Annotated in this window: 55 protein-coding genes and 1 pseudogene; 25 read left to right on the top strand and 31 right to left on the bottom strand. The window is 59.4% G+C overall.

Going from position 1 to position 55977, the window contains the following annotated elements; all coding sequences use genetic code 11:
* Nucleotides 1–84: 84 nt before the first annotated feature.
* The 6 genes from CKW32_RS26380 to CKW32_RS26405 are packed head-to-tail and all read right to left on the bottom strand — an operon-like array spanning nt 85 to nt 3015.
* A complete protein-coding gene (locus tag CKW32_RS26380; protein WP_032885601.1) occupies nt 85–426 on the bottom strand; it encodes a HopJ type III effector protein in 342 nt (113 codons plus the stop codon).
* Nucleotides 419–715: a DUF1244 domain-containing protein gene (locus CKW32_RS26385; protein ID WP_095186371.1), complete on the bottom strand. Its 297-nt coding sequence runs from the start codon at nt 713–715 to the stop codon at nt 419–421. Before CKW32_RS26385 ends, CKW32_RS26380 begins: the two co-directional genes overlap by 8 nt.
* 16 nt (nt 716–731) lie before the next feature.
* Complete coding sequence (gene folX / locus CKW32_RS26390) at nt 732–1103, bottom strand: dihydroneopterin triphosphate 2'-epimerase (protein WP_032857710.1); 372 nt, start codon at nt 1101–1103, stop codon at nt 732–734.
* A 2-nt stretch (nt 1104–1105) separates the two neighbouring features.
* Complete coding sequence (folE, locus tag CKW32_RS26395; protein WP_032885602.1) at nt 1106–1666, bottom strand: GTP cyclohydrolase I FolE; 561 nt, start codon at nt 1664–1666, stop codon at nt 1106–1108.
* Nucleotides 1667–1686: 20 nt separating this feature from the next.
* The gene (folM, locus tag CKW32_RS26400) at nt 1687–2397 is read right to left on the bottom strand and encodes a dihydromonapterin reductase (protein ID WP_095186372.1); all 711 of its coding nucleotides are present in this window, start codon (nt 2395–2397) and stop codon (nt 1687–1689) included.
* 57 nt (nt 2398–2454) lie between these two features.
* Nucleotides 2455–3015 carry an antibiotic biosynthesis monooxygenase gene (locus tag CKW32_RS26405; RefSeq protein WP_095186373.1) on the bottom strand — a complete coding sequence of 187 codons (561 nt, stop codon included), beginning with the start codon at nt 3013–3015 and terminating at the stop codon, nt 2455–2457.
* A gap of 214 nt (nt 3016–3229) precedes the next feature.
* On the opposite strand from CKW32_RS26405, the gene CKW32_RS26410 reads away from it, so the two are divergent.
* Nucleotides 3230–4189: a MerR family transcriptional regulator gene (locus tag CKW32_RS26410; RefSeq protein ID WP_032885605.1), complete on the top strand. Its 960-nt coding sequence runs from the start codon at nt 3230–3232 to the stop codon at nt 4187–4189.
* A gap of 2 nt (nt 4190–4191) precedes the next feature.
* On the opposite strand, the gene CKW32_RS26415 is transcribed toward CKW32_RS26410, so the two are convergent.
* The gene (locus tag CKW32_RS26415) at nt 4192–4797 is read right to left on the bottom strand and encodes a hypothetical protein (protein ID WP_095186374.1); all 606 of its coding nucleotides are present in this window, start codon (nt 4795–4797) and stop codon (nt 4192–4194) included.
* Nucleotides 4798–4856: 59 nt separating this feature from the next.
* Nucleotides 4857–5324 carry a PAS domain-containing protein gene (locus CKW32_RS26420; RefSeq protein ID WP_032885607.1) on the bottom strand — a complete coding sequence of 156 codons (468 nt, stop codon included), beginning with the start codon at nt 5322–5324 and terminating at the stop codon, nt 4857–4859.
* Nucleotides 5325–5452: 128 nt separating this feature from the next.
* Here CKW32_RS26420 and CKW32_RS26425 point away from each other — a divergent pair, with 128 nt between their 5' ends.
* The 7 genes from CKW32_RS26425 (at nt 5453) to CKW32_RS26455 (ending at nt 15197) form a co-directional block, all read left to right on the top strand.
* Complete coding sequence (locus CKW32_RS26425; RefSeq protein ID WP_095186375.1) at nt 5453–5908, top strand: flavodoxin; 456 nt, start codon at nt 5453–5455, stop codon at nt 5906–5908.
* Nucleotides 5909–6106: 198 nt separating this feature from the next.
* Nucleotides 6107–6889 (top strand): class II aldolase/adducin family protein, encoded by a 783-nt coding sequence (locus CKW32_RS26430; RefSeq protein WP_032885609.1) that lies wholly within the window; start codon nt 6107–6109, stop codon nt 6887–6889.
* Nucleotides 6889–7791, top strand: coding sequence for an alpha/beta fold hydrolase (locus CKW32_RS26435; RefSeq protein ID WP_095186376.1), 903 nt, complete (start codon nt 6889–6891; stop codon nt 7789–7791). The genes CKW32_RS26430 and CKW32_RS26435 overlap by 1 nt, the downstream gene beginning before the upstream one ends.
* A 118-nt stretch (nt 7792–7909) precedes the next feature.
* Nucleotides 7910–8821: an SDR family oxidoreductase gene (locus CKW32_RS26440; protein WP_032885611.1), complete on the top strand. Its 912-nt coding sequence runs from the start codon at nt 7910–7912 to the stop codon at nt 8819–8821.
* Between the two features lie 482 nt (nt 8822–9303).
* Nucleotides 9304–11082, top strand: coding sequence for a DUF1302 domain-containing protein (locus tag CKW32_RS26445; protein ID WP_095186377.1), 1779 nt, complete (start codon nt 9304–9306; stop codon nt 11080–11082).
* Nucleotides 11083–11108: 26 nt separating this feature from the next.
* Nucleotides 11109–12467 (top strand): DUF1329 domain-containing protein, encoded by a 1359-nt coding sequence (locus CKW32_RS26450; RefSeq protein ID WP_032885613.1) that lies wholly within the window; start codon nt 11109–11111, stop codon nt 12465–12467.
* 228 nt (nt 12468–12695) lie between these two features.
* Entirely contained in the window at nt 12696–15197 is a 2502-nt protein-coding gene (locus tag CKW32_RS26455; protein WP_095186378.1) for a LuxR C-terminal-related transcriptional regulator, read from the top strand.
* Here CKW32_RS26455 and CKW32_RS26460 read toward each other — a convergent pair.
* Nucleotides 15194–16066, bottom strand: a complete 873-nt coding sequence (locus CKW32_RS26460; protein WP_095186379.1) for a helix-turn-helix domain-containing protein — start codon at nt 16064–16066, stop codon at nt 15194–15196. The genes CKW32_RS26455 and CKW32_RS26460 overlap by 4 nt on opposite strands.
* A 136-nt stretch (nt 16067–16202) precedes the next feature.
* On the opposite strand from CKW32_RS26460, the gene CKW32_RS26465 reads away from it, so the two are divergent.
* Complete coding sequence (locus CKW32_RS26465) at nt 16203–17105, top strand: DMT family transporter (protein ID WP_095186380.1); 903 nt, start codon at nt 16203–16205, stop codon at nt 17103–17105.
* 126 nt (nt 17106–17231) lie between these two features.
* Here the strand turns inward: CKW32_RS26465 and norR are convergent, their stop codons facing one another.
* The gene (norR, locus tag CKW32_RS26470) at nt 17232–18776 is read right to left on the bottom strand and encodes a nitric oxide reductase transcriptional regulator NorR (RefSeq protein WP_095186381.1); all 1545 of its coding nucleotides are present in this window, start codon (nt 18774–18776) and stop codon (nt 17232–17234) included.
* 147 nt (nt 18777–18923) lie between these two features.
* Here norR and hmpA point away from each other — a divergent pair, with 147 nt between their 5' ends.
* The 8 genes from hmpA to queC all read left to right on the top strand — a co-directional run bounded on the left by hmpA (nt 18924) and on the right by queC (nt 27250).
* Nucleotides 18924–20105 (top strand): NO-inducible flavohemoprotein, encoded by a 1182-nt coding sequence (gene hmpA / locus CKW32_RS26475; RefSeq protein ID WP_032885618.1) that lies wholly within the window; start codon nt 18924–18926, stop codon nt 20103–20105.
* A gap of 210 nt (nt 20106–20315) precedes the next feature.
* On the top strand, nt 20316–20822 hold the full coding sequence (locus tag CKW32_RS26480; RefSeq protein WP_032885619.1) for a disulfide bond formation protein B: 507 nt from the start codon (nt 20316–20318) through the stop codon (nt 20820–20822).
* Between the two features lie 792 nt (nt 20823–21614).
* Nucleotides 21615–22556 (top strand): ubiquinol oxidase subunit II, encoded by a 942-nt coding sequence (gene cyoA / locus CKW32_RS26490; RefSeq protein WP_032885620.1) that lies wholly within the window; start codon nt 21615–21617, stop codon nt 22554–22556.
* A gap of 3 nt (nt 22557–22559) precedes the next feature.
* The gene (cyoB, locus tag CKW32_RS26495) at nt 22560–24578 is read left to right on the top strand and encodes a cytochrome o ubiquinol oxidase subunit I (RefSeq protein WP_032885621.1); all 2019 of its coding nucleotides are present in this window, start codon (nt 22560–22562) and stop codon (nt 24576–24578) included.
* A gap of 3 nt (nt 24579–24581) precedes the next feature.
* The gene (locus CKW32_RS26500) at nt 24582–25208 is read left to right on the top strand and encodes a cytochrome o ubiquinol oxidase subunit III (protein ID WP_032885622.1); all 627 of its coding nucleotides are present in this window, start codon (nt 24582–24584) and stop codon (nt 25206–25208) included.
* Nucleotides 25208–25549: a cytochrome o ubiquinol oxidase subunit IV gene (gene cyoD / locus CKW32_RS26505; protein WP_017734785.1), complete on the top strand. Its 342-nt coding sequence runs from the start codon at nt 25208–25210 to the stop codon at nt 25547–25549. Before CKW32_RS26500 ends, cyoD begins: the two co-directional genes overlap by 1 nt.
* 11 nt (nt 25550–25560) lie before the next feature.
* Entirely contained in the window at nt 25561–26448 is an 888-nt protein-coding gene (cyoE, locus tag CKW32_RS26510) for a heme o synthase (RefSeq protein WP_014719864.1), read from the top strand.
* Between the two features lie 103 nt (nt 26449–26551).
* Complete coding sequence (gene queC / locus CKW32_RS26515; RefSeq protein ID WP_032885623.1) at nt 26552–27250, top strand: 7-cyano-7-deazaguanine synthase QueC; 699 nt, start codon at nt 26552–26554, stop codon at nt 27248–27250.
* 41 nt (nt 27251–27291) lie between these two features.
* On the opposite strand, the gene CKW32_RS26520 is transcribed toward queC, so the two are convergent.
* Entirely contained in the window at nt 27292–28170 is an 879-nt protein-coding gene (locus CKW32_RS26520) for a queuosine precursor transporter (protein WP_032885624.1), read from the bottom strand.
* Nucleotides 28157–28759 carry a helix-turn-helix transcriptional regulator gene (locus CKW32_RS26525; protein WP_095186382.1) on the bottom strand — a complete coding sequence of 201 codons (603 nt, stop codon included), beginning with the start codon at nt 28757–28759 and terminating at the stop codon, nt 28157–28159. Before CKW32_RS26525 ends, CKW32_RS26520 begins: the two co-directional genes overlap by 14 nt.
* 308 nt (nt 28760–29067) lie before the next feature.
* Between CKW32_RS26525 and glyA the strand changes: the two genes are divergently transcribed.
* Entirely contained in the window at nt 29068–30423 is a 1356-nt protein-coding gene (glyA, locus tag CKW32_RS26530; RefSeq protein ID WP_095186383.1) for a serine hydroxymethyltransferase, read from the top strand.
* 145 nt (nt 30424–30568) lie between these two features.
* Nucleotides 30569–31663 (top strand): pyridoxal phosphate-dependent aminotransferase, encoded by a 1095-nt coding sequence (locus CKW32_RS26535; RefSeq protein ID WP_095186384.1) that lies wholly within the window; start codon nt 30569–30571, stop codon nt 31661–31663.
* Nucleotides 31664–31717: 54 nt separating this feature from the next.
* Here CKW32_RS26535 and CKW32_RS26540 read toward each other — a convergent pair whose 3' ends face one another.
* The 7 genes from CKW32_RS26540 to CKW32_RS26575 all read right to left on the bottom strand — a co-directional run bounded on the left by CKW32_RS26540 (nt 31718) and on the right by CKW32_RS26575 (nt 41024).
* The gene (locus CKW32_RS26540) at nt 31718–32434 is read right to left on the bottom strand and encodes a hypothetical protein (RefSeq protein ID WP_095186385.1); all 717 of its coding nucleotides are present in this window, start codon (nt 32432–32434) and stop codon (nt 31718–31720) included.
* Nucleotides 32435–32565: 131 nt separating this feature from the next.
* A complete protein-coding gene (locus CKW32_RS26545) occupies nt 32566–33816 on the bottom strand; it encodes an aspartate aminotransferase family protein (protein ID WP_095186386.1) in 1251 nt (416 codons plus the stop codon).
* 217 nt (nt 33817–34033) lie between these two features.
* Nucleotides 34034–35047, bottom strand: a complete 1014-nt coding sequence (locus CKW32_RS26550; protein ID WP_095186387.1) for a diguanylate cyclase domain-containing protein — start codon at nt 35045–35047, stop codon at nt 34034–34036.
* 136 nt (nt 35048–35183) lie between these two features.
* Complete coding sequence (locus CKW32_RS26555; protein WP_095186388.1) at nt 35184–37082, bottom strand: alkaline phosphatase D family protein; 1899 nt, start codon at nt 37080–37082, stop codon at nt 35184–35186.
* A gap of 512 nt (nt 37083–37594) precedes the next feature.
* Nucleotides 37595–39838 (bottom strand): ATP-binding protein, encoded by a 2244-nt coding sequence (locus CKW32_RS26565; protein ID WP_095186389.1) that lies wholly within the window; start codon nt 39836–39838, stop codon nt 37595–37597.
* The gene (locus CKW32_RS26570; RefSeq protein ID WP_095186390.1) at nt 39835–40449 is read right to left on the bottom strand and encodes a biliverdin-producing heme oxygenase; all 615 of its coding nucleotides are present in this window, start codon (nt 40447–40449) and stop codon (nt 39835–39837) included. The genes CKW32_RS26565 and CKW32_RS26570 overlap by 4 nt, the downstream gene beginning before the upstream one ends.
* A 194-nt stretch (nt 40450–40643) precedes the next feature.
* Nucleotides 40644–41024: a response regulator gene (locus CKW32_RS26575; RefSeq protein WP_032885635.1), complete on the bottom strand. Its 381-nt coding sequence runs from the start codon at nt 41022–41024 to the stop codon at nt 40644–40646.
* Nucleotides 41025–41301: 277 nt separating this feature from the next.
* On the opposite strand from CKW32_RS26575, the gene CKW32_RS26580 reads away from it, so the two are divergent.
* Nucleotides 41302–41676 (top strand): cytochrome c family protein, encoded by a 375-nt coding sequence (locus CKW32_RS26580; protein WP_095186391.1) that lies wholly within the window; start codon nt 41302–41304, stop codon nt 41674–41676.
* On the opposite strand, the gene CKW32_RS26585 is transcribed toward CKW32_RS26580, so the two are convergent.
* From CKW32_RS26585 to CKW32_RS26605, 5 genes are read right to left on the bottom strand one after another with little or no spacing between them, the layout of a single operon-like run.
* Nucleotides 41677–43698 (bottom strand): LTA synthase family protein, encoded by a 2022-nt coding sequence (locus CKW32_RS26585; RefSeq protein ID WP_095186392.1) that lies wholly within the window; start codon nt 43696–43698, stop codon nt 41677–41679. It abuts the gene before it with no gap.
* Entirely contained in the window at nt 43698–44282 is a 585-nt protein-coding gene (locus CKW32_RS26590) for a hypothetical protein (RefSeq protein ID WP_032885638.1), read from the bottom strand. Before CKW32_RS26590 ends, CKW32_RS26585 begins: the two co-directional genes overlap by 1 nt.
* Entirely contained in the window at nt 44282–45550 is a 1269-nt protein-coding gene (locus CKW32_RS26595) for an exo-alpha-sialidase (protein WP_095186393.1), read from the bottom strand. The genes CKW32_RS26590 and CKW32_RS26595 overlap by 1 nt, the downstream gene beginning before the upstream one ends.
* A 22-nt stretch (nt 45551–45572) precedes the next feature.
* Nucleotides 45573–46118, bottom strand: a complete 546-nt coding sequence (locus CKW32_RS26600; protein WP_095186394.1) for a cytochrome b/b6 domain-containing protein — start codon at nt 46116–46118, stop codon at nt 45573–45575.
* Complete coding sequence (locus tag CKW32_RS26605) at nt 46118–46384, bottom strand: PepSY domain-containing protein (RefSeq protein ID WP_032885640.1); 267 nt, start codon at nt 46382–46384, stop codon at nt 46118–46120. The genes CKW32_RS26600 and CKW32_RS26605 overlap by 1 nt, the downstream gene beginning before the upstream one ends.
* A 147-nt stretch (nt 46385–46531) precedes the next feature.
* Here CKW32_RS26605 and CKW32_RS26610 point away from each other — a divergent pair, with 147 nt between their 5' ends.
* Both CKW32_RS26610 and CKW32_RS26615 read left to right on the top strand, forming a co-directional pair.
* A complete protein-coding gene (locus CKW32_RS26610) occupies nt 46532–47194 on the top strand; it encodes a response regulator (protein WP_095186395.1) in 663 nt (220 codons plus the stop codon).
* Nucleotides 47191–48570 (top strand): sensor histidine kinase, encoded by a 1380-nt coding sequence (locus CKW32_RS26615; protein WP_095186396.1) that lies wholly within the window; start codon nt 47191–47193, stop codon nt 48568–48570. The genes CKW32_RS26610 and CKW32_RS26615 overlap by 4 nt, the downstream gene beginning before the upstream one ends.
* A gap of 203 nt (nt 48571–48773) precedes the next feature.
* On the opposite strand, the gene CKW32_RS26620 is transcribed toward CKW32_RS26615, so the two are convergent.
* The 3 genes and pseudogenes from CKW32_RS26620 to CKW32_RS26630 form a co-directional block, all read right to left on the bottom strand.
* Nucleotides 48774–48998, bottom strand: a complete 225-nt coding sequence (locus CKW32_RS26620) for a pyocin S6 family toxin immunity protein (protein WP_095186397.1) — start codon at nt 48996–48998, stop codon at nt 48774–48776.
* Nucleotides 48995–50124: pseudogene (locus CKW32_RS26625) on the bottom strand (colicin E3/pyocin S6 family cytotoxin). Before CKW32_RS26625 ends, CKW32_RS26620 begins: the two are co-directional and overlap by 4 nt.
* Nucleotides 50125–50269: 145 nt before the next feature.
* Entirely contained in the window at nt 50270–50641 is a 372-nt protein-coding gene (locus CKW32_RS26630; protein ID WP_032885644.1) for a PH domain-containing protein, read from the bottom strand.
* A 127-nt stretch (nt 50642–50768) separates the two neighbouring features.
* Between CKW32_RS26630 and CKW32_RS26635 the strand changes: the two genes are divergently transcribed.
* On the top strand, nt 50769–51404 hold the full coding sequence (locus CKW32_RS26635; protein ID WP_095186398.1) for a LysE family translocator: 636 nt from the start codon (nt 50769–50771) through the stop codon (nt 51402–51404).
* A gap of 6 nt (nt 51405–51410) precedes the next feature.
* On the opposite strand, the gene CKW32_RS26640 is transcribed toward CKW32_RS26635, so the two are convergent.
* On the bottom strand, nt 51411–51740 hold the full coding sequence (locus tag CKW32_RS26640) for a hypothetical protein (protein ID WP_095186399.1): 330 nt from the start codon (nt 51738–51740) through the stop codon (nt 51411–51413).
* Between the two features lie 197 nt (nt 51741–51937).
* Between CKW32_RS26640 and CKW32_RS26645 the strand changes: the two genes are divergently transcribed.
* Both CKW32_RS26645 and CKW32_RS26650 read left to right on the top strand, forming a co-directional pair.
* Nucleotides 51938–52834: a hypothetical protein gene (locus tag CKW32_RS26645; protein WP_032885647.1), complete on the top strand. Its 897-nt coding sequence runs from the start codon at nt 51938–51940 to the stop codon at nt 52832–52834.
* A gap of 18 nt (nt 52835–52852) precedes the next feature.
* A complete protein-coding gene (locus tag CKW32_RS26650; protein WP_032885648.1) occupies nt 52853–53137 on the top strand; it encodes a hypothetical protein in 285 nt (94 codons plus the stop codon).
* A 2-nt stretch (nt 53138–53139) separates the two neighbouring features.
* Here CKW32_RS26650 and CKW32_RS26655 read toward each other — a convergent pair whose 3' ends face one another.
* The 3 genes from CKW32_RS26655 to CKW32_RS26665 are packed head-to-tail and all read right to left on the bottom strand — an operon-like array spanning nt 53140 to nt 55874.
* A complete protein-coding gene (locus CKW32_RS26655; protein WP_095186400.1) occupies nt 53140–53586 on the bottom strand; it encodes a hypothetical protein in 447 nt (148 codons plus the stop codon).
* An 8-nt stretch (nt 53587–53594) separates the two neighbouring features.
* Nucleotides 53595–54335 carry a hypothetical protein gene (locus CKW32_RS26660; protein WP_095186401.1) on the bottom strand — a complete coding sequence of 247 codons (741 nt, stop codon included), beginning with the start codon at nt 54333–54335 and terminating at the stop codon, nt 53595–53597.
* 54 nt (nt 54336–54389) lie between these two features.
* Nucleotides 54390–55874, bottom strand: a complete 1485-nt coding sequence (locus tag CKW32_RS26665; RefSeq protein WP_218229699.1) for a hypothetical protein — start codon at nt 55872–55874, stop codon at nt 54390–54392.
* Between the last annotated feature and the right edge of the window lie 103 nt (nt 55875–55977).

Below are 55977 nucleotides of genomic sequence, written 5' to 3' on the forward strand. Positions count from 1 at the left end.
ACCGGCTGCGAGGCCGGTTTTTTTATGAGTGCAATTTAAATGTGGGAGGCCAAGTTCCCTCCCACATTTTGATCCGCGTCTGACTCAGGATTTGCGGGTCAGGGGCTGCGCGGTGAATTTCACACCGGCCAACCCATGGGCAATCAACGCCCGAATATTGCCGTGGTCGCTGCCCTCAGGCGTCGCCACCACCGAGCGGTAATGCTCACCAAACGCCAGCAGCGCTTCTTGGTCGCTCAAGCCTTCCAGCACCGCCAAACCCAAGGTCTTGCACGACCCTTCATTCTGCCCGGCCGCGTTTTCCACGGTGCCGTTGGTGAAGGCCTGCGGTTGGTAATCGTAACCGGCCGCGACAAATGCCAGGGTGTCGGCAAAGACGTGTTCGCCGCTGTTGAGGCTGGCGCGCAGGGTGTTCAAATCAGTCATGGGTTTTTCCTTTGGCGAACGCTGCCTGTTGGTCAGCGCTGGCTTCTTTCTGGTATTGGGCTTTCCACTCGGCGTACGGCATGCCGTACACCACTTCACGAGCGTCATCGAGGCTCAGCTCGATCTGACGCTCGTCGGCCTCGGCCTTGTACCACTTGCACAGGCAGTTACGGCAGAAACCGGAGAGGTTCATCAGGTCGATATTCTGTACATCCTTGCGGCTGTCCAGATGTGCTACCAGCCGGCGAAAAGCGGCGGCTTCGAGTTCGAGGCGTTGTTGATCGTTCATAGGGTCCACTTCAATGTCAGCGGCTGGCCGCCAGGGTAATCGAAACCGATTCGGCAAAGCGCAGCGCATGGGGCTTATCCACTTCAACCTCGGCGTACAGCACCGATTCATTGCTCATCACCAGGTCCAGCAATTCCTGGGTCAGGCGTTCCAGCAGCGCGAAGCGGTTGCCTTCCACGTGGGCGATGATCGCCTTGGTGATGGTGCGGTAGTTCAACGCGTGGTCAATATCGTTGTCACGCACGGCGTCCTGGGCTGCATACAGGATGGTCAGGTTGATCAGCACATCCTGCTTGTTGAGGATTTCGTCCTCATTGATACCGATGAAGGTACGCAGACACAGGTCCTTGACCCGGATGCGCGCCATGCCTGGTTGAAGTTGTGGCATTGCTACTTGCTCCGTCCAATCAGTTGCAGGAACTCCATGCGCGTGGTGTTCGACTCGCGGAACGCGCCGAGCATCACCGAGGTGTTCATGGTTGAATTCTGTTTTTCCACGCCGCGCATCATCATGCACATGTGCTTGGCTTCGATCACCACCGCCACGCCGGCGGCCTGGGTCACGTCCTGGATCGCGTCGGCGATCTGCCGCGTGAGGTTTTCCTGGATCTGCAGGCGCCGGGCGAACATGTCGACAATACGCGCCAGTTTCGACAGGCCGAGCACCTTGCCGGTCGGAATATAGGCCACGTGGGCCTTGCCGATAAAGGGCAGCAGGTGATGTTCGCACAGCGAATACAGCTCGATGTCCTTGAGGATCACCATCTCGTCGTTGTCGGAGGCGAACAGTGCACCGTTGACGATTTCTTCGAGGTTCTGCTCATAGCCATGACACAGGTACTGCATGGCCTTGGCGGCGCGCTTGGGGGTGTCGAGCAAGCCTTCGCGTTCCGGGTCTTCGCCCAGGTTCTTGAGGATCTCGCGGTAATGGTGGGGCAGGGATAAGGTCATACAACATCCTCACAAACGGCTTACTTGATATGCCGCCCGCCGTTGACGGTCAGGGTGGTACCGGTGACATAGGGGTTGTCCAGCAGGTAGCGCACGCTCTGGTAAATCACCTCGGGTCCGGGCTCGATGCCCAGGGCTGATTTGGCCAACACCCGAGTGCGATAGGCCGCGTCGTCGTCTTCGTTGAACATCACCATCGCCGGGGCGATGCCGTTGACTTTGATCAGCGGCGCGAACTGCGCGGCAAACGACAGCGTAAGGCTGTCGAGCCCGGCCTTGGTGGCGCAGTAGGCGATGTGCTGGCGGCTGCCCTTGCGCACCACGTCATCGCTGATATGCACGATATCGGCAGGTGAAGAGCGTTTCAGCAAGGTCGAACAATGCAGGTTGATCAGGTACGGCGCAAGCATGTGTACGCTGAACATATCGGTAAACGCGCGGCTTTCATCGCCCGGCGTTTCCGCGACCCAGGCCGAGGCGTTGTGGATGATCGCGCGCAGGCTTTGGGTGTGGGTACTCAGTTCAGCGATAAACGCCAGGATCCCAGCTTCGTTGGAGAAGTCGGCAAACACACCGATCGCGCCACGCTCGCGCAGGGCCTGCACGCCGGGGCGTTCGCTGCGGTAGCTGAAAATCACCGGTTGGCCCTCGTCCAGCAGGCGCTGGGCGCAATGCAGGCCGACACGTTGGCCGGCGCCGGTGATCAGGATCGGGGCGTTCTTTGCAGTCATGGGAGGCTCGCGTCGCTGGCAGGCGCAAATCATACCAGCGCCGGGTCGCCCCTGTACTCACGCCGCCGCTTCGGCGGCCTTGCGCGGTGCAGGCGTGGGATGCAGCCAGTTCGCCAGCAGGTGTGTGGACAGCGGAATGAACCAGTAAACCATCAGAGGCGTGAGTGCCATCGTGCTGACCAGTACGCGGGGCACCAGGTCGAGCCCATTGAGCAATGGCCCCAAGACAAAGTTGAACAGCAGCGACACCGGGAAAAACGCCAGCCAGATTGCCACGGCCTGCTTCCAGCGCGGCGGACGGGCACCCGCGGCGCCAAACCAGCCATCGATGCCGCGCACACGGTGCTCTGAGGGGTCGGCAAACAAATCGCTGCCGCGGCTAAGCCAGGCACAACGGGAGGCGGAGAATTCCCAGGCATGCAGTGTTTTTTCGTCGGCGAAGCGGAAAATGATCTGGAATTCGTCATCGTTGGGCGGCGGTGCAAGTACGCCGGAGCCCAGATAACCGGGGAAGTCGGTAGCCAATTGCTCGCCTTCGCGCAGCCAGGCCATCAGTTCTTCGTAGCGCCCTTTGGCGACGCGGCGCGCAACCATCAAGGTGACGGGAGAGGTAGACATTGTGTATCTCCAAATGTACGGGTGCGCTGATCCGGGTAGGTGGCGCACAAACGAAGCTGCGGGGTGTTGCAGCGACGTAGAAAAAACAGGCAAGGATTATTCCGGTTTTGCCGAAATACGCCAGCGACATTGGTCCGAAAAGTACACACCTTGAAAAAGAGGAGTCTATAGGCGTTAAATGACCGCCCAATTACCGCTGGTTTGTTGGTCTTGAATGCCCGTGATTACTGCTCCTGCTGACAGCATTTCGCATCTGGATTCGCCTGATTGCGCTGAGCTTTTTCCAATTCGTGATGTATCAAGATTGACAGGCGTCAACCCGGTCACCTTGCGTGCATGGGAGCGTCGTTACGGCCTGATCCAGCCCATCCGCACCGAAAGTGGGCACCGCCTCTACTCCAAGGCCGATATTGAGACGGTCAATCGCATTCTTGGTTGGATTGAGCGTGGCGTGGCGGTGAGCAAGGTCGGCAAGATTCTCGCCCGCGACGATCAGCAGGCCGAAGCGATTCGCGCTGAGCGCGACTCAGTCGAGGAAAGCGAATTGCCGCAATGGCGGGCGAGGCTGTTGCTGGCGGTCAAGGCCTTTGACGACCGTCAGTTGGAAAGCCTGTATGGCCAGATTCTCGCTACCTATCCCCTCAACGTGGCGTTCCAAGAGATCCTGATGCCTCTCTGGAACGAGCTGTTGCGCCACCAGGGGCGTTTTGGTCAAGCCAGCGAATGGCTGTTTTTCGACGCCTTCTTGCGTATCCATGCCTTTCAGCGCCTGCAAGCGGCGACACTGTCGCCTGCGCCTCGGGTATTGCTGTCAGCCATACCCGGCGAATGCCGCAAACTGGAGTTGCTGGTGGCGGCGCTGTTGATGAGCAGCGATGACCTGGTCGTGAAGGTGCTGGGGATGGGGCAGCCGTTTGATGAGCTTACCCTCGTATGTGAAAAGACTCATCCGCAGGCGCTGATCATCTTCTCCAACCACTCCCATAACGTTGATCTGGCTGGCCGCCTCAATCGTTTGGCGTTGACCCTTGATTGCCCGTTATTTCTTGCTGGCGCAGTGTCGGACCTGGCGCAGAGCGCGCTGGCAGGTTCCTCCATCGGTTGTCTGGGCAGCGAAGGGCGCCAGATGCAACGCCGCTTGCAGCAGTTCCTCAGCGGTAACCTGGATACTTGAACTCAGGCGTGCATCTGCGGGTGCACCAGGCGGTGCTGATGCAGGATGAATTGGCGCAGGCGTTCGATTTCATCCGCATCGCTTTGACTGAGGCGATAGGCAAACAAACCCCGCGCGGTTTCCCTCTCAAAGGCGCCGCGCAGGGCAATGCGCTCATAGCCGGAAGGGCTGAACCAAAGGGAAAAGGTTTTTGGTGGTTTGATCCGGCCACGAATCTCCACCAGCACGCCCTTGAATGACACCTCATGCACCCACAGCGCACTTGCGGTGCCCTTGATGTTCTCCAGGGGCACCGGTGCTTCAAGTGCAAGACGCCAGGCGCGGATCACCGGGCCGTCTTCAAAAATACTCGGCACACCCAGGCGCAGATGCACTGCATTGAACTCATCCTCCACCAATTGGAGGGGAAAGGTCAGTTGCTGGTTGTCGAACTGCGCTTGGATGGTGACATGGTCGTGGGCGGCCAGGCGGGTGAGCAAGTCGCGAATCTGCGCACCGCCGTTGACGGTCAGGCTCGACGACGCATCCCGCAGATTAAGTTGCGGGTTGTGTTGCATGTTCTGAATGAAATCCAGCTCATCCTTGGTCAGAAGCGCATCGCGTTGCATTGTGCTTGCTCAATAGAGGGGCATTAAAGTGCCATTATCCGCTCATATGGCCGTATTTTCTAAATTTTGTTCAATCCATTTGTCGACTTGAACGCGGCCAGTTCGGCTTTGACTTGGGCCAGTTCGCTTTCTAATTGCTCGACACGCTGCTGGGCCTTGACCTGGAGCGTGACGTCTTTTTGTACGCCGATAAAATAGGTTTGCTTATCAGCCGTGTTGAACACCGTTGAAAGCGACAGTTCGTTCCAGAAATGGCTGCCGTCCTTACGGTAATTGCGCAGGGTTTCCCGGCACGAACCACCCTTCGCCAAAGCATCCCGAATAACCGTCAGCGCTGGCTGATCACGGTCGCCCGACTGCAGGAAGCGGCAGTCCTGATAGAGGATTTCGTCCAGTGTGTAGCCGGTCATCCGTTCGAAGGCCGGGTTCACATAAATCAGGGGCTTTTCATCGCCTTCGCGTTCGGCGACCACGATGCCTTCGTTGGAAGCGTCGATCACCATCTGCATCAGCTTGGCGTTAATCATTGAGCGGTCCGTGGCGTGTTGTTGGAATGGGCAGTTTATGGCAAGTCGTGAATCTTGCACGGTGCGCCCCGAAATATTTGCGTCGCTGTTAATATCCCAGGCTTTCGCTCAACTACAGGATCAGATTGATGAAAGTCGCCATCCTTTCCGGCTCGGTCTACGGCACGGCTGAAGAAGTCGCCCGGCACGCCGCCGGCATCCTCAAAGACGCTGGTTTTGAAGCCTGGCACAACCCGCGCGCGACCCTGGCGGATGTGCAGGCGTTTGCCCCTGAGGCGTTTCTGGCGGTGACTTCGACCACCGGCATGGGTGAACTGCCCGATAACCTGCAACCGTTGTATTCGACGATTCGCGACCAACTGCCTTCGGCCTGGCGCGGTTTGCCCGGTGCGGTGATCGGTTTGGGCGACGCCAGCTATGGCGACACCTTTTGTGGTGGCGGTGAGCAAATGCGCGAGCTGTTTGGCGAGTTGGGCGTGCGCGAAGTACTGCCCATGTTGCGCCTGGACGCCAGCGAGAGCGTGACGCCGGAAGCAGATGCCGAGCCGTGGTTGGCAGAATTGGTCACTGCACTGCGCGCTTGATTGAGCGGTTCCAGCGGTTTTCAGTCCCTTTATTGACGGCGTCTCTTTGACGCCGTTTGTATAGATCTAAACTATTCTCATAGCTGACTCGTACGGTCATCAAGCTGGCTGCGAAGGCAACTCCGTCCGCCAGGGCGTCTGACTAGACTGGCCCATCACTCGAAAAATAATAAGAAGTGCGCCAAGGAGGTCGTTACCGTGAGCCTAGCCCCTGTTGTGCCGCCACAGAATGTCAAAGATCAGGTCAGTGCTGCCGAGTGGCAAGCTCGTGTCGACCTGGCGGCCTGCTATCGCCTGGTGGCGTTGCATGGCTGGGACGACCTGATCTTCACCCACATCTCGGCCAAGGTGCCGGGCACCGATGATTTCCTGATCAACCCCTACGGACTGATGTTCCACGAGATCACTGCGTCGAGCCTGGTCAAGGTCGACCAGGCCGGCAACAAGCTGATGGACAGCCCCTACGAGATCAACCCGGCGGGCTACACGATCCACAGCGCGATCCATGAAGTTCGCCACGATGTCACCTGCGTGTTGCATACCCACACTGCCGCCGGTGTGGCGGTGGCGGCACAGAAACAGGGCGTGCTGCCGATCAGCCAGCAATCGATCTTCGTGCTGTCGAGCCTGGCCTATCACGCCTATGAAGGCGTCGCGCTGAACCACGAGGAAAAGGCCCGCCTGCAAGCCGACCTTGGCGACAATAATTTCTTGATGCTGCACAACCATGGCCTGCTCACCTGTGGCAGTACCATCGCCGACACGTTCCTGATGATGTTCACCTTTCAGCGCGCCTGCGATATCCAGGTGCTGGCGCAAAACGGCGGCGCTGAATTGATCGCCATTGGTCCGCAGATTCTTGCGGGCGCCAAAGCCATGGTCGCTGCTGTCACCAAGAGCGCTCAAGGTATGGGGGGCGCGCTGGCCTGGCCGGCGTTGCTGCGCAAATTGGATGCTCAAGATCCTGGGTATAGAAGCTGATGCCACTTGCCGAGATCCCGCTCAGAGCCTGGCGCAAACGCAGCCAGAGTTTCGAATTTCACGGACGCACCATCCGTTACTGGGTGTCGGGGCAGGGCGAACCGTTGCTGCTGATCCATGGCTTTCCCACCGCCAGTTGGGACTGGCATTACCTGTGGCAACCCCTGGCCCAGCACAACTTGGTCATCGCCTGCGACATGCTCGGTTTCGGCGATTCAGCCAAGCCTCTGGACCATGGCTACTGCCTGCTGGAACAGGCGGATTTGCAACAGGCTTTGCTGGAGCATCTGCGGGTGGATCAGCCGGTGCACGTGCTGGCCCACGACTACGGTGACAGCGTCGCTCAGGAACTGTTGGCCCGGCACTATGAAGGCCGATTCAAGATGGCCAGTTGTGTGTTTCTCAACGGCGGGCTGTTCCCGGAAACCCATCGCCCGGCGCTGGTGCAAAAACTCCTGCTCAGCCCGCTGGGCTGGATGATCGGCCGCGCATTCGGGCGCAATGCCCTGGCCGACAGCTTCGGCCAGATCTTCGGCCCCAACACCCGCCCTAGCGAAAGCGCACTGGACGATTTCTGGAGCCTGATCGACTGCAACGATGGCACGCGCATCCTGCACAAGCTGATCGCCTACATTCCCCAGCGTCGGCGCCTGCGTGATCGCTGGGTGGCGGCGATGCAGCAGGGTGATGTGCCATTGCGAGTGATCGACGGCGAGATCGACCCGATCTCCGGTATCCATATGGTGGAGCGTTACCACCAATTGGTGCCCCATGCCGACACGGTGTTACTGGCCAACACCGGCCACTACCCGCAGATTGAAGCGCCGGTGCAGGTGCTCAAGCATTACCAGGCGTTTCGTGATCGGATTGGGCAGGTTGAAACCCGCGTGGCTTATTCCTGAGCCTTAGGATCATCCCTCTGCCTTATCGAGCACCATTCAGCCTTGGCTGTCTTTATTGTGACCGGCAGCCCTGTGCCTGACACTCGACCCATTCCCATTGTCGCCATTGGAGTTCGGTATGAGTGAGTCAGTGCAGTTCCAGGATAAGGTCGTGATCGTCACCGGTGCCGGCGGCGGATTGGGCCGGGCCCATGCGCTGTTGTTCGCTAAACATGGGGCCAAGGTGCTGGTCAACGATCTCGGCGGTTCCACCCAAGGCGAAGGCGCCAGTGCTTCGGCGGCCGACCGTGTAGTGGCCGAGATCCGCGAGGCGGGTGGTATTGCTGAAGCCAACCACGACTCTGTCACCGATGGTGACAAGATTGTGCAAAACGCCCTCGACGCTTTTGGCCGCATCGACGTAGTGGTCAATAACGCCGGCATCCTGCGCGACAAAACGTTCCACAAAATGGAAGACGCCGACTGGGACCTGGTTTACCGGGTGCATGTCGAAGGCGCCTACAAAGTCACCCGCGCCGCCTGGCCCCATCTGCGTGAGCAAGGCTATGGCCGGGTGATCTTCACCGCGTCCACTTCGGGCATCTACGGCAACTTCGGCCAGTCCAACTACGGCATGGCCAAGCTCGGCCTGTACGGCTTGACCCGCACCCTGGCGCTGGAGGGACGCAAGAACAACATCCTGGTCAACGCCATCGCCCCCACTGGCGCCACGCGCATGACCGAAGGCCTGATCCCGCCGCAAGTGTTCGAGCGCCTCAAGCCGGAATTGGTCAGCCCGCTCGTGGTGTACCTGGGCAGCGAAGCGTGCCAGGAAACGTCGGGGTTGTTTGAAGTGGGCGGTGGCTGGATTGGCAAGACCCGCTGGGAGCGCAGCCTGGGTGTGGGCTTTGATCCCGAAGCCGGTTTTTCACCGGACGATGTGGCGGCGCACTGGCAGCAGATCTGCGACTTCGAAGGGGCGGCTCATCCCAAGGACAACATCGAGGCCTTGAAGGAGATGATGGCCAACTTGCAGAAGTACAGCCTGTGATCATTGCTTGAAAAAGTTTGAATCCTACGGGGCGCTGATGGCGCCCCGTTTTATTTCAGGCAAAAAAAAGCCGCTGCAAACGCAGCGGCTGAAGTAAGACGTTGGATCAAGGAGCGACAAATCAACGTCAGTGAACACCGGTAACAGATTGAAAAAAGACATCAATCCATTTGAGTCTGGCTTTTCTTCCGTTTGGGGAAGCGGGCCGTTTGCCCTGAAAGCCCGGCAAGAATAGTCGTTTGCGACAAGATGAGTAATAGCGCTTCGGGACAAGGACTGTTGTAAAAACTGCAACAGTCTTGACGCTCGCCATCCATGGCCCTGATAACCCGCCATCCACACGGTTCATGCCCCCGCCCAGACCCAGGCCAGAGCGCCCGGTAATCCTTTCGAGCGACAACACGAATCCCTCCTTGGTGCGCTTATCGCTCCTGATGTGCGGCAGTAGGGTGGGGCCTTCTGTCACTCACCGGGGAAGACGCATGACAAAAACAACAATGCGCGCCATCTTCACGCCACAGGCGCTGGCCGCTGCGGTTGCCTTGGGTTGCTGTGCCCAGGCTCAGGCTGTTTCGTTCAATATTGGCGAGATCGAAGGGCAATTCGATTCGTCGTTGTCGGTGGGTTCGAGTTGGGGCATGCGTGATGCCGATAAAAAACTCGTGGGTACCGTCAATGGCGGCACGGGCCAGGCTTCCACGGGGGATGACGGACGGCTCAATTTCAAGAAGGGCGAGACCTTCTCGAAAATCTTCAAGGGCCTGCACGACCTTGAACTCAAGTACGGCGACACCGGTGTGTTCGTGCGCGGCAAGTACTGGTACGACTTTGAGCTCAAGGACGAAGACCGCGAGTTCAAGCAGATCAGCGACCACAACCGCAAGGAAGGCGCCAAGTCCAGCGGTGCGCAGATCCTCGATGCGTTCGTCTATCACAACTACTCCCTGGGCGACCTGCCGGGCACCGTACGCGCCGGTAAGCAGGTGGTCAGTTGGGGGGAAAGTACCTTCATCGGCAACTCCATCAACAGCATCAACCCGATTGACGTGTCGGCGTTCCGCCGCCCGGGTGCCGAGATCAAGGAAGGCCTGATCCCGGTGAACATGCTGTTTGCGTCCCAGAGCCTGACCAACCAACTGACCGTGGAAGGGTTCTATCAGTTGGAGTGGGACCAGACCGTGCTGGATAACTGCGGCACCTTCTTTGGCGGTGACGTGGCGGCGGATGGTTGCACCGGTAACTACACAGTAGGCAGCCCTGGGATCGCGCCGCTGCAATCGATTGCGGCAAACCGCGGCCAGGGTTTTGTGGTGACGCGCGAGGGTGTGGTGGTACAGCGTGCGGGCGACCGTGATGCGCGGGACTCCGGTCAGTTTGGGGCGGCTTTGCGTTGGCTGGGTGACGACACCGAGTACGGTTTGTATTTCATGAATTACCACAGCCGCACACCCACTGTAGGCACCATCACCAACAACACGACACTGCAAACCATCGGTGGCATCGCCGCCGCCGCTGGAGGTTTCGGTCAGGCCTTGGCCCAGAGCACCATGCTCGGTCGTGGCCAGTATTACCTCGACTACCCGGAAGACATCCGCCTGTTCGGCGCGAGTTTCTCCACAACCTTGCCCACCGGCACGGCGTGGACCGGGGAAATCAGCTACCGGCCCAATGCCCCGGTGCAGTTGAATACCACCGACCTGACATTGGCCTTGCTTAACCCAATCGCCGGCCAATTGGCCTCACCCATCCGCAGCAATTTCGGCAGCGACAACAAAGGCTACCGCCGCAAGGAAATCACCCAGATCCAAAGCACCATGACCCAGTTCTATGACCAAGTCCTCGGCGCCGAACGCCTGACTTTGGTGGGCGAAGCGGCCGTGGTGCACGTGGCTGGCCTGGAGGACAAATCCAAGCTGCGTTACGGCCGCGATTCGGTCTACGGCGCTTACGGTTTCGAGGGTGACACTGACGGTTTCGTCACCTCCACCTCTTGGGGCTACCGCGCGCGGGCGATCCTTGACTACAACAACGCCATTTTCGGGGTGAACCTCAAGCCCAACCTGTCCTGGTCCCATGACGTGGCCGGCTATGGGCCCAACGGGATCTTCAACAAGGGCGCCAAGGCGATCAGCGTCGGTGTGGATGCGGACTACCGCAGCACCTACACCGCCAGCCTCAGCTACACCGATTTCTTTGGTGGCGACTACAACACCCTGACCGACCGCGACTTCCTCGCCCTCAGCTTCGGCGTGAACTTCTGATTTGGCTTAAAGAAGGACAAGAACTTATGCGTAAGACAATTGCAGTGTTGGCCCTGAGTCTGTTGGCTGCTCACGTAATGGCGGCGGTGTCGCCGGAAGAAGCGGCCAAGCTGGGCACCACCCTCACGCCGGTCGGTGCCGAAAAAGCCGGCAACGCTGACGGCTCGATCCCGGCCTGGACTGGCGGTATCCCGAAAAACGCTGGCGCGGTGGACAGCAAAGGCTTCCTGGCCGACCCGTTCGCCAATGAAAAACCGCTGTTTGTCATCACCGCCGCCACCGTCGACAAGTACAAAGACAAACTCTCCGACGGCCAAGTGGCGATGTTCAAACGCTACCCCGAGACCTACAAGATTCCGGTATACCCGAGCCACCGTACGGTCAACTTACCGGCGGACATCTACGAATCGATCAAGCGCAGCGCACTGAACGTCAAGGCGATTAACGACGGCAACGGCCTGGAAAACTTCACCGGCAACCGCTACTACGCGTTCCCGATTCCCAAGAATGGCGTGGAGGTGCTGTGGAACCACATCACGCGTTACCACGGCGGTAACCTGCGCCGCATCATCACCCAGGCCACCCCGCAGACCAATGGCAGCTACACGCCGATCCGCTTCGAAGAAGAAGTGGCGGTGCCTCAAGCGATCCCGGATATCGACGCGGCCAAGGCGGCCAACGTGTTGAGCTTCTTCAAGCAATCGGTCACCGCCCCAGCGCGCCTGGCGGGCAACGTGCTGCTGGTGCATGAAACCCTCGACCAGGTGAAAGAACCGCGCCTGGCCTGGATCTACAACGCCGGCCAGCGCCGTGTGCGCCGTGCTCCGCAGGTGTCCTATGACGGGCCGGGCACCGCGTCCGACGGCCTGCGTACCACCGACAACTTCGACATGTTCTCCGGGGCCCCCGACCGCTACGACTGGAAGCTGGTGGGCAAGAAAGAGATGTACATCCCCTATAACAGCTACAAGCTCGACTCGCCGAGCCTCAAGTACGACGACATCATCAAGGCTGGTCACATCAACCAGGACCTGACCCGCTATGAACTGCACCGCGTGTGGGAAGTGGTCGGCACGGTCAAACCGAGCGAGCGGCACATCTACGCCAAGCGCCACATGTACATCGACGAAGACAGCTGGCAAGTCGCGCTGGTGGATCACTACGACGGTCGCGGCCAACTGTGGCGCGTCGCCGAAGGTCATGCGCAGTTCTACTACGACCACCAGGTGCCGGCCTACACGGTCGAAACCCTGTACGACATCATTGCGGGGCGCTACATCGCACTGGGCATGAAGAACGAGGAGAAGAGCAGCTTCGTGTTCGGCTTCGCGGCCAAGGCAGCGGACTACACTCCGGCAGCCTTGAGGGCTGAAGGCGTGCGCTGATCCCGGATCGAAGCGGGGTCAAAATGTGGGAGGGGGCTTGCCCCCGATGAGGGAGTATCAGTCACTGGATTGGTTGACTGATACACCGCCATCGGGGGCAAGCCCCCTCCCACATTGGGTTCTGTGCATGGCCTTCAATCACCCTGCTGAATACTTCTTCAACAACCCCCCGCCACAGGACTAGGGTACGCATCACGTTGCATAACAATAAAAAAGCAGGATGCAGCAATGACCGCCATGACACGCTGCCTGGACCGTCCTGGATTCATGCCCCGGCTGTCCGCCCATCATTTGCTTCGCCCCCGCCTGGCCGAGCCTTTACTGGCAGCACCGGTCAGGGTCAAGTTGTTATGCGCCCCCGGCGGCAGCGGCAAGAGCGCGTTGCTCGCCGAATGTGCGTTGCAGGCACCCATCGGTTGCCAGGTGTACTGGTTGCCGCTCAATGGCGCGTCGCTCAGCCCCCTCGACCTGTGCCAACGGCTGGCGCAAAACCTTGGCCTGACGTTTACCGACGAAGCCACATTGCTGCTGGACCTGAGCCGCTTGCAGGCCCAGGCATGGGTGTTCCTCGATGATTTCTGCCGCTTACCCACTCAAGACACCGACGCCTTGCTCGATCGCCTGCTCACCGCCAGCAGCCCGGCCCTGACCTGGTGGCTGGGCGCTCGACGGCGTCCGGCCTGCAATTGGCCTCGGCTGCTGCTCGACGATGAGTTACTTGAGTGCGGCGCCGAACTGGCATTTACCCCTGTGGAAATCCAGGCACTGCTCAGCCATGCGCCGGCCCAGTCCGTCGACAGCGTGCTGCAGTTCAGCGCGGGTTGGTGCGCGGGTGTGCGCATCGCCTTGCTGGGTGATGGTCATCCCGATAAGACGTTGCTCGACTACCTACAACACGAACTGTTCAGCACGCTGCCGCCGGAGTTGGCCGAGGCTTGGCGGGTGCTGGCCCATCTGCCGCGCTTCAATACTGGCCTGTGCGAACACTTGTTCGGCGCTGGCGACGGTGGCCAATACCTGAGGGATTTACACGCGCTGGGCGCGTTTATCGAGCCGTGGGAAGACACCGACTGGTTGCAGGTTTTCCCGCCCCTGGCGCAACTGATGCACAACGAACCCTGGCCTGCCAGGCGCTCTTGGCATCGACGCGCTTGCCAGTGGTTTTGCACCGAGCAGGATTGGCAGGCCGCTTTTGAACAGGCTCTGCTGGCCGAAGAATATGAAATGGCGGTGAGCCTCTTGCAGCACTTCAGCTTTGAGGACCTGTTCCGCCAGCAGAACGCCGTCTTGCTGTTGCGCCTGCATGAGCAGCATGGCGATGAACTGATGCTCGGCTCGGCGCAACTGGTGGGGTTGGTGACTGCTGCGCTCCTGTTCGCCGGGCGCTTCGAACAGGCGGCTGCGTGCATCGATCAGCTCGCTCGATTTGCCCCGCAACCCTCGGCGGCGCAACAGCGTTATTTACTGGCGCGCTGGCAGGCGCAGTGGGGCTGGTTGCTGCACCTGGGCGGCGATGCCGAGAGTTCCCGTCTGCATTTTCTTGAGGCCCTGCAAGCCTTGCCCGAGAGCGCCTGGACTTCGCGCCTGATGTGCCTGTCGGGGCTGACCCAACAAGCCTTGCTGCGCGGTGAACTGGACGCGGCCCAAGGCCTGAACCGCGAAGCGCTGTGCCTGGCGCGCGCCCATGGTTCGTTGGTGCTGGAGGCGTTGCTGGAGTTGGATCACGCGCAATTGCTGGAACAGCGTGGCGCGCCGTATCGGGCGCAAAGCCTGCTGGAAACGGTGCAGGCGATGTTACTCAAGCAGCGGCTCAAGGCCGGGCCACTGGTTGGGCGCATTGCTTTGCGGCGCGGGCACTTGGCGCTGCGCCAGGGCCAGGACAGCTTGGCCGCCGACTGTTTCGAGACTGGCCTGAAGATGTGCCTGCACAGCCAGGACAAACGCGTGCTCTACGGTTTTCTCGGTCTGGCCTTGCTGGCCGCCAACCGGGGTGATTACGCCCAGGCCTTTGTGCAACTGCGCGACGCCGAACGGCTGATGCAGCAGCGCCAGGTGCCGGACACGGTATACCGGGCGGTGCTGTTGTTGGTCAGTGGGCATTTCTGGTTGCAGCAAGGCCGCGCCGAATTGACCGTGGAAGCGGTGCGCCGTGTGCTGCGCCACTTCCGTGGCCCCCAGGCCAAACAGGCGCCACCGGCCACCCTGGAACTGATTCCACGCCTGGAATACCTGCTGGTGCTGGCGGAGGTGAAACTGGGCTGCGCCGATCAACCTGTGGCACGGCTCAACGCGTTGCTGGAAACCACCCATCAGCGCGGCATGCTCTGCCTGGAAACCGAGCTGCACCTGGTGCTGGGCGAAGTCGCTTGGCAACTGGGCGATGCTGCCTTGGCGCGCCGTTCGCTGCAAACCGGCCTGGAACTGGCCGGGCGTTGTCAGGTGCAACAAGCGATTCGTGAACTGCGTTTGCGCTCGCCGGGACTGTTGAGCGAGCTGGGCATGGAACCCCAGGCGTCAACCCCCGGCACGGTAGAAAACCCCTTGAGCCAGCGTGAATTGGAGGTGCTGCAACTGATCGCCCTGGGCAGCTCCAACCTGGAAATTGCCGACCGGCTGTTTATCTCCCTGCACACCGTCAAGACTCACGCGCGGCGCATCCACAGCAAGCTGGGCGTCGAGCGGCGAACTCAGGCGGTGGCCAAGGCCAAGACGTTGGGCTTGATGGTTTAAATGAACGCCTGACGGTAGTCGCCGGGCGTGGCGCCCATGGCCTGGCGGAAGCGATGAGTGAAGTGACTGGCACTGGAAAAACCGCACAGCAAGGCAATCTCGCCCAAAGGCAGGGCACCGCTGCGCAGCAGGTGTTGCGCGCGGGTCAGCCGACGCGCCAGTAAGTACTGATGGGGCGGCAGGCCGAAGCTTTGGCGGAACATCCGCGCAAAATGGTATTCCGACAGCGCGCACAGGCCAGCCAGTTGCCCGAGGCTGATGGGGTCTTCCAGGTGCTGGTCAATGTAGTCCACCAACAGCCGTCGCTGGTACGCCGCTAAACCACCTTTCAAACGCAGGCCTTCGCGGGCGCCTACCTGGCTGAGCAGGGTGTGGCTGAGCATTTCATGGGCCAGGCTGCTGGTCAGCAGGCGTTCGGCGGGCTCCTGCCAGTTGAGCGCGATCAACTGGTGGAAGCGTCTGGCCTGGCTGTCGTCTTGCAGAAAGGTGCTTTCGCGCAGTTCCAGGGCGCGCGGTTCGCGGTCGAGCAGGGTGACGCAACCGAGGGCAAATTGCTCTGGGCTGAAATACACGTGGGCCAGGCGGATTTCACCGTTGATCACCCACGCCGACTGATGCTCGGCGGGCAGGATACACAGCTTGTCGGGGCCGCCCTTGGTGCCCGGCTGGTCACGCCGAAAGGTGCCAGTGCCACCGCCGATGTAGCAGGATAAGGTGTGATGGCTTGGCGCCTGGTAGTCCTGGGAATCGTGATGGTTGCTCCACAAAGCTGCCGACAAGCCGTCACCGAGCTCGGCGCAGGCTTCAAGGCGTGCGTTGGGCGAGCGGTTAAGGGCTTGAAAGACTTGTAGGGATTCCAGATCTGACATGGTGTGTTCTCCGACGCCTTGCATCCTACTCCGCGAGGTGGGCGCTGTGAGCCCACCGCCCGACAAAAGCGCAAGAATGTGCAAGAGCTCGGCGCTGGTTGAGGGCGACACTGTGGCTCAACCGATGGAGCCCGCTATGAACCTTTCCCTGTATTTACTCACCGTGCTGATCTGGGGCACCACCTGGATCGCCCTCAAATGGCAATTGGGCGTAGTGGCCATTCCTGTGTCCATCGTCTATCGCTTTGGCTTGGCGGCGTTGGTGTTGTTTGCGTTGTTGCTGCTCAGCCGCAAGTTGCAGGTGATGAACCGGCGCGGGCATCTGATCTGCCTGGCGCAGGGGCTGTGCCTGTTTTGCGTCAACTTCATGTGCTTCCTGACCGCCAGCCAGTGGATTCCCAGCGGCCTGGTGGCAGTGGTGTTTTCCACCGCCACGTTGTGGAACGCGCTGAATGCCCGGGTGTTTTTCGGCCAACGCGTGGCACGTAACGTGTTGATGGGCGGTGGCCTCGGGTTGGCGGGCTTGGGCTTGCTGTTCTGGCCGGAACTGGTGGGACACACCGCCAGTCCGCAGACCTTGTTCGGCTTGGGTCTGGCGTTACTGGGGACGATGTGTTTCTCGGCCGGCAATATGCTGTCGAGCCTGCAACAGAAGGCCGGCTTGCGGCCGCTGACCACCAATGCCTGGGGCATGTTGTACGGCTCCTTGATGCTGGCGACCTACTGTGTGGTGCGGGGCATTCCGTTTGAGATGGACTGGAGCGCACGGTACATCGGCGCGCTGTGGTACCTGGTGATTCCGGGTTCGGTGATCGGCTTTACGGCCTACCTGACCCTGGTTGGGCGCATGGGGCCGGAGCGGGCAGCGTATTGCACGGTGCTGTTCCCGGTGGTGGCGCTGAATGTGTCAGCGTTTGCCGAGGGCTACCAATGGACCGCGCCCGCGTTGGCGGGGTTGGTGCTGGTGATGTTGGGCAATGTGTTGGTGTTTCGTAAGCCTAAGTCTGCCAGTCCGGTCTTCCAGGCGAAGACAGTCTAATGGGGGAGGGGGCGTGCCCCCGAGGGCAGTGTGTCAGCCAGCCCCTCTATAGCTGGCCCACCGCTATCGGGGGCAAGCCCCCTCCCACATTCCCTGCATTGCATACATTTGGCCGAGCTGTCCTTGCTATTTCAGTCCGAGGCGCTTGGCCATGCGGCCCAGGTTGGCGCGGTCCAGGCCCAGTTCGCGGGCCGCGCTGGCCCAGTTGTGTTGGTGGCGTTCCAGGCAGGCGCTGATGATCTGGCGTTGATAGTCTTCGGTGGCCTGGCGCAGGTCGCCGGTGACCACGGGTGCGGCTTGAGCCTGTGCTTCGATGACCGGCGCATTCACCGTCGGCAAGTCCAGATCCAGGGCACTCAAGCTCAGAATCCTCGGCCGTTCGCGACAGTTGCCCAATGCCTTCAACGCGCTGCGTCCGATCAAGTGTTCCAGCTCCCGCACATTCCCCGGCCAGTTATAGGCCAAAAGCGCGGCCTGGGCATCGCTGGTCAGCCGCAGACTGCCCAGGCCCATGCGTGAGCGGTTCTGTTCGAGGAAGAAGCCCGCCAGCAGCAACACATCGCGCCCGCGTTCGCGCAGTGACGGCACTTGCAGCGGGTATACGCTCAGACGGTGGTAGAAATCGGCGCGGTAGTGGCCGTTGCGGACTTCGTCGGCGAGGTCGCGGTTGGTGGCGGCGATCAGGCGTACGTCAACCTGATGCTCCTTGTCCGAACCGAGGCGCTGCAACTGACCGCTTTGCAGCACCCGCAGCAGCTTGGCTTGCACGGTCAGCGACAGTTCGCCTACTTCATCCAGGAACAAGGTGCCGCCGTTGGCCAGTTCGAACTTGCCGCGACGCTCATTGAGCGCGCCGGTAAAGGCTCCGCGTACGTGGCCGAACAACTCGCTCTCCACCAGCGTCTCCGGCAGGGCGGCGCAGTTGAGGCTGATGAGCGGTTTATCCGCACGATTGGATGCCGCGTGGATAGCCTGGGCCACCAATTCCTTGCCCACTCCGGTTTCGCCGGTGATCAGCACGGTGAGGTCGCTGCCGCCCACCAGTTTGATTTCCTCGACCAAGCGTTTGTGGCTTTTGCTCTGGCCGATCATTTCCTTGTGCTGCTGGCCGCTGGCTTGACGGTAGATCTCGGCACGTTGGTGTTCGTCTTCAGCGCGCAGCGCCAGGCGCTCGATGCGTTCGGCGACGTTGACGGTGGCGGCAGCGAGGCTGGCGAAGGCTTGCAGGGCGTCCAGTTCAACCCGTTCGAAACGTTCGGTGTCGAGGGCATCCAGGGTCAGCAGGCCCCAGGGCTGGTCGTCGACAAACAACGGGCAGCCCATGCAGTCGTGCACTTCCAAGTGTCCGTGCAGGCCATCGACCAGGCCGTCGTAGGGGTCGGGCAATTCACTGTCGCTGTCAAAGCGCGTCGGGCCGGGGCTGCCGAGCAGGACGGCGAAGCGCGGGTGCTCGCTCACCTTGAAGCGTCGGCCCAAGGTGTCGGCGCTCAACCCGTCTACTGCCAGCGGCACCAGCCATTCACCGTCCAGGCGCAGCAACGCTGCGGCGTCGCACGGCAGCAGGGCACGCATGGCTTGCAACAGGCGGCGATAGCGCTCGCCTTCGGGCAGGTCGCGGGACAGGTCGGCGACCAAGGGCAGGAGGGTGGTGAGCAATGATTGCGCAGTCATAATGACTCCTTGTAGTCCTTATGACTATAGAGTGTAGGAGGTCATACTGACTACACAATGTTTAAGGTATTGAAAATTAACGATTTATTAGTTGGCATGAATACTGAGTAGCTAAGGGTAATCAGTAAAGAAGCCCAGGAGGCTCCCATGCTTAGTGCCCAAGACCGTGCCATCGTCAAATCCACCGTGCCCCTGCTGGAAAGTGGCGGTGAGGCGCTGATCACCCATTTCTACCGCATGATGCTCTCCGAGTACCCTGAGGTGCGCCCGCTGTTCAACCAGACCCACCAAGCCAGCGGCGACCAGCCTCGCGCCTTGGCCAACGGCGTGTTGATGTACGCGCGGCATATCGACCAGCTCGACCAACTGGGCGACTTGGTGGCGAAGATCATCAACAAGCATGTGGCGTTGCAGATCCTGCCGGAGCACTACCCGATCGTGGGCGCCTGCCTGCTGCGGGCGATTTCCGAAGTGCTGGGTAGCGAGATTGCCACGCCTGAGGTGATGAAGGCCTGGGGCGCCGCCTATGGCCAGTTGGCCGACATTCTGATCGGTGCCGAAGCCGCCATCTACGAAGAGAAAGCCCAGGCCCCCGGCGGCTGGCGCGGTGCGCGGGCGTTTACGTTGGTCAAGCGAGTGGAGGAGAGTGCCGAGATCGTCTCTTTCTATTTCGCGCCTGTGGATAACGGTCCGATCCTTGCCGCTGCGCCAGGCCAATACATCGGTATGAAGCTGGTGCTCGACGGTGAAGAAGTGCGCCGCAACTATTCCCTGTCGGCCCTAAGCGATGCCGGACAGTATCGCATCAGCGTCAAGCGCGAAGCCGGTGGCCGGGTGTCCAGCTACCTGCATGACCAGTTGCACGTCGGCGCAACCATCGACCTGTTCCCGCCGTCGGGTGAGTTCATCCTGCAGGCCAGCGATAAACCGTTGGTGCTGATCAGCGGCGGCGTGGGCATCACGCCGACCCTGCCGATGCTTGAAGCCGCTCTGGCCACCCAGCGTCCGGTGCATTTTATCCACTGCGCGCGTAACGGCGGGGTGCACGCGTTTCGCGATTGGGTGGACGCGCTCGCCGCGAAGCACCCGCAACTCAAGCGCTTCTATTGCTATGCCGAGGATGACGGTGTAAGCCCTGCGGCGGATAACGTTGGGCTCTTGAGTCTGGAGCAGTTGCAGGCCTGGTTGCCGCAAGAGCGTGACCTGGACGCGTACTTCCTCGGACCTAAAGGTTTCATGGCCGCAATCAAGCGCCACCTCAAGGCCCTGGGTGTGCCCGAGAAGCAAAGCCGCTACGAGTTCTTCGGCCCGGCTGCTGCCTTGGAATAACACGGTCAAAATGTGGGAGGGGGCTTGTCCTCGATAGCGGTGTGTCAGCTGAAGATAAGCTGGCTGATCCACTGCTATGGAGGGCAAGCCCCTTCCCACATTTGGCTCTCTATTTCTTCAGATTAATCCCCCGTTAACCCCCCTCTGTTTAAACCACTCTCTGTGTGTAAACTTGCGGCCATTGGCACAACCAAACAAAGGGATACGGGGATGAGTGACGAATTGCGTTTAGGCAGGGAGCGGCGCTTTCTGGTGTTGCTGGGCATCATCTGCCTGGCGCTGATCGGTGGGGCGTTGTACATGCAGGTGGTGCTGGGCGAGGCGCCGTGCCCGCTGTGCATCCTGCAACGCTATGCCTTGTTGTTGATTGCGATCTTCGCGTTCATCGGCGCAGCCATGCGCACCAAGGGTGCCCTGACCTTTTTCGAAGGGCTGGTGATCCTCAGCGCCGTTGGCGGGGTGGCCGCAGCGGGTCACCACGTGTACACCCAGTTCTTCCCGCAGGTCAGCTGCGGCATCGATGTGCTGCAACCCATCGTCGATGACCTGCCCCTGGCCAAGGTCTTCCCGCTGGGCTTTCAGGTCGATGGCTTCTGCAGCACGCCGTACCCGCCGGTGCTAGGCCTGTCCCTGGCGCAGTGGGCCTTGGTGGCGTTCGTGCTGACGGTGATCCTGGTGCCGCTGGGCATCTATCGCAATCGCCAGCGCAAGGCCTGAACCCAACTGTCAAACGCCCCGGTCCTTCTTTGACGAAGGCCGGGGCGTTTTTGTTTGTAGGCTTTTGTGAATAGAGCGTGACACGGGACAACTGAGGGTGCGCGAAGCGTGCGACATGTTGTCACACAGAGGCCGCCGCAGGACGTTTCTGCTCCGCGAAGCCATCGCTTAAATTTGCAAAAAACGCCCAAGGTGTGCTGTCAGTTCGTGGTCTGGACAACGTTGCGCACCTCGCGGCGGACACACCTTTGCGTGATGTCCCAATGCCTTGTTTTCTGGGGGGTTAGATAGGTTTTGCATGCCCTTACGACGACTGAAGGCCGTGGCGGTTCAGCCTATAACACCGCAATTTTTGTGGTTTTTGTTGAGAATCGAACGCGATAAAATCGCGAACCGTTGCAATATCGGTGAAGGATTATTGCTGTAATCGATAAAAATTATTTCTTTATAAGACATGGTTTATACATCGCTAGCTAACTACAATCGCACGCACTGAATGTCCCGTGCTGTTCAATATTTGAGCACTGGAGCGGTCGAGGGGCAGATGGATGGCTCTGTGCGACCCCAAGGTTCCGGCAGCCTTTCAACTATCCGCACCAAACGGAATTGGTCTGTAACAAGGCCTTTAACCACGAAATCGAATAAGAACTCACCGCAGGTCCGTGAAACGCTCCGTTATGGCGTGCCGGGCAGGCTCTTATTCAATCGAAGAGAAATGCCAACCCTTGGCAGGGTGAAGTGTTGGCGATCAAAACCCAACTGCATTGCGCAAGCTGCTTTAGAGGTCGTGAGATGAGTAAAAACAGGTACCCCCGATTACTAGGCTTTTTGCCGCTGCTTGGCATGATGTTAATGCTGGGAGGCTGCAAGTGGACCTTGATGGACCCAAAAGGACAGATCGGTCTGGATCAACGAAACCTGATCATCACTGCCACCCTGCTGATGCTGTTGGTTGTGGTGCCTGTGATCATCATGACCTTCGCCTTCGCCTGGAAATACCGCGCGTCGAACACCAACGCGACCTACGCGCCTAAGTGGTCGCACTCCACCAAGATCGAAATCGCGGTGTGGCTGGTTCCGATCCTCATCATCATCGCCCTGGGTTACATCACCTATAAGTCGACCCACGAGTTGGACCCGTACCGTCCGCTGGAGTCCGACGTCAAGCCGATCAACATCGAAGTGGTCGCGCTGGACTGGAAGTGGCTGTTCATCTACCCGGACCTGGGTATCGCCACGGTTAACCAGATCCGGTTCCCGGAGAACACCCCGCTTAACTTCCGGATCACCTCCGACGCCGTGATGAACTCGTTCTTCATCCCAGCCCTGGGTGGCCAGATCTACGCGATGGCAGGCATGCAGACCCGTCTGCACCTGATCGCGAACGAAAAAGCTGAAATGGAAGGCATCTCCGCGAACTACAGCGGCGCTGGCTTCACCGGCATGAAATTCAAAGCGATCTCGACGAGCCAGGAAGATTTCAACGCCTGGGTAGCCGAAGTCAAGGCCGCACCTAAACAGCTTGATCAAGCTGAATACGACGCCCTGACCAAACCAAGCCAGAACAACCCAGTCGCTCTGTACTCCGCGTATGAGCCGAACCTGTTTCAGAAAATCGTCGACAAGTACGAAGGTATGAAGCCAGGCAAGCCGGTCAAGCACGAGAAGAAAGAAGTGGCCGCGGTTGAAGGTTCTGACACGGGCTCGCATTCAACTGCTGGGGCAGAGGAGTAAACGATGTTTGGTAAATTAAGTTGGGATGCGGTCCCGTTCCACGAGCCGATTGTGATGATTACCATCGCCATGATCGCGCTGGGTGGTCTGGCACTGTTTGCAGCAATCACTTATTTCAAGAAGTGGACCTACCTGTGGACCGAGTGGCTGACGTCGGTCGACCACAAGAAAATCGGCGTGATGTACATCATCGTTGCCATGGTCATGCTGCTGCGTGGTTTTGCCGACGCCATCATGATGCGTACCCAGTTGGCCATGGCCACCGAAGGTTCGCCTGGCTACCTGCCGCCTGAACACTATGACCAGATCTTCACCGCCCACGGTGTGATCATGATCATCTTCATGGCGATGCCTTTCTTCACCGGCCTGATGAACCTTGCTGTGCCGCTGCAGATCGGTGCCCGTGACGTTGCCTACCCGTTCCTGAACTCCCTGAGCTTCTGGCTGCTGGTATCCGGCGTTGTGCTGATCAACGTGTCCCTGGGCGTCGGCGAATTCGCCAAGACCGGTTGGGTTGCGTATCCGCCATTGTCGGGTATCCAGTACAGCCCTGGCGTGGGTGTGGACTACTACATCTGGGCGCTACAGTTATCAGGACTCGGGACGACGCTGACGGGGGTCAACTTCCTGGCCACCGTCCTGAAAATGCGCGCCCCTGGCATGAAACTGATGGACATGCCGATCTTCACCTGGACCTGCACCTGGGCCAACGTCCTGATCGTGGCTTCGTTCCCGATCCTGGCCGCTACCATGGCGCTGCTGTCGCTTGACCGTTACCTGGATTTCCACATTTTCACCAATGAACTTGGTGGCAATCCAATGATGTACGTGAACCTGTTCTGGGCATGGGGTCACCCTGAGGTGTACATCCTGATCCTGCCAGCGTTCGGTATCTTCTCCGAAGTGATCTCGACCTTTACCGGCAAGCGCCTGTTCGGTCACCACTCGATGGTTTATGCATCGGGCGCGATCTCGGTACTGGGCTTCATGGTTTGGCTGCACCACTTCTTCACCATGGGCTCGGGGGCCAGCGTCAACGCCTTCTTCGGCCTGGCGACGATGCTGATTTCCATTCCGACGGGGGTGAAGCTATTCAACTGGCTGTTCACCATCTATCACGGTCGTCTGCGCATGACCAGCCAGGTTCTGTGGACCCTGGGCTTCATGGTGACCTTCGCCATCGGCGGCATGACCGGCGTACTGCTGGCCATCCCGGGTGCTGACTTCGTACTGCACAACAGCCTGTTCGTGATCGCTCACTTCCACAACGTGATCATCGGTGGCGCTGTATTCGGTTACATCGCTGGTTTCAGCTTCTACTTCCCGAAAGCGTTCGGCTTCAAGCTGCACGAAGGTTGGGGCAAGGCTGCATTCTGGTTCTGGATCTCGGGCTTCTTCGTCGCGTTCATGCCGCTCTATGCACTGGGCTTCATGGGCATGACCCGTCGTCTGAACGCTACTACCAACCCTGAGTGGGTGCCGTACCTGTACGTTGCCATGTTCGGTGCAATCATGATCGCTGTGGGTATCGCCTGCCAGTTGATCCAACTGTACGTGAGCATCCGTGACCGTAAGCAGAACGCTTGCGACTCCGGCGACCCATGGAATGGCCACACCCTGGAATGGTCGACTTCGTCGCCGCCGCCGTTCTACAACTTCGCCGTGATCCCTACTGCGAACACCATTGATGCGTTCACCGAAGCCAAGGAAGACGGTACTGCGTACCAGCGTCCTAAGCACTACGAGCCGATCCACATGCCAAGCAACACCGCCACTGGCGTGGTGATGGGTGCGCTGTTGACCGTGTTCGGTTTCGCGATGATCTGGCACATCTGGTGGCTGGCAATCGTGAGCCTGGTGGGCACCATCGGCTACTTCATTGTCCACGCAGCACGTGATGATCAAGGCTACATGGTGCCGGTCGAAACGATCGAGCGCATCGAAGCCGAGCAGCACGCTCGCCTGGTCGCCGAGAAGAAAATCCCGGCCAACCGTGTAGAAACCTCGTTGGAACAGGCTTAAACCATGTCGAACTTAGTGACCAATGCTGGACACGCCCATGTCGATGACCATGGGCACGATGACCATCACCACGACTCGGGGCCGATGACCGTTTTCGGTTTCTGGCTCTACCTGATGACCGACTGCATCTTGTTTGCGTCGATCTTCGCGGTGTACGCGGTACTGGTAAACAACGTAGCGGGTGGCCCGTCGGGCCACGACATCTTCGAACTGCCTTACGTGCTTGGCGAAACCGCCTTGCTGTTGTTCAGTTCGATCACCTACGGCTTCGCCATGTTGGCCTTCTACAAGGGCAACAAGAAAGGCGTGCTGACCTGGTTGGGTATGACCTTCCTGTTCGGCCTGGGCTTCATCGGCATGGAGATCAACGAGTTCCACCTGTTGATCTCCGAAGGCTACGGCCCGCACCGTTCCGGTTTCCTGTCGGCGTTCTTCACGCTGGTCGGCACCCACGGTCTGCACGTTACTGCCGGCCTGCTGTGGATGGCGGTGATGATGTATCAGGTCAATAAACACGGCCTGACCAACACCAACAAGACTCGCCTGACTTGCCTGAGCCTGTTCTGGCACTTCCTGGACGTGGTCTGGATCTGCGTCTTCACCGTTGTTTACCTGATGGGGACTCTGTAATGGCTAATGCACACTCCCATGACCATGACAGCCATGATTCGAGCCACGGCAGCGTTAAGTCGTACGCCATTGGCTTCATCCTGTCGGTAATCCTGACGCTCATCCCGTTCGGTCTGGTGATGTACCCGACCCTGCCGAAGTCGATCACCTTGATGATCGTATTGGCATTCGCGGTGATTCAGGTCCTGGTTCACCTGGTGTACTTCCTGCACCTGGATCGTTCTAAAGAGCAGCGCGATAACGTGATTGCGTTCGTGTTCGCAGGCTTAGTAATCCTGCTGCTGGTTGGCTTGTCGATATGGATCATGTTCAGCATCCATACGTTCATGATGGCGAAGTGAGGTAAGACCCGATGTCGCTTAAGCACTTTATCCAAATCACCAAACCGGGGATCATTTTCGGTAACGTGCTTTCTGTGGCGGGCGGTTTCTTCCTGGCCTCCAAGGGACATGTCGATCTGGCCATCTTCCTGGCTGCGATGATCGGTACGTCCCTGGTGGTTGCTTCCGGTTGTGTCTTCAACAACTGCATCGACCGTGACATCGATATCAAGATGGAGCGCACCAAGAATCGCGTGCTGGTCCAGGGCCTTATCTCCCTGAAGCTGGCACTGATCTACGCGACCGTTTTGGGTGTTGCCGGTGTGGCACTGTTGTACAAGGTGGCCAACCCGTTGGCGGCGCTGTTTGCCGTGATCGGCTTTGTCATCTACGTCGGCCTCTACAGCCTGTACCTCAAGCGCAAGTCGGTTCACGGCACGCTGGTGGGCAGTCTGTCGGGGGCGATGCCGCCGGTGATTGGTTATGTGGCTGTAACCAATAGCTTCGACATGGCCGCGCTGGTGCTGCTGGTGATGTTCAGCCTGTGGCAGATGCCGCATTCCTACGCCATCGCGATCTTCCGTTTCAACGACTACCTGGCTGCATCGATTCCGGTTTTGCCGGTCAAGCGTGGCATCCAGGTTGCCAAGAAACACATCCTGCTCTACATCCTGGCTTTCCTCGTGGCGACCTTGATGTTGACCTTCAGTGGCTACGCCGGCATGAGCTACCTCGCCGTCGCGGCTGCCATGGGCATGTACTGGTTGTACATGGCCTGGACAGGCTACAAGGCGGTGGATGACACCGTCTGGGCGCGCAAGCTGTTCGTGTTCTCGATTTTCACCATCACCGCGCTCAGCGTGATGATGTCCCTGGATTTCCAAGTGCCGAAAGAGCTGTTGCTGACCTACGCACACTGAGTGTCTGAGTAGCAAAAGGCCCCGCCTTCGAAAGAAGCGCGGGGTTTTTTATTGAGTGACCTTTAAACTATGCCCACATCCTACCCATGCAGGACGCAGAACGATGAGTAAAAAAGCCGTAATCGTGTTCAGTGGCGGACAAGACTCCACCACCTGTTTAATCCACGCACTGCCGCACTACGATGAAGTGCACTGCATTACCTTCGACTACGGCCAACGCCATGTGGCGGAAGTCGAAGTCGCCCAGCAGCTTGCCAAGCAGTTGGGGGCCACCGTTCACAAAGTGATGGACGTGTCGTTGCTCAACGAGCTGGCCATCAGCAGCCTGACCCGCGACAACATTCCTGTGCCGACCGTGAACAGCTCAGGTGAAAGCCTGCCCAGCACCTTTGTGCCGGGGCGCAATATTCTGTTTCTGACCCTGGCGGCAATCTACGCCTACCAGGTGAAAGCCGAGACCGTCATTACAGGCGTGTGCGAAACCGACTTCTCCGGTTATCCGGACTGCCGCGATGAATTCGTCAAGGCGCTGAATCAGGCACTCAAGCTGGGCATGGAATACGACGTGCGCCTGGAAACCCCGCTGATGTGGCTGAACAAGGCCGAGACCTGGGCCTTGGCCGATTACCACCAGCAACTGGACTTGGTCCGCCAGCAGACCCTGACCTGTTACAACGGCGTCCTCGGCAGTGGCTGTGGCGAGTGTGATGCGTGCAACCTGCGTGCACGGGGCTTGAATGAATACCTGCAGAACAAGACGGATGTCATGCAGAACCTGAAGCAGAAGTTGCAGCTGAACTAAGGTGATGAAGCCGATGGGCAAGGCCCATCGGCGTGTTTCAATCAGGCAGCGTTGCCGGTGATATAGCGCTTGAACAACGAACGCGCGCCATAGGCCGGCAGAATATTAAAGAACGCAAAGCCCACCTTAATTGCGATCTGTACATAGATCATGCTCAGGATATCGCTGGTCTGCATGGCGCCGTAGAACGCAATAAAGCAGAACAGGAAGCTGTCGATAATCACCGCAAAGAACGTACTGAGGAAGATGCGCAGGTATAGGTATTTGGAATTAGTCAGCTCTTTGATCTTGCACAGCAAATACGAGTTAATGTTTTCCGACACCAGGAACGACACCGACGACGCGATCAACACCGACGACACCTGCACAATCACATCGTTATAGGGACCGTCGAGTTTCCAACCGGGCAAGCCGGGTAAGAAGGTGGAGCCGTAGAGCAAAATGATGATCATCGCGTTGCTGGCAAAGGCAAACAGGATGGCCTTCCTGGCGAGCCTCAGGCCAAAGTTTTCGTTGAGCAGATCCACGATCAGGAAGGTCAGCGGGTATAGGAAAGTGCCCGGCGTAACGATGATGTCGAGGGACTCGATGTAGATCGGTTTCGTCGCGGCAATGCTGGTGAAGATGTAAAAGGTGAAGAGCAGCAGGTTGAGGATGATGTAGATCATCCACGAACTTTCATTGCGATCGTTGAGGTCGTACGCCGTCACCGTGCCCGCTTGGGAGTAGTACTTCTTGTACAGGTTTTTAACTTCCATTTTATTCAAGTTATCCATGATTTCGCTGTTTAAGACTTCGCTCAACTTGACCCGAATGATCTTGCCCGTGGCGATGATCATGATCACCGCCAGGCGCTTGTCATTTTCGAAGCCCAGCAGTTTGTATTTGCTGTTTTCGATCTCGCTTTCATACGTGGTCATTGAAGCGCTCCTCAATGATATCCCCCAGTACACACAGACGTTCTGAGCTGGCGCAGGCTTCACGGCTGATGAACAGCGTGTGGGTAGCCCTGTCGAACACCAGTTTTTCCTTATCGTCGCTCGACGAACCCTTCTGGATGATCAACAGGTCACCCGGCTCATTCGCACCCGGTATAGGGCGCTCCAGTCGCACGCCGATCAGGTTGTGGGAGGTGCCGAAGTAGTACGTGAGCGGGAAGAGGGTAGCCAGTTCGCCAATGCGCTTATCCAAGTGCTGCATGACCTGGCTTTGCTTGAGCACCGGCACGGCTGCGGGGTTCATGTTGCCTTGGGGCGAGGCACTGCTCTCGATGATTTCCTTGGCTTCAAAATCGATGGTCTCGATTTCTTCGTAGGACACGCCGAAGAAGTCGGAAATCTTGCGCAGGGTCGACTGCTGAACATTGACGACCTTGCCTTCGAGGATGTTGTAGATCGTAGTGCGGGTCAGGCCGGCGGCGTTGCACAGCGACAGCTGGGTCTCGCCACGGCTCTTGATCAAGTACTTGATGTTGCTCTTCAAATGCTCGGTTTTTTCTCGTCTGTGCATCACGCGCTCACCACTTCCCTATAGTAAAAACCGTCGATCTTTGAAGACGCCGTATAGATTGTTTCAACAGTGAAACGCCCATCCAGGGCGTTTCATACGTCGCGGCGGGCGCAAGTGTTGCACGCGTGCGACCTAACAATAAAGTCCCGGATGCGAGGGATCCGCATTGCGCAAGGCAAATGGCCATCCGCTCGGTAAGGGGGGACAAAAGCGAACATTTAATTTGGAAAATGTTTAATTTCCTGTTTAATTGAACGCCACGGTTCAGGACGAACTGATACGCAGCGACCAAGGAAAGGACACCCGCCATGGCATTCAATACCGTACACCTGCAGGATCAGGCTGACCTGTTGCGCCGAGGCATGGCGGACTTGCGCGCCGAGGACCTGGAACTGGCGATGTTGCTGGACGCCGAAGTGGCGCGCCAACATCGCACGCTGTCATTGGTCGCGTCCTCCTGTGCAGTCAAGCCTCGCACCCTGGCGGCTTCCGCGTCCGCACTGGTCAACGTTACTGCTGAGGGCGCGCCCGGCAAGCGTCATCGCGCCGGCTGCGAGAATGTCGATCTGGTTGAGTCCCTGGCGATCCGCAGGGCGCGTGAACTGTTCGACGCCCACTACGCCGGTGTGCAATCGCACTCGGGTTCCAACGCCAACGCTCAAGTGTTGTCCGCCCTGCTTGAGCCGGGTGATACCTTGCTGGGCATGGCCCACGATCACGGAGGTCACCTGACCCACGGCAGCCCCGCCGTGTTTACCGGGGCCTACTACAAAGCGATTCGCTACGGCACCACTGCCGAGGGCCTTATCGATTACGAGCAGGTGCGCAGCCTGGCGCTGGCCCATCGTCCACGGATCATCATTTGCGGCGCATCGGCTTATTCGCGTGTGCTGGATTTCGAGCGGTTTCGTGCGATTGCCGATGAAGCAGGCGCGATCCTGTTGGCCGATATTTCCCATATCGCAGGGCTGGTTGTGACCGGTCGCCACCCCAGCCCGATTAACGCGGCTCACGTCACGACCACTTGCACTCACAAACAGTTGGGTGGCCCGCGTGGTGGGCTGATCCTGTCCGGTCGCGACGCCCATACCAAGGTGCCTGGCTTGAAGGCGACTTTCAGCCGTGTGCTGGATCAAGCCGTCTTCCCGCGTATGCAGGGCGCGCCGGCGGTCAACATGATCGCCGCAAAAGCCGCGGCGCTCGGCTACGCAATGACGGCGGAATTCGACGTTTGCATGGGGCGGGTTCGCGCCCTGGCCGACGAAGCGGCCTACGCGTTTCAGGCCCATGACTATGACGTCGTCGGTGGGCGCAGCGAAAACCATACGGTGTTGATTCGTTTGCGCGGGGACATGACCGGTGCCATCGCTGAGTCGGCGTTGGAAGGCTGCGGAATCGTTGTGAATAAAAGTCGCGTACCCGGCGAGACCCGTTCGTCTGCCGTTGCCAGCGGCCTGTGTATTGGCACAGGTTCCATGGCCCAACGCAATGTGGATGCCGATGGCTGTCGGCAAGTCGTCGATCTGGTGTGCCGGGTACTCAACCAGGTGACGCCGCTTGGTGAATACGAGTACCACTTCGATCCCACTGCGCAGGCGCAATTGCGCTCTGAACTTGAGCATTTGTGTGCCAAATACCCCATCGCGGACTATTGGGAGCACTGAAAGCCCGCCCATGAAAAAGCCCCGTCGTCGAAAGTCGTACGGGGCTTTTTCATGGGCGCTCGGTTAAATCCGCTGCGTATTGTCTCGTCATACTCACTTGTACGAGCAGTGCGAATCCATCATCCGCCTACAAGGAGTAGTCACCATGGTCAGCGTTAGTCGTCGATCCCTTCTCGCCCTCAGCGCCGCCCTGCCTTTACTCGGGCGCCTGGATTGGGCGGTGGCCGCGTCGTCGGCAACCAAGACTGACAAAGTGCTGCTCAACTACAACGAAAGTCCCTACGGGCCCTCGGCAGCGGCCCGCGAAGCGATGCAGCGCGGCATCGACACTGCAGGGCGTTATCCGTACAAACACATGTACGCCCTGGCCGAGTTATTTGCACAGCAACAAGGGATTGCCGAAGATCAAGTGGCGGTGTTTTCCGGCTCCATGGCCGCACTGCGCTACGCGGTGCTAGCGTTTACCAGCGAAACCCGGGGCCTGGTGATGGCGACGCCGTCCTACGAGGTACCACGCCAGGCCGCCAAATCGCGCAAAGCGCCGGTGAAAGAAGTGAACCTCAACGCCGAGCATGCCCACGACGTCCAGGCCATGCTCGCGGCTGACCCCCAGGCCGGCATGCTCTACCTGTGCAACCCCAACAACCCGACGGGCACCGTGACGCCGACCGAGGCCATCCGCCAGGCTTTGGCGAACAAACCCAAAGGCTGTGTGCTGGTGGTGGATGAGGCTTACATCGACTTCGCCGATACCCCAAGCGTGGTGAGCTGGGTCAAGGACAACGACGATCTGCTGGTGCTGCGTACCTTCTCGAAAATCTACGGCATGGCCGGCGCTCGCCTGGGCCTGGCGATCGGCCATCCGGCGCTGCTGGAGCGCTTGGCGGTATTCGGCGGCGACAACGTCCCGGCCGGCTCGTCCTTGCTCGGCGGCCTCGCCAGCCTGGAGGATGTGAAGGTGCTGCCCCAACGCAAGGCGCTCAACGCGCAACTGCGCGAAGAAACCATCACCTGGCTTAAGGGCCGTGGCTTCACTTGCACGGCATCCCAGGCCAACTGCTTCATGATTGACGTGAAGCGCCCGGCAGAGCAGGTCATCGACACACTGGCCGCCCACGGCGTACTGATCGGACGAGTGTGGGAAAACTGGCCGCAGTGGGTGCGGGTCACGGTGGGGAATAAGCGGGAGATGGCGCGGTTTCGCGAAGTGTTTGCGGCGCAGATTCAGGGCGCCAGCTGATACCGCGCAAAAAAAATGTGGGAGAGGACTCCCACATTGATCCGAGGGTGTTGGTTACTGCTGCGCGATGCTGTAACCCGCAAACGCCGTCTGCTGTTGCAGTGCAGTAATCACGCTCTTGCGGCTCAGCGGCTGCTCGACGCCGGCGTTGTCCACAAAGCTTTCGACTTGCAGCTCGGCTTCATCGCCTTCACCCACAAAGCTGAAGCCCAGGAACTCGAACGCCTCGCGGTCGACGTTCAACTTGGAACGTGGCGTGCGCAGCGGCAGCGTGACGCTGATGCCGTCCTTGCTGATCACAAACACTTCAGCTTCTTTCTTGGGGCGAGCCGCCTTGCCCTTGCCGGCGCTTGGGTTGCTGATGGCCTGGTGAGACTGGTTCAGCACCTTGAGGGCCAGGCCGTAAACCAGTTCCTGAAACTCGGGGTCGTCCTTGAAGCTGGACAGGATGCGGCTGATGGAGAATTTGCTGCTCAGGTCTTCCAGCGCGATGTTATCGGCGGCTTCGGCGTCCTTGAGCTGCTTGAGCTGGCCCATCAGGTCGTAGGCCTTGTCGTCGTCGAAGGCGTCGTGGGCCTGGCGGATGGCGACGCGCAGTTCGCGGATCTGGTCGCTTTCCTTGGAGGTGTGAAAGGCGTCCAGCACCATCTCGCTGATGATCTTGGCGGCTGGCACGTGCTGTGAAAGATTGATGGCGTTTTCGTATTCAGCTTTGGCGTGCAAGGCGACTACGGATTCTTCGGCGGAGTGTTCGGTGTAAGAATCGGACATTGAAATTTCACTACTTCAGTAAACGGGGAAGACAAAAAAGCGTCGCGCATTTTCAGGGGGGAGGGGGATCAGGTCAAGGCAGCACAATGCCCCTATCGCGGCGCAAGGCTGCCGACCGGCGGATACGGGCGTTAAACCAATTGCTTGAGGCACGCTTGAAGAATATCCAGTCCTTCTTCCAGCACCGCAGGCTCAATGGTCAGTGGCGCCAACAGGCGAATGATGTGCCGCGACCTGCCGCTGGGCATCAATAGCAACCCGGCGTCTCGCGCCAGGCTCAACAATTGGGTCAGTTGCTGAGGCGCTGGCGTGCCGTCGGTGCTGGTCAGTTCGATGCCGCGCATGGCGCCGACGCCGGTCAGGCGGCCCAGGTACGGCGACAGGCGCTGCGAACGCCAGGCTTCATAACGGCCGACGATCGCTTCTTCCTGCTGCGAGCCCCACTCCTGCAAATGCTCATCGGTCATTGCATCGAGGGTGGCCAGCGCCGCTGCGCAGGCAATGGGGTTGCCGGAGTACGTACCGCCCAACCCACCTTTGGGCAGGTTATCCATCAACGTCTTGCGCCCGACCACTGCGCCCAAGGGGACGCCGCCGGCGATGCTTTTGCCGAGCAGGATCAGGTCCGGTTCTATCCCCAGGCGCGAGAAGGCAAAACGCTGGCCGGTTCGGCCGAAGCCGGATTGGATTTCGTCAGCGATCAACAGGATGTCGTGTTCATCGCAAAAGCGCCGCAGCGCCTGAGCGAACTCGATATCCAAGGCGAGGAATCCGGCTTCGCCCTGCACCGGTTCGATGATGAAACAGGCTACGTCGCTGATATCGATTTCCACACTGAACAGTCGATCCATAGCCTTCAGTGCCTCAGCGCAGCTCACGCCGTTATCGGCGCTGGGGTAGGGCAGGTGATACACCGGGCCGGGCAGGACGCCGACCTTTTGTTTGTAGGGCGCCACTTTGCCATTGAGGTTGAGAGTGGCCAGGGTGCGGCCGTGGAAGGCACCGTCAAAGGCGATCACTGCAGTGCGGCCGGTGGCGCCGCGGACGATCTTCAAGGCATTTTCCGCGGCTTCCGCGCCGCTGTTGGTGAGCATGCCGCTGACGGGGTAGTTCACTGGGATAAACGCTGTCAGGCGATCCATGAGTTCGATGTACGGCGTGTGCGGCGCGGCGTTGAACGCATAGTGGGTCAACTTCGTCGCTTGTTCACGAATAGCCTCCACCACACCGGGATGGCAATGGCCGAGGTTAAGCACGCCGATGCCGCCGACAAAATCGATATAGCGCTTGCCCGTGGTGTCCCAGACTTCGGCGTTCTTGCCGTGGCTGAGGCTGATGGGATGAACGATGGAAATCGACTGGCTGATGGTTTCGCGGCTCATGAATCTCGGACTCGGCAGTGGCGGGCGTCGTTTTATCTAAGCCGCAGGCCAGCCCTTGTCGCAAACGAAATAAAGTCGCCGGGTCATTCCAAATCGGAAGGAGCCATTGCCAAAAGTCGTTTGTGGCAACGCGCTGAACCCGTCAAGCGCGGCCTCAATGCGCTGTGGAGCAGAGGCGGCATTCAGTACCCGCCGCCAGTGCGTTGACGGGCTTGAACTACTCCGACACCCCATCTTTCCCCGCCGCTTTGGCGCGATACAGTGCCTGGTCGGCACGCGCCATCAGGGCGGCGGGAGATTCATCCATGCGCCGCTCGGCCACGCCCAGGCTCAGGGTGACGGTGAGATCTCCGCGCATCGGGATCTTGCGCATCGTTCGGCAGATGTTCTCAGCCAACGCCCTGGCGGTTTCCAGTGAGCTTTTGGGCAGCACCACCATAAACTCATCACCTCCCCACCGAGCCAGCAGGTCGCCTGGGCGAATGCACCTCTCCAGGCATTCCACGACGTGCACCAGGGTTTGGTCGCCCACGCCGTGGCCATGTCGGTCATTGATTGGTTTGAAGTCATCGATATCCACCGCGATCAATGCCAACGGCAGGCGAAAACGTTGTGCGCGGCCGCACTCTTCCAGCAGGACTTTTTCCAGGCGGTAGCGGTTGGCGACGAGAGTGAGGGCGTCCCGTTCGGCCAGGGAGCGGTTCTCGTTCAGCTGTAGTTGTAATTGCTGATTGACCCGCGACAGCTCGCGCGTCCGCTCGGCCACCAGTGCCTCAAGGGATTGATTGCGTCGCTCCAACTGTTCAACGGAGGATTTGCGCAGATCGATGTCGCGATGGGCGCCCACCATCCGAGCTACCGAGCCGTCCTCATTGCGCGCAATGACATAGCCGCGATCCTCGATCCATAGGTAGCTGCCATCTTTTTTGCGGCAACGGTATTCGGTTTGGTAGTGAGGGGTACGCTGGTGGACGTAGTCATCGAACACCGTCATCACACGGGGGTAATCGTCCGGATGGATAACGTTTTCCCAGGTAAATACGTTGTTTTCCAGGGAATGGCGAGGGTAGCCCAGCATTTCGTACCAGCCTGGGTTGCGGTAGACGAACCCGGTATTGGCGTTCCAGTCCCAGATGCCGTCGCTGACCAGCTCCAGTACGGCATGCAACATGTCGGCGTTAAGGTGGGAAAAATCATGGTCCAGCGGGTTGTTGCCGGAAGTATCGTCCATCTGCGCATTCCTTGCGTGGGCAGGCGCCTAGGCCTGCCAATGTTGTCGCCGATACTCCGTGGCTGGGGCTACTGTACAGCGGGGATTGAAGGCTTTGAATAGGATGGGTGTGCTGCTTTTGGATGATGGCTATTGGCTATTGCTGCGGCGCCACCATCCTTGTTCGAGGTTTGCCGTCCGCGTTGTGCTGGTAAATAGCCTCAGGCTGCCCCCTTTCGTTGAAAAACACTTGGCCAATTCCGGCCGAATTCCATAACCGTTCACCGGCTTCGGCATGTTCCGGGATATGGGGGACCACCTGCATGGTGCGGCGGCGAGTGAACCAGTTCAGGGGCGATCGCGGCGAATAAAGCCAGCGGTTGAGGCGGTCGAACCATTCCAGCAATCGCGGTGGGAATTCGTTCTTGATGCCGCTGCTGGTGATCTGCCAGATTCTGGGGCCGGCGTTGCGGTGGCGGATCAGCACTTCATAGACAAACGAGTAGTGCACGTCGCCCGAGAGGATCACGTAGTTACCCGGCGTGCGCGAGTGGCGGAAGATGTTGAGGATGACCTGAGCTGCGCCGCGATGAGCCATCCAGTTCTCGGCGTCCACCAACAAAGGATGGCCGCACCAACTGAAGATTTTTTGCACGGTCTCGATCAGCTTGACGCCAAAAATCGGCGCGGGAGAGACGATGATGGCCGAGGGATGATCGAGCAGCTCTTGTTGCAGTTCGCTCAAGGCTTCCCAGTCAAGGAGGCCTGATGGGTGCTTGAGCGTGAATTCGCTGCGCCAGCGCCGGGTGCGGGTGTCGAGCACCACCAAGGCCGGCGTTGTGGGCAGGACGTAATGCCACTGCTGGAACTTCAGCAGTGTCTCCACCAACTGGTCGTGCGCGAGCGCGTCCAAGTGATTGTCCTGCGTGTGGGTGACCAGTGTCTGCGTTTGGCCCACCAGCTCAACAAAGGCATCCGGGTTATTCCCCCAACCCTGGCACAGCAGGTAGGCGAGCAGCGCGTTACCTATGATGCGTTTGGAAAACGGATGGCCGTAGGCGGTTTCTTCCCATTGGGCGCTGAGGTTCCAGTCGTCGGTGATGTCGTGGTCGTCAAAGATCATCAGGGTGGAGAGGTGGGCAAATACCCGTGCTACGTCCGGCAAACCCTCACGGAATGTATCCAGCGTCACTTGCTCACGCGCATAGCGCGATGACTCCTCGGCGCTCAGTTGCGGCGGTTGTGGGGTGATCATGTTCCAAGGCGCAGGCGACCACACCAGCAAGTACATCGCCATGACTTCGGCGAAGGTCACCAGATGGTTGTCGGCGGTGCTGCTGGTGAAAATCGGTTTTTTCACGCCGCCGAAAAAACGTTCACGCAGGGTCTCGTTGCTGTCCAGCGCCGGGAGCAGATCGGCGCGGTTGTAGTAGCTGGCGTGATGCCCGTAGAGGCTGGCGCTATCGTCTACCACGGCGCCTTCCAGGTATTCGTCGAACAGGCCCAGGCGCGCAATCAGCCCATGGATCGCGCGCAGCATCGGCCCGGCGACATCGTCGGCATACACTTGGTCGCCGCTCATCATCAACAAGGCCGGGCGCTCGGTTGGGTTCTGCGCATTGGCCAGCAGGCGATCAACGCAAAGCAGGCCTTCGTCGGCACTGTGGTGAGGTTTGCGGCACGAGCCGTGCACCAGTTGATGGATACGGCTGTGCAGCACGAAGCTCGGGTATTGGGCGTTGGCGTACAGCAAGTGGGGCGCCCACTGGGCTATGCCGGTGCCGTCGACGAGCAAGTCATAGTCGATGATCACATCCTGCGGCAGCGCCTTTTCCAGCCGTATATCAATCAGATGGACAAACGCCTCGCGACCCACCTGCACGACTTGGCATTGGTCCTGGCCCAGCGGGATATCCAGGTGCTGCTCGGCAGATTGCAGCCTCAGGGTCAGGGTTAACGCTCGGCTTCCCACCAGCCACAACACCAAGCGTTGGGGTTCCAGGCGCCGCAGCAGAGGGCCGGCGAGTACGGCGGGCAAGGTGTCGGGATGTGGCATGCAGTAAAAGGCTCCGGCCAGGGTTGAACCGGAAAGGTTAGCGCAACGGATGTCAGTGTTTTGTTAAGACGCGACGACCTACAAAGACGAGGGGCAGTGCACTGCCCCTCGTACGACGGTTTAAGGCAAGTTGCCCTTGCCCAGGCTGTCTAGGCTGCCGGTATTCCTGTGTCGGCCATCGCGCGCCGAACCGTCAGCGTCCTGAGGTTCGAGCTGCGATTGAGGGCCGTCGATGCTGCGCTTATTGCGTTGAAGGGGGGCGTCGTCATGCGGTGCAGTGGGGTATTGAGCAGGCAGAGGGGGAGAATTTATAGGGCCGAGCATGGAAGTATCCTTCTATCAGTCGAGGGTGACTTCGCCCTGTTGAGCGAAGTGGCGACAAACTTATAGAGGAGGAGGGGCGTCGAGCTATAAACGCCCTGCTGCAAGATATGACGGAGGTTGAGGCCGCTCTCTAGAGCAGGCCATGTCTGGTTATTGCCAGAGACCCCTTGCCACAAGGTCGCTGGCGCTTAGGTCGGTGAGTTTTCAATTACGTTCGGCACCGTAAACCGGAACTCGCTGCCGCGCCCCACTTCACTTTCAGCAATGATCTTGCCGCCGTGGGCGTGGACGATGCCCTGGGTGATGTAGAGCCCCAAGCCACTGCCCGTTGGATTGTTTTCGGTCTGGGTCCAATAGCGGTCGAACACATGGGGCAATTGCTCCGGCGCAATGCCTTCGCCGGAGTCGCGCACCGAAAACACGGTCTCCTCACCATTGCTCATGGCACTGATGCCGATAGTGCCTTGGCGCGGCGTGAACTTGATGGCGTTGCCGATCAGGTTCGACAGCACCTGGAACATCCGCTCAGGGTCGCCGTTGATCACCAGATCAGGCTCGGCGCTGAACGACAGGTCGATGCCTTTTTCCATCGCCAGCGGTGCGAGCAACGAGTAAGCCTCTTCGAACATCTGGCTCACATCCAGCGCCACTGGCTTGACCACATAGCGCCCGGCCTCGATTTTCGAAGTGTCGAGCAAGTCTTCCAGCAGCACATTCATACGCCCGGCGGCTTGCTGCATGGTGTCGATGGCCGTGGAAATCCGCCGCGACGTGTGTGGGCCATCGGAGCTGAAGGCCTTTTGCATCATGCCGCACAACATCGAAATGACCGTCATCGGGTTGCGCAAGTCGTGGGATACCACCGCCACCAGTTCATCACGGGCGCGCACGGCTTGTTGCTCACGCGCTACCTGGCGTGCCAGGTCGTTTTCCAGGGCGGAGCGACGCAGGTCATTGGCGGCAAACAGGTCACCATGGCTCCACTTGGTGGAGATGCCGGCCATTTCCACTTTCCAGATTTCAAACGAAGTGCGTGGGCGAAGGCGCAAGCCAGAGTCGGAGTTTTCCAGATCCAGTGGCTTGTTCGGGTCGCCGCTCCAGTTGATGTTCTCCTTCACTTCCGGGCGGAACCACAGCACACCGTTATCCACCGGTTTAGGCAGGCTCATGGCCAGGACACCGCTGGCCATCTGCTGAAACTCAGCGGCCGGCGGGTAGACGGAGGCCAGGTTATGGCTTGAAAACACCGTATCGCCGCTCTCTTGAAGCCACTTGTGCAACGCGCGGATCTGCGCCGGTTCAGGGCAGTTGCCGTAGCGGTGCAGTTGCTTGTCTTCGATGATCGCCACTCCGCCGGACAGGGTCAGGTCCATCAGCACTTGGCCTTGCAGGGCCAGGCCATCGAACACGTTGTCCGCCGAGGCTTTCATCGCCTGATCCAGCAACGCCAGGGCCTCGACCTTTTCCTCGCGCTGGCGGCTCAGGTCCAAGGCTTCCATGGCGCTGATCTGCAATGACAACACCTGGCCGATGGTCTGGCAGGCGGTGCGCAACTCGTTGGGCACCAGCAGCGGTTCACGGTTGCCGCAGCTGATCAGGCCCCAGAGTTTGTCGCCCTTCATCAGCGAGATGCTCATGGACGACAGCACACCCATGTTCTGCATGTACTGACAGTGAATCGGCGACACACTGCGCAGGGTGGCGAAGCTGAGGTCCAGCGGCTCACCGTTGTCCGGGCGCAGTTTGGGCAGCAGTGGCACTGGCTCGTAGGCCGCGTTGGGAATGATGCGCAACCAGTTGGTGCGATACAGCTCGCGGGCCTGCTCGGGAATATCGGACGCGGGGAAGAACAGCCCGTTGAACAGTTCCATGGACGGCGCGGACGCTTCGGCGATCACTTGGCCGTGGCCTTCCTCTTCGAAGCGGTAGATCAGCACGCGGTCGTAGCCGGTCATGGCTTGGATTTCATGCACGCTGATTTCGTACAGCGCTTGCAGGGTTTTCGCCGCCTGCAAACGTTGCAGCATCTTGCCCAAATCACTGGTGCGACGATTCATTGCACGCGGCTGGAAATTCTCCAGCAACGGTTCGAATTCCAGTATCAGGACGCCCTGATGGCGATGCAGCAGGCCATCGAACTTGGCGCCGTTGAAAGTAACGTGCAGCGGCGGCGCGTCGATAAAGTTGTTGTGCTCGACCATGTGTTGCACAGCCTTAGCGTGCTCTGCGCCCAGCAACCGGTGCAGCGGCTGGTCCAGCAGCGTCTCCGGTGCATGATTGAACAGGCTGGCGACGTTGGCGCTGACTTGGATGATCTGCAAGCCGGGGTCAGACAGCGTCAGCAACACACCATGGGGCTGGATGGCCCCCGGAATGCGAATAGGCTCGTCCGCACAGTTGGCAAGCAGCTCTTCAAAATCATCGGGTTTCATAGCAATACCTCCTGGCTGTCGAGCCATTGCTCAAAGCAGCGGAATGTCGAACGGGCCGCGTCTACCGCGTGTTGTTTGGCTGGTGCGTCCAGCGGCTGGTGGCCCAGATAGTCGAGAAAGTCTTTCCAGCGCCGACCAGTCTCGGGGCCATACACATTGAGAAACGCACCGCCGTTATCGGCGTCCAGATCCAGGCGCTGAGCCATTTCCCGGCGCAGTACCTGGCCGCCCAGCGTAGCGCCTTCGAGCACATACAAGGCGCCCAGGCAGGCAGCAGGGGTATCGAGGAGCGGCAGTTGGGTGCAGCGGGGCAGGTCGTTGATAGCCATGTCATTCAGGCCAAGGGCGAGAAGATCGCTCAACAGAGTGGGCGTTTTCACACGCAGTTCTGTGTCATAGCCATCAGGGATCAACTCACAATCGTACAGCGCTGCTTCCATTGGCCTATAAAACCCGTAATACGCCTGGAGCAAGCGTCGAAACCAGTCGGCATTCAGGTATTCGCTGAAAAACGGCAGGCGCTTTTCCAGCGCTACATGCAGCAGGGCCGTGCCTGTGCGCAACGCTTCCAACAACGAGGGCACACCACCGTCAGGGGCCTGTGAATGCATTCAATAAGCTCGAACTGTGGGCCTGCCGGCCATAAATGACGCATAGAATTGGGCAGTGATTCTACACACCTCATGGCCATTGGCTGTACGCACAAGGCGAAAAGCCTGACCAGCGGATCAGAAAAGTCTCTCCTTGCTCATTAATGACCGCAGTGTTTGTCCCAAAGTTCGGCTTCAGTGATGTTGCGATGCTATCAATGCAGGTGCGGGCTTTGCTGGGTCAGTGCCGTTTGCACGCACTCAATCAGGTGTTCGGCGCTCCACGGTTTCGGTAGAAACCGCACAGAGCTACCCAGTTCCGCCGCGATCTTAGTGTTGCCGGATGTCAGCACTACCTTTACCTCTGGCCAACGATGGGCCACTACCCGGCTCAAGTCATAGCCGTTGAGCAAACCTGGCATCTGAACATCACTGACAATCAAGTCGACCGGTTCATCATCCCGCTCCAGAAAAATCATCCCTTCATCCGCCGAAGGAAATGACGTCACATGAGCCCCAAAATCCTCAAGTACATCCACCATTAACGAGCGAATGATCTCGTCGTCTTCCAGTACTAAAATCGATGGCTGAGCCATGATCGTTACTCCACCATCAGGGTTCAGTAAGGTGGAGTGGAAGACCATCGGATAGGTTCGATTGGATATGTCCAAAACGATGGGTGGTTACTCAGAGGGGTCTATTTTGCTTGTTTGCGGGGAGGTGCGGCACGATCCCTGTGCTCTGCAATGCACGCAAAAGGCTGTCGACCCTGAATGCTCCCCTGATCGAGCGTGGACCGAAGCGCTGATCTGGATGGGCATGCGTTCCTGACAAACAGGCATAATCGCCCGCATTCGCCGATGTGGAGTTCCCATGAAGTACGTCCTGCTCACCCTCGCCCTGATCCTCAACACCCAGTCAGCCCTCGCGGCCGGCGACGCCGAGGCGGGTGGCAAGCTCTTTACCAAGACCTGCGGCGGCTGCCACAGCGTCGGCGAAGGGGCGCGCGGTGGGTTCGGCCCGGAACTCAACGGCATCATCGGCAGGCCTGCCGGCACCACCACCGACTATCAGTATTCTGACGCGATGAAAAACTCCGGCGTGGTCTGGACGCGGGACAAGCTCGCCGCCTATATCGAGGCACCGAAGCAGGTAGTGAGCGGTACGCGGATGATCTTTTGGGGCATCAGTGATCAGGAGAAAATCGACAACATCCTGGCCTACCTCGAAACCTTCCAACCCAAATAATCACTCCCGTACATTTCTGAACAGCATCAACCGCGCGCTCTCATGCAGCCCACGGGTCAGCGCCTGCAAACGCTGAAACTCTGCGGGATGTTGCGTTGCCACATCCTCTCGCGGTGTCTTTGAGGCCAGGTCATGCAGGGTCGGTGAGCTGCCGTCGTGTTGCATTTGCAACAGGAAGTGTTGGGTCACGCCGCCGATGATTGGGAACGTTCCCTCACGCAACACCAGCGGCACCACGCGTTCCCCTTCCGGAGCAGGCTGTTGGATATCCCGGCCCATGGCGCCATTGGTGAACGGCACGCCTGCCATGCCCGCAACGGTCGGCAACAAATCCGCCAGGCCCACCGCCTGTTCGATCACCCTAGGTGCCAGGCCCGGCGCGTGGATCAACAGCGGCACGTTGTTGCTTTCCAGCCCTAGTTGTTCAAAGGCAGGCGCCATGTGCGGGATCTGGCTGATGCGCGTGTTGTGGTCGCCGAAGAACACAAAAATGCTGTTGTCGTAGTAACCACCGGCCTTGGCGATTTCCATCAAGCGGCCGATGTTGTAGTCGAGCAGGCGCACTGCGTTGTATTGCTCGACACTGCGCGAACCGGCTGCCTGGACTTGCTCCAGGGTCACGTTCGCCACCTGGAAACCGTCGTTGTCTTTGGGAATCGTGAAAGGTCGATGGTTGCCGGAGGTTTGCAGGTAGGCGAAGAACGGCTGGTCCTTGGGCATCCTGCTCAACAGTTCGTCACCTTCCTTGAACAGGTCCAAGTCTGAAATACCCCACACATCCACCCGTGGCGATTGCCAGTCGCTCTCTTCAAACAGCTGCACGTCGTCGATGCTCTGGCGGATCAGCGCGTTGATGTTCGCCCAGCCGGCGTTGCCGCCGATCATGTAGAACTTCTGATAGCCCTCGAATGCGTTGATCAGCGTGTGTTGCCGGGTGATCAGCGGATTGCGCGTGGCAGTCTCCTGGCGGGTGACGTCGGGCACGCCGGTGATGCTGGCCCAGACAGTCTTGGCGGTGCCGGTGACCGGTACGTAGAAGTGCTTGAAGAACCAGCTTTGGCTGGCCAGTTTATCTAGGTTCGGCGTGGGATTGAGCGGGTTGCCGTAGGCCCCGACGGCGCTCGTGCCAAGGGATTCGAGCATCACGAAGATCACGTTCAGCGGGCGCTCGCCGGCCAGGCGATAGGGCTGCACACCCTGGTGGCGGGTGAAATTCAGTTGCTGGGCGTCCGGTTGATCCACCCCCAAGTACTGGGCGACTTGCGGGTAATGCTTACGCACCTGGGCTTCATCGAACTGCGATTGGCCGACCTTGAGGGTGTCGTACAAAAACAGCACCGGGTTGAGGCCCACGGCGGCCACCTGGCTGTTGCCGGAAAAGAACGCATCGCTCCAGCGCAGCGGCACCGGGTTTTCCAGGTTGAGGTTGGCCACGCGCCCCAGCAGGGCGAGCAGCACGGCGACCACGCCAACCACTGAGACTGACGTCACCGCCCATCGATTAATGGGGGTTGGCGCACGGTCCAGGGTCAGGCGCTCCAGGCAGATCAACGCCCATACCCACAACCCCACTGCCGCCAGCCAGCAGGCGGTTATCCACAGCACTGGATAGGTTTCCCACACCATCTGTTGTGAAATCTGTGCGTCTTGCAGGTAGCGCAGCACCGTCGCATTGATACGTACGCCGAGGTAGGCGTAATGGCCGAAGTCGATGATGTACACCAGGCCGATCATCGCCAGTGCGACCACCAGGTAGGCACGTGCCAGCCAGCGCAGGACTGGCAGCGTGGTGAGGTTCCAGCGCGGCAGCCATGCCAGCACGGCCAGCGGCAGCAGCAGCAACACCGCCAGGCGCAGGTCGAAACGCAGGCCGATGCCGAGGGTTTCCAGCAGCGCCGGGGTTGTCACATCGAGGCCGGAAAAACCCAGCACAAACACCAGTCGCAACGCAGCCAGCAGCACAAACACCAACCCAATCGCGCCCATGCCGTAGCGCAGGCGACGTGATTGCAACGCACTCATCAAATTTTCCATTCTTTAAAGCAGTACAGTTTGAGTTGCATTAATCCAGCGACGACGCAGTAGGCTGCCAAGAGCGGATCAACCAGATAATCCCAATAGTTCTCTGAGGCCTTGAGCCGCAATGCGAACGCCAGCGTGCCGATCACCAACATCCACACCGCCAGCGCATTGCGCAGCCACAGCATCAACAGCGCCGCCACCGCGACCAGCACAATCATCGGTCGAGGGTTGAAGCCCAAGCGGTACGGGTCGAAATAGGTCAGGCCTAACGTGGCCGGGTAGAGCACCAGGCTCAGCAGGCCAAACAGCAGCAACATCTGCACCTGATGTGGTCGAGCCAGCGGCTGCACCACGCCCAGACGGCTCAGCGCAACCCACCCCAACAACACCAGCGTGCTGATCGCCAAATCATCGGTAAAACTGCGGACATAGGCCGCCAATGGCAGCTCATTGATCGGGATAACGCTCACCACCACCAGGACTGGCAGCAACCACGGTCGCCATCGGGCGGTAAATCGAAACGTGCTTAACAGCACAAACCCCAACAGCACAAAACTCAAATGCGCCTGCCATAGCAACACCATCACAGACGCTCCGCGAGCCAGGCTTCGTTGAAGCTGACATGTTTGATAAACGTGTTATTCCATGAGTACACCAGGTGGTACATACCGTCCGGGCTGCGGCTGAAGTACGGGTACTCGTACTCGAAATCGCAGCCACGGGGTTTGCACACGCGGTAGTCGAGGCTGCTGAGAAAACGTTGCTCCAGCGGTAAACGCTGCGCGCCGCTGGAGGCGCGAAAGCCTTCGCCGATGATCTCTTTATAAGCTTCGGGGGCGAACGGTTGGCCGAGCGGGTCCGGTGATTCGTCCAGTTGCACCACAGTGCGCCACTGGCTGAGCTGGGCGTCGGTGCCATAGAGGCTGAGCTTGAAGCGGCCGTCCTGCAGGTCATTGAGCGCCACCAGCAACCCATCGTCCACCGTGCCCACCGCCGCCAGCGACGAGTTAGGGTTGGCCGGTTCCAGCGGGTACGGCTGGCTCCAGGTTTGCCCGGCGTCTTCAGTGCGGCTGGCCAGCACGCGGTGATGGGTGTCGCCGGCATAGCGCAACATCGCCACGGCGCGTTGGCCGTCCAGGGGCACGATGGTCGGTTGCAGGGAATTCTTGCCGCGGCTGATACGGAATTTGTCGATCACCGCTCCGTCGGCGCTCAAGTACAGGTACTCGGCAAACTTGCCCATGAACTCGTGGTACACCGGCAGGCCGATGGAGCCGTCGGCGTGGAACACCGGCGCGGCGCGGACCAGGGTGCTGATATTGAAGAACGGCGAGGTCACCAGTTGCCGAGGGGCCGTCCAACTGGCCCCCAGGTCATCCGACACCATCACGTTGATCGCACTGGTGGCCCAGCCGCCGACTGACACCGACACATAAAACATCCACAGGCGTTTATCCGGCGCCAGGGCAATCACCGGGTTGCCGAGCTTACGGATATAACGCTGGGTTCCGTCGCGGGTGCTTTCCCGCGTGGCCAGCACCTGTTCGGCGCCCCATTCGCCGGTACGTGCATCAAAGCGCGCGGTGCGCACCTGCACATCAGCGGCACCTTCGCGTGAGCCGGCGAACCACACCGCCATCAAGTCGCCGCCGGGCAGGGCGGTCACGGATGAGGAGTGCACAAAGTCGGTGAGCTGGGTGGATACGAACCGGCTGCTGTACTGCGCCGGCGCCGCCACTTTTGCGGTGTTCGGGCTGGTCTGGGCAAACGGCGCCAGCACATGGGGCGGATGGCTTTGCCAGGCAGCGAAAAACACTGCCAGCAGGCTGCATATCAATAAGGCGGAGCGCATAGGGAACCTGTGGGTAAAAGGATTACTGCGCACGTTCATCCGGCAGGCGCTTCCTGCGACCGGTGAGCATGGATAACGGCAGGTTGTCCCGCACCTGGATACTTTCAAACACGGCAGCCAGCACATGCAGGCAAACCAAACCAAGCAGCGCATTGGCGGCGGTCTCGTGGACTTGCAGCGGCCAATCGGCGCCCCAGAGGGCATCGACTTCCTGCATCAAAAAGCCACTCACGCCGACGGTGAGTAATGCCAGCAACATCAACAGCATCACCAGCGCGCCAATCGGCGAATGCCCCAAGCGGTGTTGCGGCTTACCCTTGAGCAGCGAGCGCACGTGGGCATTCAGCCTTTTTGGCGTAGGCCAAAAGTCTGTCCACAGTGCGCTGCGCGGTCCGACAAATCCCCACACCGTTCGCACCAGCAGCCAGGCCATGGCGTAATAACCCAGCCAGACATGCCAGTCTTCGCCGGCTTCGTTGAAAAAGTAATTGGCGACGAAGACCCCGGCGATGGAGGCGTGGAACAGCCTCACCAGCGGGTCCCAAAGGCGTAGGGATTCGCCTGGCATCAGCCTTTGATCTCAGTCTTCACGGCCTTGCCGGTGACCGGGTCGTGGTAGATCTCAACTTTGCGCTTGTCCTTGTCGAACCCGTAGATCTCATAGCAGTTGCCATCAGTGACCTTGAACTTGCTGATGGTGTAGCCCTCGGCCTTGAGCTTGTCCTGGAAGGCTTTTTCGTCTTGCCATTGCGAGCGCTCGGCGGTGGTGCATTGCGGGCCGGCGAAGGCCAGGGGGCTGGCGAGGATCAGGGACAGCAGGAGAATTTTGCGCATGGAAAAGCTCTCAGCAAATGTGGGAGATTTCACAGTGCAAAACCAACCTTAGGGCAACCTTAGTTGGCAACGAGTCGTAACATCTTTGCTGAAATAGCCCCGGCCATAACCCGGCATGATGCCGCCGATTCCTACAGAGATTTTGCTATGCGCCTACTCCTTGTCGAAGATGACCGTGCCCTCGGCCAAGGGATTCGTGTGGCCTTGGGCGCCGAGGGCTACACCCTGGATTGGCTGCAGGATGGCGTTGCTGCGCTGCATGCGTTGCGCACGGAGAGCTTCGATCTACTGCTGCTGGACCTCGGCCTGCCCCGCCTCGACGGCCTCGACCTGTTGCAGCGACTGCGCGCCGAGCAACATGATCTTCCGGTGCTGATCCTCACCGCCCGCGACGGCACCGCCGAGCGCATCGCCGGATTGGACGCTGGCGCCGACGATTACTTGGTCAAACCCTTCGACGTCGAAGAGCTCAAGGCTCGCGTGCGCGCGCTGTTGCGCCGCAGCCAGGGCCGTGCGCAACCGATGCTCGAACACGCCGGCGTCAACCTCGACCCCGCCACCCAGCAGGTGCGTTACCTGGATGAGGACATCATCGTCACCCCCATGGAATATCAACTGCTGCACCAACTGATGGTACGCCCCGGCAAAGTGGTGACCCGCGAGCGCTTGTCTCGCGCGTTGTATGGCTGGCAGGACCGCGTCGAAAGCAACACCTTGGAAGTGTTGATTCACAACCTGCGTAAAAAGTTATCCACAGAGCTCATACGCACCGTGCGCGGCGTTGGCTATGTGCTGGTACTCAAGCCATGACCTCCGTGCGCGCGCGCATCCTCGTGCCGGTGCTGGTGTTGATCCTGCTCGGCGATGCCCTGATCAGTTGGCTGGTGCTGCGCGACAGTCACCACGAAATCGAAGAAGTCTACGACGCCCAACTCGCCCAAAGCGCGCGCCTGCTGCAAGGCGTACTGCGCCAGCGCGACCCCGGCGAGGCGGATTGGGACCGCTTGTACCAGGCGTTTGATCAGGCCATGAGCCGCGTGGGCGAAGAGGGCGTGGCTCATCCCTATGAAACTCGCCTGACCTTCCAGGTGTGGCGCAGCGACGGCCAGCTACTTGTACGCTCAGCCGAAGCGCCGGTGCTGGCAGCACCGCCCGCGACCCTTGGTTCCCACGACATCATGGACAACGGCAACGACTGGTGCGCCTTCCTCCTCGCCGACCCGCAACAGGGCCTGTTGATTTGGGTGGGCGAGCGCGACGACATCCGCCAAGACGTGATCCAACGCATCATGCGTCACACCCTCTGGCCGACCCTCATCGGCGTGCCGCTGCTGACGGTGTTGATCTGGCTGTTAATCGGTTGGGGTCTCAAACCCCTGCGCGCCATGGCACTGTCGATTCGTGGACGCAATTCCGACACCTTGCAACCGCTGCACCTCAAACCGCTGCCCTCCGACCTGGAACCCATGCAAACCGCGCTCAACCGGCTGTTGGTGCAGGTGGACGAGTTGTTGGAACGCGAACGCCGGTTCATCGCCGACGCCGCCCACGAACTGCGCACCCCCCTGGCGATCCTGCGTATCCATGCGCAAAACGCCCAAAGCGCGGAGACAGTGGAGCAACGACGCGAGGCATTGGAATTTCTGGTAAGCGGTGTCGACCGCGCCACCCGCATCGGCAGCCAGTTATTGACCATGGCGCGCATCGAGCCGCAGTTGAACAACCCTGTGCGCAGCCGTGTGCAATTGACAGAGTTAGTACGTGAAGAGTTGGCAGAACTTACCCCGCTGGCCATGGAGAAAGGTGTGGAGTTGGTGCTGGAGGGTGACGAAGAATGCTGGGTCGAAACCGAGCCCGTGGCACTGGCCATCGCCCTGCAAAATCTGGTGACCAACGCTCTCAACTTTTCCCCGCCGGGCAGCGAGGTGAAGGTGGTGATTGGTGCTTTTTGCCTGAGCGTGCAGGACCAGGGGCCGGGGATTGATGAAGCGGAAATCGGGCGTTTGTTTGAGCGGTTTTATAGCCGTGACAATGCCAATGGCGCCGGGTTGGGGCTGGCGATTGTCGAGATGATCGTCGGCAAGATCGGCAGCCGGCTGGCGTTGCACAACCTGGAGCGTGGTGGGTTGTGTGCGCGGTTGGTATTTAACGAAGAAATCCAGAACAGCAGCCCTTCAACTGCCTGAGCTGAAAGGGCATGTGTAGTGAGCGGGCTTGCCTCGCGCAGGTCTGCGAAGCAGCCCCAACTCGGCCACCGAGATTTTCCATAGGAACCGCAGGGCTTGGTTTCAGGGCCGCTTCGCGCCCCAGCGCGGGGCAAGCCCGCTCACCAGGGAGATCCTCGTCAGCCTTTAGTCGGCGAATGGAGTTTGAATGCCCCTTGGCCCACTTAGTCGTGTGAGGTAAGGAATAAGTCAAAGTGAGTGGGCAGCTTTAGAGCAATCGCTTTTTCTATCTTGAGTACTTGTTCTTCCGTCAATAGATAGTCAAATACGCAATCCTCCAGTTTCTCCCACCCCATGATGTCCATCAGGTCTTGAGTGGACAGAGGTAGCGCCTGTTCAAAGGACGCAAAGTCTTCGTTAGGCAAAACGCCCATAACTGAGTGGTTCATGGTTCTACCGTCCTTTCAGGCTTGGCTGGCTTACGTTGGTTACCGGTCAAATGATCGAACTCGCCGAGATGAATTCCGCGCTTGCAGTACTTTTCCACAGCGCCATGTTGAGCGTCCCATTCATAGATCGTCCCGTCGGGATCTTTCCATCTTGGGCGTTGGCCACCCCCGTCATTGGAGTTTTCGAGCGAGCCCACTTGGCTTTCGGAAATGCAGCTAGGAGTTTTGGTTTGGGGTGATAGGTATGATCCCCAGCCCGAACACTGACCACCACATACAACGGCCGCCCCCCCCACTCCACCGGGAACACCAGAATAAAATCCCGATATTCCGGCGGATAAACCGGGTTCACCAAAATCTGCGCAGCCTTCTGGTTTGGCGGGTAAATCCAAATTACCGGCGCCTGTGGTGCAGCCTCCAACGCTGGGATTCCCAGGGCGTCCCCGGATTCAACCGCAGGCGTCCAGATCAGCTCCACACGTTGGCCCAAATCCGCCACAAACTGATCGCCACAGCTTTGCAACTGCACCACATCGATCATCTGACAGTCGGCGTTGTTGCCGGTGTAAAACCCATAGCCCTTGAGCGTGCCGTCCTCCAACGGCTCAACATGCAAACGCATCTGTGAGCGCGCCCGTTGCATCGAGCGCAATTGCTCATCGCTGTACAGCGCGCTATCACCCAGCGCCGATGGCCAGGCCAACGCCACTAACCCCATCAACAACGCCCCGTCTACAGAGCCGACAGCAGTCGCTGCCGACTCCAACACCGCTGCACGCAACGCCAATTGCCCCAAGCCAACGGGCAATGCGCTTCCGCTGATCTTGCGCAGCGAGACCGTCCCCCGAGCGTCCACTTCACGCCCGCCCAGCAGGCTGAAATGTCCGTATTCCTTAACCAACTCCAGCGGTACGAAACCGCTGGGATCGGCGTAGTGGGTGATGCCGTCGGGCAGTTGGCAGGGTTTGGTGAATACGCAGCCGGGAGGCTTGGTGGGGGAGGGGGCTGGCGCGGGAGGACGGTCGAGTAGATGGAGCGGTGGCGAAAAAGGCCGTGCCGGTTGCGGTGTCAGGATTCGCTGTTTGAGTTGTTGTTCTTCGGTGAGAGGGTATGCGCGCTCTGACATGACAGGCTCACTTCCTTGTGTGGGGACGTGAGCCGAAGAGGGGGATGAGCGGACTAAATCGGATTTGTTCGATGATGGGTGTGGGAAAAGGAGACAGGGCCAGAAGGGCGCTATCGTTTCGAATATTTTGATTTTTACCTGCTGATCAGGTCAGCAGGTGCTTGGAAATCAACCGCGAAATCTCAACAATCGACGTCTTCCCCGTAAATTCAAACTTCACCTTCCCCAGCGAAGAAAAGTAAATCTCCAACTCCGAATCCAGATCAAACGTGCCGGACGTTTCCACCGAGTACGCCACGATATTTTTATACGGCAGCGACGTGAAGTCCTTCTTGCTCCCGGTAATCCCCTGCACGTTCACGGCGATGATGCGCTTGGTGGTAAACACTACGCCGTCGCGCATGGCTTTGTAGGCGTCGACCACTTCCTCGCCGTCCAGCAGCAGGGCGGCTACGCGTTCGGCGTATTCGTTGTTTTGTTTGAGCTTGAAGAAACCTTTGTTGTTGAAGTCGATCATGGGCCTGCCTCGTGGGTGTATGCCGATTTGCTCGTGGATCTGTATCTAACGCGGGCATTTTGAACGCCCTACCATGGCGACCAACCTTACAACCTTGCCCAGATGTTTCAACAACCGGAGCCGCACCATGCCTGAACTATCCAGCTGGCTTGCTTATGCGCTGATCTCCCTCGGCATGGTGCTGACGCCCGGACCGAACATGATTTACCTCATATCCCGCTCGATCTGTCAGGGCCGTACGGCTGGATTGATTTCCCTGGGCGGCGTGGCGTTGGGTTTTTTGGTTTATATGCTTTGTGCGGCGTTGGGAATTACCGCGTTGGTCATGGCGGTGCCGTTTGCCTACGACGCGCTGCGGTTTGGTGGGGCGTTGTACCTGGCCTATATGGCGTGGCAAGCGATCAGACCGGGCGGGCGTTCACCGTTTCAGGTGCGCGACTTACCCAAGGACAGCCCACGCAAGCTGTTCACAATGGGGCTTGTGACCAACCTGCTGAACCCCAAGGTGGCGGTGATGTATTTGTCGTTGCTGCCCCAGTTCATCGACCCGAACGGCCATGGCAGTGTGCTGACACAATCACTGGTGTTGGGCTTTACGCAGATTTTTATCAGCGTGGGTGTCAACGCGGTGATTGCCACCCTGGCGGGCTCCATCGCGGTGTTTTTCGTCACCCGGCCCGGTTGGCAAGTGGTGCAGCGCTGGCTGATGGGCTCAGTGCTGATGGGGTTGGCGGTGCGCATGGCGGTGGAAGGGCGGCGGTAGGTCGCCTCACTGGATGTCTTTTAGATAATCCTTGAGGGTGGTTAACGGCTCGGGCAGTTCATCCAGTTGATGGGCATTTTGCACAGCCGCCGCCAGCCGTTGCAGTTCACGTCCCAGTACTGTGTCGGCACCGCCCACCGCCATCAAAGCCTGGCCCGCACACTCATCAATCTTCACCATGATTTCAGCCAAATCCCCCTGCCGCACCAACAGCCCAAACACCTCCCTGTCATAGCCAACCATCACCGGATCATCCCGCAAAACCGGGCTGCCACCGTCCACCTCATGCACCAACTTGAGTGCAAAAAGCGCCACAGCTTCCAGCGTCAATTCCATGGTCTTGGTTCCTCAACATACGGGGGAGGGGGATGATCACTGTTCTGTGTGTGAAAAAAAAGACCTGGCCCACTTTGCGGCGTGCATCACATTAAGGCCTCTGCACAAGGAACGATACTAATTGGCCATGTTCCAACTCGCCGTGCCAAGCGCACCCAAGCAGCCCGCTTTATCTACTTACAAGGACGCAAGCCCCCATGCCCTCATCCCCTTTTCAATCGCCTTCCAATACTGGTGAGCTGATCGCCAGCTTCCGTCATGGCAAAGCCTTTCTTGTGGTCAGTTTGATCTTTGGTTCTGTGATGCTGGGGATGGCCGGGTTTGTGCTGTACCTGAGCACCATCCTGCCGCAGGGCAACAATGGCCCCGTCACTCTCCAGACGTCACGCGGCATGACCTTGAATTTCAGCGATCCGCTTATGGTGTTTTATGCCACCAGCGCCTTGCTGGCGGTGATCGGCCTGAGCATGTTTGCGGTCTACGCCTGGCACAAAAAGCTGCGTGCGCCCCGTTATGACGTGTACGAGCACGGCATCGAGCGCTTCGTGAACGATGAGCGTGAATACACGGCCTTTGCCGATATCGAGGACCTGTATCTGTTCGGCTCCGGCCAAACCGTGTTGACCGGTATGGTTACCAACGTTGCCTATCGCCGCAATGCTTCGGAACCGTTTCACCGGGTGATCGAGACCCTCAAGGGCTTTCACGATTTCCAGCAGCTGGTACGTGAACTGCACGTACGCGCACGCCTGCCGGCGGTGGCGGCGACGCTGGAGGCGGGCGGGGCGGTAACGTTCAATTGCATCAGCACTGCGCAGGTCTGGGGCAAGCGGGTCAGCGGCAACTTCCTCAAGATCACCACGACGCCAATTCTGGTCAGCGCCGCCTTCCTTGAGTACCAGGGCCGCAAAGTGCCGATGGCATCGTTGCGCACCGTCGACCTCAACGCCTGGACCGAGAACGTGGTGATCAAGGACGACAGCGGCAAGCCCGTGCTGTCGACCATCGCCACCGGCATCCTCAGCCATGACCTGTTCCTCAACACCCTGGATGTGGTGTTTGCGGTTGAAGAACAAGCCCGTGAGTTGGCCTAAGCCCAGGAGTATCAAACGATGATTTATCGCGGCGCAGGCTGGCTCACGCTGTTCACTCCGGTGGCCATGGTGCTGTTGTTGATGGGGTTGTGGCCTGATCCCAGCGTCAAGCCAGGCAATGTCTCGCTGATGCAGTTCCTGATAGGCGCGGGTGTTGGCTCGGCGATCAACGTGGTGCTGGGCTTCGTGCTCAATCGGCATCCGCACGCTGATGGGGTGCGCCATCACTTCTTTTTCATGCCGATGCAGTGGCCGGCGCTGGTGATCACCGTGGTCTGTGCGCTGATCGCCCTGTTGAAATAAACCTACCGGCCGCTCGGCAAGGGCGGCCGCGTGTCGCGTTGTTCCAGATTGACGCGGAACGTGGTGTACGTGTCGCCATCGGCCAGGTAGAGGTTGCTTCGGTACACCTCGACTGCACCATCGAGTTTGATGTGCAGGCCATTGGCGACCCGTTCGATCACTACATTCTGCAAGTCGCTGTCCGAAACCAGAAACGGTGGCTTCTTGCCCAGGCGCACCTTCATCACCTCGTCGCTGCTTTCGTAATCGTCTGCGTAGAACCGCAGGCTTTTGGGCTCCCCTGCGTTCCTCGCGCCTTGCACGATGTACACCCACTGCCCGGGTATGAACGCTTGCTTGAGGACTATTTGCGACGGGAATTGCGGTTTATGTACGAGCGCGTAAGCCAACAGCACTGCCAGGCAGGTTAGAAAGGCCCAACCGAGAAGCTTTTTGGTCCGTTGAGTCATCACTTTGCTCAGCTGTAGTCGAAGGTAAATAACACCAGGCCTTCAATCGGCTCGTAGAACATCACGATCAAGTCTGCCCCCGCGGTGCGGTAATGCCAGCCCGGCACGCTGGCGACGTGGAAAAACCGGTTGCCGGCCGGGCTCAAGGGATACACGTTCGAATCGCCACGGTCGGGGTCCAGTTCAATGATCTGCATCGGAAACTCCACCGACTCCACCCAGTTAGCCAAGCCGTCGACTTCGCCGCCCAGTTGGGTGACAAACTCCACCGCATCCAGCGGCTCGCCGTCTTCGCGCGCCAGTACCCCGTGGGTGTTGAACCGCTCGACCGTGCGGGCAAATGCGCGGTGTTGCTCAGCACAGTGACGCTCCAGGTCCGCCCGCGCGCCGGGGTGAGGGTCGGCCATTTGCGCGTTGCCTGCATGGAGAAAGAAGTAGCGCGGGTCGCCGCATAGGCGGTATCGCCCCTGCTCAAGCTGAAATCCGATCCAGTTGGTTTTCAGCAGGTCACCGTGAAAGCCGTCCCATTCGGTCAGCTCGCCGACAAGACTCTCATAGGGCTCCAATGGGCTCAGCATGTGCACGACGCCCGACCATTCGGGATTCACCTGGCTCAGGTCAAGGCTGAAGAGCGGATGCAGATGCTTGGCCAGTTCCAGTTGATCGGCGACGAACACGTCTTCAATCGCCGGAAAGGGCTGCATACCTGTGGGGATTTGGGTGAAGTCTTGGGAGAGCGTATTGGTCATGGGGTGTCTTCCTTGATCGTGGATATCAACGCAAAAAATCAGGTAACGGGCATGTTAACGCCATGCCCCTCGGGTAAGCGCGGTGCCGGGCAATTCCAACTGTATATACGCAATCACCGCGACCATTACTGCGCAAAACAGCCATTGGAGCGCACTCAGCCCGGCAATCCGATAGATCGCCTGCAACGGTCGCCGCCAGCGGTACTCATACTCGGCTGGCGCCCAGCGTGCCGGCTGGAGCACGCCGATCAAACCGGTCACTGCGTAGGTAGCAAGCCCCAACCACCCAAGCCATTGCCACACGACAAAACCCAGCGCTACTAATGGGCCGCCGTTGCGGATCACCCGATAGCGGCGGTCGGGGATCCATTTGCGGCGCACACACCAGCGGCTGACGCGTTGGTCGAGGTCTTGCAGGCTCTCGGCCATGACGGTCCAGTAGGTCAGCAGCCACTGGCCGACGCGGGCCATCAACCAGCCGCCCAGTAGGTATAGCGGCAGCATCAATAAGGTCGGGCCGAGTGCGAATCGGCTGGAGAGACTACCCAACGCCAGGCAGGTTGCAAGGACGGCGGTGGCTCGTTTCAGGCCGTGGCGGGTGGGGCGATAGCCGACGAGGGCGTGCCAGAACCACGGGTTGTGATTGGGGAACAAGCCCAGCAGGTCGGGGAACCGTGTGGAAAACGCTGCGGACAGTTGCTCGCAGGCCTGCCAATCGGCTTCTCCGAACGTGGCGGCCAATTGCGCTTGCTGCGCGGGTTTTGCACACATCAAAAACAACGCCGCCGCACCCGGTTGTTGCGCCTGATCTCGCAACGCGTTCAGCCAGACGTGTTGCTCGCTGCGCCGGACCAGGGCCTGCCACCGGGCTTGATCGATAGGCACCGCAGCGCCAGCGTCCCAGGCGAACAGCTGGCAGACCTGTTGGAAAAGAGTCGGCGACCAGCTTTCTTGCACCGTGAACAGGTGCAACACCTGCACCTGCAACGCCTGGTGATGGGTCAGGTCAACCAGCCAGCCCTGGCGGCATGCCCGCTCCAGTCGTTCGAAGAACGCCTGAGGCTGGGCGTCTGCCAGGTATTTTTCAAGATCGTCGTACAGCGCGCCCTTGAGTGCGTGGACCAGACGTTGATGGGGAAAACCGCCGCTGTTTATTTGCTGCCATGGCGTGAGCCATTGGCGTTTTTCAACGCCCCAGGTCAACAGCGGTAGATGCCGGTCGGGTGCGTTGACGCAACGCTGGAACAGCAGTTGTTCAAAGTCGGCGGCACACCCTTGTGCCACGGCGCGGGCCCAGCATTCGTCGACTTTCCAGTCATCGAATTCGGCCAGCAGCGCCATTGCTTGTTCATCCGCAGCAGGGGGGAGGGCGTGGGCGACGAGGCTGTCGCCGTCACGCAGTCGCTGCAACGCCCGCTCGTACGCTTCTCGCAGACGCTGGAAGGCGACGGGATCATCGTCCGGCCGCGTTACCTTGAGCAGCTTGGCGTACTGGCGTTTGAGGGTGCGCTCGTCAGGGCTGGCCAGCAGATCGTCCATGTTCAGCATCGCCAACCGTTCTTTCAGGGGGGAGGGCGATGATCACTGTTCCTGCGCGCTAAAAACAACCCCGCTGCTCACCGCTCCAATATCCATTCCACCC

This window comes from Pseudomonas sp. Irchel 3H9, from assembly GCF_900187495.1.
GTDB classification, from domain to species: domain Bacteria; phylum Pseudomonadota; class Gammaproteobacteria; order Pseudomonadales; family Pseudomonadaceae; genus Aquipseudomonas; species Aquipseudomonas sivasensis.

Bases quoted from the DNA above. Each gene is read 5' to 3' on its own strand.
- CKW32_RS26380 (WP_032885601.1), bottom strand. From the start codon at position 426: ATGACTGATTTGAACACCCTGCGCGCCAGCCTCAACAGCGGCGAACAC.
- CKW32_RS26385 (WP_095186371.1), bottom strand. From the start codon at position 715: ATGAACGATCAACAACGCCTCGAACTCGAAGCCGCCGCTTTTCGCCGG.
- folX (WP_032857710.1), bottom strand. From the start codon at position 1,103: ATGCCACAACTTCAACCAGGCATGGCGCGCATCCGGGTCAAGGACCTG.
- folE (WP_032885602.1), bottom strand. From the start codon at position 1,666: ATGACCTTATCCCTGCCCCACCATTACCGCGAGATCCTCAAGAACCTG.
- folM (WP_095186372.1), bottom strand. From the start codon at position 2,397: ATGACTGCAAAGAACGCCCCGATCCTGATCACCGGCGCCGGCCAACGT.
- CKW32_RS26405 (WP_095186373.1), bottom strand. From the start codon at position 3,015: ATGTCTACCTCTCCCGTCACCTTGATGGTTGCGCGCCGCGTCGCCAAA.
- CKW32_RS26410 (WP_032885605.1), top strand. From the start codon at position 3,230: ATGCCCGTGATTACTGCTCCTGCTGACAGCATTTCGCATCTGGATTCG.
- CKW32_RS26415 (WP_095186374.1), bottom strand. From the start codon at position 4,797: ATGCAACGCGATGCGCTTCTGACCAAGGATGAGCTGGATTTCATTCAG.
- CKW32_RS26420 (WP_032885607.1), bottom strand. From the start codon at position 5,324: ATGATTAACGCCAAGCTGATGCAGATGGTGATCGACGCTTCCAACGAA.
- CKW32_RS26425 (WP_095186375.1), top strand. From the start codon at position 5,453: ATGAAAGTCGCCATCCTTTCCGGCTCGGTCTACGGCACGGCTGAAGAA.
- CKW32_RS26435 (WP_095186376.1), top strand. From the start codon at position 6,889: ATGCCACTTGCCGAGATCCCGCTCAGAGCCTGGCGCAAACGCAGCCAG.
- CKW32_RS26440 (WP_032885611.1), top strand. From the start codon at position 7,910: ATGAGTGAGTCAGTGCAGTTCCAGGATAAGGTCGTGATCGTCACCGGT.
- CKW32_RS26445 (WP_095186377.1), top strand. From the start codon at position 9,304: ATGACAAAAACAACAATGCGCGCCATCTTCACGCCACAGGCGCTGGCC.
- CKW32_RS26450 (WP_032885613.1), top strand. From the start codon at position 11,109: ATGCGTAAGACAATTGCAGTGTTGGCCCTGAGTCTGTTGGCTGCTCAC.
- CKW32_RS26455 (WP_095186378.1), top strand. From the start codon at position 12,696: ATGACCGCCATGACACGCTGCCTGGACCGTCCTGGATTCATGCCCCGG.
- CKW32_RS26460 (WP_095186379.1), bottom strand. From the start codon at position 16,066: ATGTCAGATCTGGAATCCCTACAAGTCTTTCAAGCCCTTAACCGCTCG.
- CKW32_RS26465 (WP_095186380.1), top strand. From the start codon at position 16,203: ATGAACCTTTCCCTGTATTTACTCACCGTGCTGATCTGGGGCACCACC.
- norR (WP_095186381.1), bottom strand. From the start codon at position 18,776: ATGACTGCGCAATCATTGCTCACCACCCTCCTGCCCTTGGTCGCCGAC.
- hmpA (WP_032885618.1), top strand. From the start codon at position 18,924: ATGCTTAGTGCCCAAGACCGTGCCATCGTCAAATCCACCGTGCCCCTG.
- CKW32_RS26480 (WP_032885619.1), top strand. From the start codon at position 20,316: ATGAGTGACGAATTGCGTTTAGGCAGGGAGCGGCGCTTTCTGGTGTTG.
- cyoA (WP_032885620.1), top strand. From the start codon at position 21,615: ATGAGTAAAAACAGGTACCCCCGATTACTAGGCTTTTTGCCGCTGCTT.
- cyoB (WP_032885621.1), top strand. From the start codon at position 22,560: ATGTTTGGTAAATTAAGTTGGGATGCGGTCCCGTTCCACGAGCCGATT.
- CKW32_RS26500 (WP_032885622.1), top strand. From the start codon at position 24,582: ATGTCGAACTTAGTGACCAATGCTGGACACGCCCATGTCGATGACCAT.
- cyoD (WP_017734785.1), top strand. From the start codon at position 25,208: ATGGCTAATGCACACTCCCATGACCATGACAGCCATGATTCGAGCCAC.
- cyoE (WP_014719864.1), top strand. From the start codon at position 25,561: ATGTCGCTTAAGCACTTTATCCAAATCACCAAACCGGGGATCATTTTC.
- queC (WP_032885623.1), top strand. From the start codon at position 26,552: ATGAGTAAAAAAGCCGTAATCGTGTTCAGTGGCGGACAAGACTCCACC.
- CKW32_RS26520 (WP_032885624.1), bottom strand. From the start codon at position 28,170: ATGACCACGTATGAAAGCGAGATCGAAAACAGCAAATACAAACTGCTG.
- CKW32_RS26525 (WP_095186382.1), bottom strand. From the start codon at position 28,759: ATGCACAGACGAGAAAAAACCGAGCATTTGAAGAGCAACATCAAGTAC.
- glyA (WP_095186383.1), top strand. From the start codon at position 29,068: ATGGCATTCAATACCGTACACCTGCAGGATCAGGCTGACCTGTTGCGC.
- CKW32_RS26535 (WP_095186384.1), top strand. From the start codon at position 30,569: ATGGTCAGCGTTAGTCGTCGATCCCTTCTCGCCCTCAGCGCCGCCCTG.
- CKW32_RS26540 (WP_095186385.1), bottom strand. From the start codon at position 32,434: ATGTCCGATTCTTACACCGAACACTCCGCCGAAGAATCCGTAGTCGCC.
- CKW32_RS26545 (WP_095186386.1), bottom strand. From the start codon at position 33,816: ATGAGCCGCGAAACCATCAGCCAGTCGATTTCCATCGTTCATCCCATC.
- CKW32_RS26550 (WP_095186387.1), bottom strand. From the start codon at position 35,047: ATGGACGATACTTCCGGCAACAACCCGCTGGACCATGATTTTTCCCAC.
- CKW32_RS26555 (WP_095186388.1), bottom strand. From the start codon at position 37,082: ATGCCACATCCCGACACCTTGCCCGCCGTACTCGCCGGCCCTCTGCTG.
- CKW32_RS26565 (WP_095186389.1), bottom strand. From the start codon at position 39,838: ATGAAACCCGATGATTTTGAAGAGCTGCTTGCCAACTGTGCGGACGAG.
- CKW32_RS26570 (WP_095186390.1), bottom strand. From the start codon at position 40,449: ATGCATTCACAGGCCCCTGACGGTGGTGTGCCCTCGTTGTTGGAAGCG.
- CKW32_RS26575 (WP_032885635.1), bottom strand. From the start codon at position 41,024: ATGGCTCAGCCATCGATTTTAGTACTGGAAGACGACGAGATCATTCGC.
- CKW32_RS26580 (WP_095186391.1), top strand. From the start codon at position 41,302: ATGAAGTACGTCCTGCTCACCCTCGCCCTGATCCTCAACACCCAGTCA.
- CKW32_RS26585 (WP_095186392.1), bottom strand. From the start codon at position 43,698: ATGAGTGCGTTGCAATCACGTCGCCTGCGCTACGGCATGGGCGCGATT.
- CKW32_RS26590 (WP_032885638.1), bottom strand. From the start codon at position 44,282: ATGGTGTTGCTATGGCAGGCGCATTTGAGTTTTGTGCTGTTGGGGTTT.
- CKW32_RS26595 (WP_095186393.1), bottom strand. From the start codon at position 45,550: ATGCGCTCCGCCTTATTGATATGCAGCCTGCTGGCAGTGTTTTTCGCT.
- CKW32_RS26600 (WP_095186394.1), bottom strand. From the start codon at position 46,118: ATGCCAGGCGAATCCCTACGCCTTTGGGACCCGCTGGTGAGGCTGTTC.
- CKW32_RS26605 (WP_032885640.1), bottom strand. From the start codon at position 46,384: ATGCGCAAAATTCTCCTGCTGTCCCTGATCCTCGCCAGCCCCCTGGCC.
- CKW32_RS26610 (WP_095186395.1), top strand. From the start codon at position 46,532: ATGCGCCTACTCCTTGTCGAAGATGACCGTGCCCTCGGCCAAGGGATT.
- CKW32_RS26615 (WP_095186396.1), top strand. From the start codon at position 47,191: ATGACCTCCGTGCGCGCGCGCATCCTCGTGCCGGTGCTGGTGTTGATC.
- CKW32_RS26620 (WP_095186397.1), bottom strand. From the start codon at position 48,998: ATGAACCACTCAGTTATGGGCGTTTTGCCTAACGAAGACTTTGCGTCC.
- CKW32_RS26630 (WP_032885644.1), bottom strand. From the start codon at position 50,641: ATGATCGACTTCAACAACAAAGGTTTCTTCAAGCTCAAACAAAACAAC.
- CKW32_RS26635 (WP_095186398.1), top strand. From the start codon at position 50,769: ATGCCTGAACTATCCAGCTGGCTTGCTTATGCGCTGATCTCCCTCGGC.
- CKW32_RS26640 (WP_095186399.1), bottom strand. From the start codon at position 51,740: ATGGAATTGACGCTGGAAGCTGTGGCGCTTTTTGCACTCAAGTTGGTG.
- CKW32_RS26645 (WP_032885647.1), top strand. From the start codon at position 51,938: ATGCCCTCATCCCCTTTTCAATCGCCTTCCAATACTGGTGAGCTGATC.
- CKW32_RS26650 (WP_032885648.1), top strand. From the start codon at position 52,853: ATGATTTATCGCGGCGCAGGCTGGCTCACGCTGTTCACTCCGGTGGCC.
- CKW32_RS26655 (WP_095186400.1), bottom strand. From the start codon at position 53,586: ATGACTCAACGGACCAAAAAGCTTCTCGGTTGGGCCTTTCTAACCTGC.
- CKW32_RS26660 (WP_095186401.1), bottom strand. From the start codon at position 54,335: ATGACCAATACGCTCTCCCAAGACTTCACCCAAATCCCCACAGGTATG.
- CKW32_RS26665 (WP_218229699.1), bottom strand. From the start codon at position 55,874: ATGGACGATCTGCTGGCCAGCCCTGACGAGCGCACCCTCAAACGCCAG.